A 57671-nucleotide genomic window follows, 5' to 3' on the forward strand; every position below is an offset into this window, starting at 1 on the left:
TTTTCGACATCTTCGTCCGTCACGGTTGTATCCATTTTTTCCACTTCAAGCCCTTTGTATTGGCCGAGCTTCACTTCCGGTTTTACCGTCACTTTCGCTTTAAAAATCAGGCTTTTCCCTTTTTCCATTTGCTCAATGTCAATCTCCGGCATTGACACCGGTTCGATGCCTGCTTCTTCGACCGCTTTCGCATACGCCTCTGGCAGCAAAATATCGAGCGCGTCTTGATAGAGCGCCTCAACGCCAAACCGTTTTTCAAACAGGACGCGCGGCACTTTCCCTTTGCGGAAGCCCGGCAGCGCAATATTTTTCACCACTTTTTTAAATGCGGCATCCAAGCCTTTGTTCACTTGCTCGGCGTCGACTTCAACCGTCAATACGCCCTCATTTCCTTCGAGCTTTTCCCATTTGACTGACATACTGTTCCCTCCAACTAAAATCATTGCGCGGATCCATCATGCCATCCGCTTGTCCATTATCCTCTTATTATGCTCTGATTATGTAGCAAGTATGCGAAAACAGATACATAGCACAGCCATTATATTATAACATATGAAAGCCATGTTTCAACATCGAACCCTCTATTTAAAAAAAGGAAAGTTTCTCTACCTCATGCAACTTTTTGCAAAGTTCCGCCATCTCCGCTTCTGTGACACCGTAGCGAGCCGCCACGTCATTCGTTTCGACGTCGATGCCTTGAAACCGGCTCGCCATCCAGTGAAGGGCGGCCATCCATGCGTCGGCGTTGGCCGGCTCCGGCGGAAACGGATATAAGATGTAGGCATAACGGAGCCAAATTTCCGCCGCTGTCTCGTATAGACTCGGGCTGTCTGCAGAAAGCCGCTGTTCCAACAGGCGAAGAAGCATGGAAGCAAACTCCGTCTCCGCTTGCTCGTTTAGCGCGGATGGCACCACGTCAATGCGGCGGCCGAATTTTTCGACCGTCACCGCTTCGTCGACCCGTTTGACGGTCAGCAGGCGAAGCAGCATCGTTTTGGCCATCGGGCTTTTGTCCGGCTCGCGCAAATATTGCTTAAGCAGCGGCAATACGGGGCTGATTTCTTCTTTTTCCAACTGCTTGATAAACTGCATTTGCTCGGCGATGTCCCCTGACTCAAGCAGCCGCTTAGCTTGTTTCCATTCAGCAGGCGGCAACGGGCGGGTGTTCATTTTTTCGCTGAAGCGGAGGAGCTGGCGAAGCTGTTCGCGCAGCGAAACGGAAAGCGAAGGACGCCGCAAAGCGGCGCGAATGGCTGCTTCCGCTTCGCTGTACCGGTTCGTCTGCAACAAAAGCGCAATATACATCTGCAACAGTTCGCTGTTGTCCGGTTGTTCCTCAAGCAAAGCCGCCAAGCGCCATTCGGCTTCGTCGTACTCCCCGAGCTCGTAGCAGCAAACAGCGAGCCCGAGCCGAACCGGAAAGCTGCTGTCGCCGAGCTGCTCAGCGGCGCGCAAAAAGCGGAACGCTTCCTTGTACCGCTTCGCCTCAAGCGCCATAAACGCTTCTTCGATCAGCCGTTCCTTTGTTTGTGGAAACATAATGATTTTTCCTTTTTTTTCGTTTCCCATCTTCGCCCGCTCCTATTTTCATCATCTTTGGCGAGGAGACCCCGACTTCTAAGCGAGAGCGAAAGTCGGGGAGGAATCGCCCTTCCTCTGTATATGATAGAATAAGAATGTGGAGAAAACCGTTGAATCAAGGCACTCCAATCCCCGTTACTCGATGTAGGGAGTTGGTTGCAGGAAACGTTGCAACCGTAAAACATCGAGCGTACATCCGTCTGTTGTGCGTGGAAGTCAAGTACTGCCTACAGACATGCCGAGCCACTCGGTAGCGATATAGGCATGACCTATGTCGTTGGGTAGTCGTCAACCTGCCCCTGATGCAACCCCAAGTCAAGGAAGGAGGACGAAGTCCGTTCGCACTTCTGGGGAGTTGCAAGCCCCCGCTTCAAGCGTTAGCTAAGTGGGGGTAGTTGACTTACTACAAGTGTAGCAAGTTTCCCCCAGCGACACAAGCTGTGGGGTGCGGCACACCGCAGCGACATGATGGCAGCACGCTCATACATTCACAGCGGGACAAAGAAGCAGGGCGGCTTTAAAAGAAGGACGTCTGCCTTCAGACGGGAGGCAAATATAGCCCGAAAGGCCGGGAAAAATGACGGATTCGCCGGATTGAGGAGAGATCGCGGGAAGATGTGGCGCCGCGATATTTCTGAATGGAAAAAACGTTGTAAGAGGGCACATTTCCCTTTTGACGATCGACTCGCTTACGGAAGCGCCAGCGCGTGAACGGACGATAAAAAGGGCGCCCCGTCGCTTTTGGGACACCCTTCGTCCATCCCGCCTTGCCGCGCCAAACGCACAACGGCTACGGCCGCGGGCAATGTTTTTGTTCGTACGCGGCAATGTAAGGTTCATATACAAACGTCAAATCGATTTCATCCCATCCTTTTAACAGCAGCTGCTTCCGATACGGGTCAATGTCAAACGGACGCGAAAATCCTTCATCGTCAAATACCCGCTGTTCTTCAAGCGAAACCGTCAGTTCATAGTCTGCGCGCTCGCTTTGGCGCAGCAAGTAGCGGACATCCTCTTTATCCAGCCGGATCGGCAACAGCCCGTTTTTTAAGCAGTTGTTGTAAAAAATATCGGCAAACGATGGGGCAATGATGACGCGGAATCCGTAATCTTGCAGCGCCCACGGCGCGTGCTCGCGCGACGAGCCGCATCCGAAGTTTTCATCGGCGATCAAAATCGTCGCTCCTTCGTTCTCCGGGCGATTCAGCTCAAACTCCGGATTTGGCGTGCCATCGCTCAAATACCGCCAATCGTAAAAGAGAAACTGGCCAAAGCCGGTGCGTTCAATCCGTTTCAAAAACTGCTTTGGAATGATTTGATCGGTATCAATATTCGCACGATCGATGCCGGCGGTTTTTCCGCGATGGATCGTAAACGGCTTCATCGTCCTTTCCCCCTTCCGTTATGGATGTCACTGATGGCAAAGGAGCTCGGCTTCCTAGGATGCCGCGCCGCCTCTTTTGCCATCACGATCGTCAATTTAACAGACCGGCTCAGCTTCAAGCTGGCGCACGTCGACAAAATGTCCGTAAATCGCAGCCGCCGCGGCCATCACCGGGCTGACGAGATGCGTGCGCGCTCCTTTTCCTTGCCGCCCTTCAAAGTTGCGGTTCGACGTTGACGCACAGTGCTCGCCTTCTGGGATGATGTCCGGGTTCATGCCCAAACAGGCGCTGCAGCCAGCCTCACGCCATTCAAAACCGGCATCGATGAAAATTTGCGCAAGCCCCTCTTCTTCCGCCTGTCTTTTCACTTGCTGCGACCCCGGCACAACGAGCGCGCGCACGCCCGGAGCGACTTTTTTTCCTTTGACAATGCCCGCTGCCGCCCGCAAATCGCTGATGCGCGAGTTCGTACATGAGCCGATAAAAACGTGCTGCACCGGAATATCGGTGATCGCCATTCCCGGTTTCAAGCCCATATACTCGAGCGCCCGGCGCACCGCGTTTTGCTCTGTTTTGCTTTCAAACTGCTCGGGATGCGGCACGACGCCATCGACCGATGTGCTCATCGCCGGGGTTGTACCCCATGTCACCATCGGGGCGATCGTCGACGCGTCGATTTCAATCGTCTTGTCGTATTCCGCCCCCTCATCGCTTGCAAGCGCCCGCCACCGTTCGACCGCTTGCTCAAACGCTTCGCCTTTTGGCGCATATTTGCGGCCGCGCAAATAGGCGAATGTCGTTTCATCCGGGCTGATGAGCCCGGCTCTCGCCCCCGCTTCAATCGACATGTTGCAAATCGTCATCCGTTCTTCCATCGACATGCGACGGATCGCCTCACCGGTAAACTCAATAATATAGCCGGTGCCGACGCCAACGCCATAGCGGCCGATAATGGCCAAGATGACATCTTTGGCGGTCACCCCTTTGCCGAGGCGGCCGTTGATGCAGATTTGCAGCGTTTTCGGCTTATGCTGCCAAAGCGTTTGCGTCGCCAGCACGTGCTCGACCTCGCTTGTGCCGATGCCAAACGCCAACGCGCCAAACGCCCCGTGCGTCGACGTATGGCTGTCGCCGCAAACGATCGTTTTCCCCGGTTGGGTCAAGCCGAGCTCCGGACCGATGACGTGCACGATTCCTTGCTCTTCGCTATGCAAATCTGCCAGTGGGATGCCGAACTCGCGGCAGTTGCGCTCAAGCGCAGCGATTTGGTTGCGCGCCACTTCGTCGGTAATCACAAATCGGTTAACGGTCGGCACGTTATGGTCCATCGTCGCAAACGTCAAATCCGGCCGCCGCACCTTCCGCCCTTTTTGCCGCAATCCTTCAAACGCTTGCGGCGAGGTCACTTCATGCACTAAGTGCAAATCGATGTACAATAAATCCGGTTTGCCCTCCTCACGGTAGACGACGTGGTTTTCCCAAATTTTATCGATGATCGTTTTCGGCTTCATTGGTTTTCACCTCGCACGTCTTAGGCATAAACGGTCCTAATTTGAGCAATGGTCGTATAATCCAGCACCTCCGCTTTGATTTCTTCGACCATTTCGTTCGTGGATACGATGCGGACGCCGCTTGGCGCCAAATCCGCAGTGCGCAAGCCTTGATCGAGCACCTGCCGCACCGCGTGCTCGACCGCCTCCGCTTCCGCAGTGAGCCCGAACGACAGGCGAAGCATCATCGCGGCCGACAAAATCGCGGCAATCGGATTGGCTTTGTTCATGCCGGCGATATCAGGCGCCGAGCCGTGAACCGGCTCATACAAACTCGGCCCGGAAGCGGATAAGCTGGCTGACGGCAGCATCCCGAGCGAACCGGACAGCATCGAGGCCTCGTCGCTCAAAATATCGCCAAACATGTTTTCTGTCACAATGACATCAAACTGCTTCGGCGCGCGGATGAGCTGCATCGCGGCATTGTCAACAAGCATATGCTCAAGCGTGACGTCCGGAAATTCCTTCGCCACCTCTTCAGCCACTTCTCGCCATAATCGGCTTGACGACAGGACGTTCGCCTTGTCGACCGACGTCACTTTTTTCTTCCTCCCGCGCGCAAGCATAAACGCCATGCGCACGATCCGTTCGATTTCTTCCTTTTTATACAAGAGAGTGTCAACCGCTCTTTCTTCCCCGTTTTCCACGACGCGGCCGCTCGGCTGGCCAAAGTAAATGCCGCCGGTCAGCTCGCGGACGATGACAAAATCGACGCCTTGCACGAGATCCGGTTTTAACGGCGAAGCGGAAACCAAACTGTCATAGCAAACAACCGGCCGCAAGTTGGCATATAAGTCGAGCTGCTTGCGAATGGCAAGCAATCCTTTTTCCGGGCGCAAATGCGGAGGGTTGTCGTCCCACTTCGGACCGCCGACCGCCCCGAGCAGCACCGCATCGCTCTGTTGGCAAAGGCGAAGCGTCTCTTCTGGGAGCGGCGTCCCGGCTTCATCGATCGCGGCTCCGCCAATCAATCCATACTCAAACGCAAACTCGTGGCCAAACCGGATGCCGACCGCTTTCAAAACCTCGACCGCTCCGGACGTCACTTCCTTGCCGATGCCATCGCCCGGCAAGACGGCAATCCGATAGTTTCCCATGTTTGAATCCCTCCGTTTTATGATGTTGCCACCTTTTCGTTTTCAGCACGCATCGCTTCGATCATAAACACGCGGTTCATGGCGTTGATGTACGCTTTCGCCGACGCCTCAAGCACGTCTTGCGCCGTTCCGCGCCCGCTCGTTTCAACATCGCGCACGCGCACTTTCACAAATACTTGCGCTAGCGCATCGCGGCCGCCGCCGACCGACTCAATCCGGTAGTCAAGCAGTGTCACTTCCGTTTGGAAGCAGCGCTCGAGCGTATTGTACAGCGCCTCGACGCTGCCGGCGCCGGTCGCCGCTTCTTGGATTTCATTCCCCTTCCCGTCTTTCAGTACCACGACCGCTGTCGGAATTTGATTCGTCCCGTATTGCACTTGAATGGAAGACAATTGATAAAAATCTTTGAAGTGGTCGAACTTCTCTTCGAAAATCAACGCGATTAAATCGTCGTCGGTAATATCCTTCTTTTTGTCCGCCAGTTCTTTAAAACGGACAAACAGCTGATTGATCTCTTCATCGGACAACGTGTAGCCGAGCTCCTCAACCCGGTTGCGAAGCGCATGGCGGCCGGAATGTTTGCCGAGCACCATCGAATTCGACGGCACGCCGACGAGCTCCGGTGAAATGATTTCGTACGTCGTTTTTTCTTTTAAGACGCCGTCTTGATGGATGCCGGATTCATGCGCAAACGCGTTTTTGCCGACGACCGCTTTGTTGGGTGGAACGACGACCCCGGTCAGCTTGCTGACAAGATTGCTTGTGCGCTTAATTTCTTGCAAATTGAGGCGCGTTTCCACTTGATAATAATCTTTGCGAATGTGAAGGGCGACGGCGATCTCCTCAAGCGCCGCGTTGCCGGCCCGCTCGCCGATGCCGTTGATCGTGCACTCGACCTGCGTCGCCCCATGCTCAATGGCCGACAACGAGTTCACCACCGCCATGCCCAAGTCATCATGACAATGAGCGGAGAGTGAAACATTTTCAATATTCGGAACATTGTTTTGCAAATAGAGGAAAATTTCCCCGTATTCTTTCGGCGTAATATAGCCGACCGTATCCGGGATGTTGATGACCGAGGCGCCGGCTTTGATCACTTCGGCGACGATTTTCGCCAAAAACGGCAGCTCGCTCCGGCACGCATCTTCCGCCGACCATTGGACGATCGGGAAAAAGCGCTTCGCGTATTTCACTGCCTCAACCGCCGCTTCAATCACTTGTTCCGGCGTCATTCGCAATTTATGCACCATATGGATCGGCGAGGTGGCGATGAATAGGTGGAGCCGCGGCTCCGCGCCGCCTTTTAACGCCTCCCACGCCGCATCAATATCGCTTCGGACCGAGCGCGACAGCCCGGTGACCGAGCATGTTCTCACCGTTTCGGCGATTTGTTTGACCGCCTCAAAATCGCCTTTTGACGAGGCGGGGAAGCCCGCCTCGATGATGTCAACCCGCAGCCGTTCAAGCTGACGGGCAATTTCCAACTTTTCTTGCAAGTTCAAATTGACGCCGGCCGACTGTTCCCCATCGCGCAATGTAGTATCAAAAAACTTAATGTTTCGCACCTGGCACCACCGCTTCTTTTTGTTTTGCTTTCACAAATGGCATCATGCTCCGCAGTTCGCGTCCGACGACTTCGATCAAATGTTCGTTCTCGCGCCGGTTGATGGCGTTGAACTCCGGACGGTTTGCTTGGTTTTCCAAAATCCAGCTTTTCGCGAATTTGCCGGTTTGGATGTCATCGAGCACCTTTTTCATTTCCGCTTTCACGGCGTCGTTAATGATGCGCGGACCGGTGATAAAGTCGCCCCATTGCGCCGTATCGGAAATCGAGTAGCGCATCCACGACAAGCCGCCTTCATAAAGAAGATCAACGATGAGCTTCATTTCATGCAAACACTCGAAATAGGCGACTTCCGGCTGATACCCGGCTTCAACGAGCGTTTCAAACCCGGCCTTGATGAGCGCCGTCAGCCCGCCGCACAGCACCGCTTGTTCACCGAACAAGTCGGTTTCCGTCTCTTCTTTGAACGTTGTCTCCAACACCCCAGCTCGAGTAGCACCAATCGCTTTCGCATAGGCGAGCGCCGTTTCTTTCGCGTGTCCGGTTACATCTTGATAAACGGCGATGAGCGCCGGCACCCCGGCTCCTTCCGCATATGTGCGACGCACGAGATGGCCTGGTCCTTTCGGCGCCACCAAGAAGACATCGACATGCTCCGGCGGGACGATTTGGCTGAAATGAATGTTAAACCCGTGCGCAAACACAAGCGCGTTGCCCGGTTCAAGCCCCGGTTCAATCTCTTCCTTGTAGACAGCCGGCTGTTTCTCATCCGGCAGCAACACCATCACAATATCCGCTTGTTTTGCCGCTTCGCGCACCGAGTATACTTCAAAGCCGTCCTGTTCCGCCTGCTCCCACGATTTCCCTTTGCGCAACCCGATAATGACGCGGACGCCGCTGTCGCGCAAGTTTTGTGCATGGGCGTGGCCTTGTGAGCCGTAGCCGATGATCGCGACCGTTTTCCCTTGCAAATATTGTTCGTTTGCATCCCCGTTATAGTAGACTTTTGCCATGATTACCCTCTCCTTTGTCGTGTAGTGTAAATGGGCCGCCATGCGCCCTCATTGCGCACAGGCGCGGTTATTCGTATCGACAATGTTTTGACAACGATCGTTGCAACGGAGACAGCGGCCGTTAAATGATAAACGCCGTTTTCTGGTTGGCCGCCGCTTTTTGCGCCCCGCGGGTGAACGCGGTCGTACCGGTGCGCGCCACTTCTTTGATGCCATAGGGGCGCAACAGCTCAATCAACGCCTCGACTTTTTCCGGCTCGCCGGTGACTTGAATGACGAGGCTGTCTTTGCTGACGTCGACGATCGAGGCGCGGAACGGCTCAATGAGCGTGTAGATTTCTTGGCGGATCGCCGGAGCAGCCGCCACTTTCACAAGCGCCAGCTCACGGGCGACGATCGCCTGATCCGTGATGTCATTGACTTTCAATACATCGATCTGCTTGTTTAGCTGTTTGATAATTTGTTCCGCGGTCCGTTCGTCGTCGACATTGACGACAAATGTCATCCGCGAGACTCCATCGATTTCCGTATGCCCGACGGTGATGCTTTCGATATTGTAATGCCGCTTCGTAAACAGCCCGGTGATGCGGTTTAACACGCCCGGGCGGTTGTTGACCGTCATCGTGATAATTCTTCGCACGCTTTCACCCCCACCATTTCATGAAGCCCTTTGCCGGGCGCCACCATCGGATACACGTTCTCGTCGGCGCGGACGTGGAAATCCAACAGCACCGGGCCGTCCATCGCAAACGCTTGTTTTAACACTTCAGCTGCTTCCGCCTCCGTCTTCGCCCGCAGCCCCGGTATGCCGTATGCTTCAGCGAGTTTTACAAAATCCGGCTGATTCGGGATGAGCGAATGGGAGTACCGTTTTTCGTAAAACAGCTCCTGCCATTGCCGCACCATGCCGAGCGCCTGGTTGTTGACGATGACGATTTTAATTGGCAATCCCAGCTCTTGAATGACCGACAGCTCTTGAAGCGTCATTTGGAAACCGCCGTCGCCGACGATGGAAACGACGGTCGCGCTCCGATCCGCCAGCTGGGCGCCAATCGCTGCCGGAAGCCCAAAGCCCATCGTGCCGAGCCCCCCGGACGTCACCCACCGGTGCGGTCGATTGAACTTGTAATATTGCGCCGCCCACATTTGGTGCTGGCCGACGTCCGTTGTGACGATCGCTTCGCCATTTGTCAATTCGTAAATCATTTCGACAAGCTTTTGCGGCTTGATCGTCCCGGCTTCCGGCTCGTAATGGAGCGGGAAGCGCCGCTTCCACTCATTGAGCTGTTCGAGCCACGCCGCGTTGTCAGCCGGTTTGCCTTGCTGGGCGATCAGTTCCTGCAGCGCCGCTTTGGCGTCGCTGACAATCGGAATTTTGGTCGGCACGTTTTTGCCGATTTCCGCCGGGTCGATGTCGATATGAGCGACAGTCGCCTTTGGCGCGAAGTATTTCAAGTTGCCGGTGACCCGGTCGTCAAAACGGGCGCCGATGTTGATAAGCAAATCGCACTCATAGAGCGCCATGTTCGCCGTGTACGTCCCGTGCATGCCCGCCATCCCCAAGAAAAGCGGATGGTCTGCCGGGAAGCCGCCAAGGCCAAGAAGCGTATGAACGACCGGAATGTTTTGCTGCTCGGCGTACTGCCGCAATTCGTTTGCCGCGTCGGCGTGCAAGACGCCGGCGCCGGCTAAAATGACCGGCCGCTTCGACTGGCTGACCGCCTCGACAAGACGGCGGATTTGCCAATGGTTCGGCTGCGTCGTCGGCTGATACCCAGGCAAGCAAACTTCTTCATCGTAATCGAATTCCCCTTCGGCCGTTGTGATGTCTTTCGGAATATCGATCAACACCGGCCCCGGCCGTCCAGTCGTTGCGATGTGGAACGCCTCTTTGATGATTTTCGGCAGCTCACTGATGTCGCGCACTTGGTAGTTGTGTTTCGTAATCGGCATCGTAATCCCGACGACATAGGCTTCCTGAAAGGCGTCCGAGCCGATGACGCTCGTCGCTACTTGCCCAGTGAACACGACGAGCGGCAACGAATCCATCATGGCGTCGGTCAGTCCGGTGACGATGTTGGTCGCTCCCGGCCCCGATGTCGCGATGACGACCCCCGGTTTTCCCGAAATGCGCGCGTACCCTTCCGCCGCATGAATGGCTCCCTGCTCGTGCCGCGTCAAGACGTGAAACACACCGGCTTTATACAACTCGTCATACAGCGGGAGCACCGCCCCCCCTGGATAGCCGAAAATGACTTCGACTTGCTCCGCCTTCAGCGCTTCGATCAACATCATCGACCCGCTCATCCTCGTCTTCGTCTTCGCCTGCTCCTCCACGTTCATCTTTGCCATCGTCGACCCTCCCCGTTGGTTGTGATCCATATAAAAAACCTTTTCACCCACCATGACTGGCATTTCCAGCCAAAGGGGCGAAAAGGTTTCCTTTCCGCGGTACCACCCTTCTTCACGGCCATGACGGCCGCCTCAGGAGCAGCCAGCCGAAACCGGCTGCTCGTTTTTTGTAACGGGTGAAGCGCACATCCCCACCCGTCCGGCCCTACTGGCGAATCTGCGTTCAAGCCGGCGCTCGGAGGTGAGTTCATCAAGCGGCAACATCACCGGTTCGCAGCTCCCCCGGCTCTCTGTGGATGTTGGCCCCGCTGACTACTTATCCTCGTCAACGCTTTCTCGCTATATGGTTGTCATTCTTGCTCAACTGACATTGGCGTTCGTCGGATACACCTTTACTCCTTCGACGACTACGCGGCGGCGGAATTCTTCAAGCAGCCGCTTCGTATGCGGACCCGGCGTCCCGTCGCCGATCGTCCGGCCATCGACTTTAATGACGGAAATGACTTCGGCTGCCGTCCCGGTTAAAAACACTTCATCTGCCACATACACGTCATGGCGGGTGAACGGCTCCTCTTTCACCGTATAGCCGAGATCAACGGCAATTTCCATAATCGCCTGACGCGTGATGCCTTCCAGCGCCCCGACATACCCTGGAGGCGTGTAAATGACGCCGTTTTTAATGATGAAGACGTTGTCGCCGGAACCTTCGGCCACATATCCTTGGTCGTTTAAGATCAGCGCCTCGCTCACGTTGGCCAAATGCGCTTCGATCTTCACGAGAACATTGTTCAAATAGTTGAGCGATTTGACCTTCGGACTCAGCACATCAGAGCGGTTGCGGCGCGTCGCTACTGTCACCACTTCGATGCCGGTTTCATATAAATGCTTCGGGAAGAGCGCGAGCGGCTCCACGATAATGACGATTTGCGGCGTTTTGCATTTGTACGGATCAAGGCCCAAATCGCCAACCCCGCGCGAAACGACTAAGCGAATGTATGCATCCTGATAGCCGTTGCGGCGGACGGTTTCAAGCACATGGCCGATCATTTCGTCCTTCGTATATGGAATGTCGAGCAAAATCGATTTCGCGGAATTGTATAGCCGATCTATATGTTCTTCGAGGCGGAATACGTTGCCGCTATAGACGCGAATGCCTTCAAATACGCCGTCCCCATACAAAAATCCATGGTCATACACGGAAATTTTGGCGTTTTCTTTTGTCACAAATTCTCCGTTTAAAAAGATCCATTGTTCGCCCACTTCGGTTCCCCTCTTCCTTGATCAGTCAACGGTTGCTTTAAACGGCTCGGTGATGTGTTTGAGTCGTTTCTCTTGTTTGAAAATTATAATAATCCGAAACGACCGCGCCGTCAATAACGTTTTTTGAAAATTTCGATTCGTCGAACTGCTTGTATGCGCTTACAATTTGATAGAATCAAGGATTTGCCGATTCAAAAATTTTTTCTTTCTTGGCGGCTCATAGAAAGCGGACGCGCTCTAACTGCCAAAGACGAAAAACAAAAAATAGCGGACGTTTTGTCCGCTTAGATCGAAAAGGTTCGTTCCATTCCGGAAACGGGCTGCCCATTCACTTCATAAAATTGGACATGCACGCGCCCTCCGCCGATGGTCAACACCGCGTACGTTCTTTCTTTTCTCCCGCGCGGCAAGGCGATGCTGCCGGGATTGATGAACAGCACCCCCTCGATTTGCTCGGCCCCAGCCAGGTGGGAATGGCCGAAACAAACGACATGGGCGCTCGTTTCTTTCGCCCGGTAGTAGAGGCGCAGCAGCGACGTTTTGACGCCGTACAAATGGCCGTGCGTGATGAGAAAGCGAAGGCCTTCCGCCTCCTCGGTCCGCTCATTCGGAAACGCCGCTTCAACATCGCAGTTGCCGCGCACGACGACAAATGGAGCAAGTTCGGCCGCTTGAGCCGACAGCTCGGAATCGCCGCAATGAATAAACAAATCGGCTTCATGGCGATGGCGCTCGACAATGGCGGAGAGTTCGCCGCTGAGCCCGTGGCTGTCGCTTACAACGACCGCTTTCATTCCGTCCGCCCCTCCCCTCCCATGATGTCATCCCATTGCTCGTCAAGCTTGGCCAGCGCCTTCGCCCGGTGGCTGATCTCATTTTTCTCTTCCGGGGTGAGTTCCGCCATCGTCTTCCCCTTTTCCGGAAGATAAAAGACGGGGTCATAGCCAAAACCGCCTTCTCCCCGCGGCGCTTCGGCGATGTACCCTTCGCACGCCGCCTCCACAACGGCCGTCGGCCGCCCGGGGATGGCGACCGCCAGTGCGCAATGAAACCGGGCGGTGCGCTGTTCCATCGGCACGCCTTCCAACTCGTGAAGCAGCTTCGCGATGTTGCGCGCATCGTTTTTGTCTTCACCGGCATAGCGGGCTGAATAGACGCCCGGCCGGCCGCCGAGCGCATCGACCGCCAGCCCCGAATCATCGGCGATCACCGGGCAGCCGAAACGGCGAGATATGGCTTCCGCTTTTATCCGGGCGTTTTCGGCAAACGTGCTTCCCGTCTCCTCGACGTCCGGAACGTCCGGAAAATCAAGCAGCGATTTGACGTCGATGCCCCGCTTCGCAAACAAAGCGGCAAATTCACGCACTTTTCCGGCATTTTTCGTCGCGATCACAATCTTGTTCACTCTGTCCCCTCCTCCTGCTTCGCTTCTTGCTTCGTCCCGATGCGAGCCGCCCAATCGCCCAAAACGCGGCGCTGCACGGCGATCAGCTGTTCAATGCCGATGTGCGCCGCCTCAAGCAATTCATCGAGCTCGGCGCGAGAAAAAGTCGCTTCTTCCCCCGTCCCTTGAATTTCAACAAACTGGCCGGATCCGGTCATGACGACGTTCATATCGACTTTTGCCCGCGCGTCTTCATCGTAATTCAAATCGAGCACAACGCCATGCTCCGGATCGATGCCAACGGATGTAGCGGCAAGAAAATCGCGGATTGGAAGCGCCTCGAGCTTCCCTTCGTCAACGAACTTGGAAAGCGCCAGCACGAGCGCCACGTAGCCGCCGGTGATCGAGGCGGTGCGCGTTCCGCCGTCCGCCTGAATGACGTCGCAATCGATCCAAACCGTTCGTTCGCCAAGCCGCTCCAACTCAACGACCGAGCGGAGCGCGCGGCCGATCAGGCGTTGAATTTCCATCGTCCTCCCCGACACTTTCCCTTTGCTTGCCTCCCTCGCATTCCGCTGCTCTGTCGCCCGCGGCAGCATCCCATATTCGGCGGTGATCCATCCTTTTCCGCCGCCGCGCATAAACGGCGGCACTTTTTCTTCCACCGTCGCCGTGCAAATCACTTTCGTGTCGCCGATTTCAATCAACACGGACCCTTCGGCATGTTTCACATAATGCGGCTGTATATGTACAGGGCGCAGCTCACGGTTATGTCGTCCGTCTGCTCTCATTCACTCTTCCTCCTTTTTCCTTCCCGTTTGCCAGCAGGAGCCGGTCGGTCCTGCCTCCTTCCTTGCATCACGACTCCGTGCCGCCGTTGCCAAAAAAAACAAAGAGGCGGAGCACGCTTCCACCTCTTTGTTATACCATAACAGCCTATTCGTTTCCAGCTTGGGTGAACACCCCACCACCTACGCTTCGCTTAGAGGCGGGGGCTTCAAGCGACTTGTGCGTGTTCGCCGAACGGTAAGCCACACACAAGAACCCTTTACACTTTCCTTCGTTCCGAAGGGGTCCGTTCTAACCTTATTTTATCCTATTCGTTGGCTAACGCCAACCGACATTCATCTCCCACTTTCACTTTGCTTAGAAGCGGGAGACTTCTTTCGGAAAGATGTTAAAACGCCCCGGTATTGACGTTTTGTGGGCGGGCGACCGGTTTTGTGAGCGGTTTGCCGTCTTCCGTAACAAGATCGGCTTTGCCGTTCACCGTAATCGCGACGCTCTCAACGCCGCTTTGCTCGGTGAGCGACAACACAAGCGAGTTCAAGACGACGTCAGAAATCACATTTTTCTTGTTGCTGCCAAAAATGCCTTCGTTAAAATTGAGCGTGACTTGGCCATCTTCGTATTTTGGCTTGTCAAGCAGCTTGGCGTCCGGCTGGAAGACGCCGACAAGCCCACTGCCATTTTCCGGCCCTTGAATAAGTTCATGGACCGCCGCCGCGATATCATCTTTCTCTTGGTTGGAAACACGTCTTGTCACAGGGACATAATACGTCGTTTCTCCCTGTTGGGCAACAAAATACACGGTGACGGGATGCGTATTCGTAATGTCCGGCACACCGCCCGCCTCCATGTTGATGCCGTCGGCGCGGCTCACCCCGTCTTGAATCGGCGTTTTATTGACCGGCATCACCTCTTGGTCATAACCGTTAATGCGGATTTTGACGCGCTTAATGTTGTCAAACTGCGTCAACGTCCACGCAATAGCTTGCAAAATCCGCTTTTCGTCTTCCGGTTTGTATTGCTTGAATTCCGGTGAAAAATCGGCGATCAACGTCCCGTCTTTTTCAAGTTTGGTGCCAAGCACGGTTGTCCCTGCCGGAATGACGGCGCGGAAACCGTTCGGCAACATATTCGACACCGGGCCGTCTTCAACCAAATACTCAAGCACTTGTTTCGCAACAGCCTGCGTTTTTGGCAACTCAACCGTTTGCGGAACGACATATCCGTTTTTGTCAATCAGGTAAAGCTCTCGCTTGACCGTCTCGGTCGCCTTCGCTTCCTCTTTGGCCCCCTCTTTCCTTTTCGTTGCCTCCTCGAGCGCCTGGCCGTCTTTTACATAGCTCGTGTCTTGCGGCGGATCAATTTCCTTCACTGCTTCATCTTGGCCAAACAAGCCGCAGCCGCCGAGCAGCAAAAGCGAAGCGAGCACCGGCGCCGTCCATCTATGAACCGTCCGTTTGCCCATTGACGTTCCCTCCTACTCGTGGTTTGTACTACTATGTATACGAGCCGCTGTCCAAAATAGAATAAAAAAATCCTTTAGCGTCTATGCGCTAAAGGATTTTTTTGCCTACAGGCGAATCGATTCCACCGTGCCGATCGGTCTGCCAAACCACTTTCTTGAAATCTTTTCAAAAAGCTCTTTCGGACCGGTCGTAAAAAACAAATGCTCCGGCTCGCGCTGGCCCGTATAAAGAAGGTGGCTGTGATGCAAAATGGCGCTCACTTCGCGAGCCGTTTCACCGCCCGAGCAAATCAGTTTCACTTTTTTGCCCATGTAGGCCCGGATCAGCGGGGCAAGCAGCGGATAATGCGTGCAGCCTAAAATAAGCACGTCAATCGGCAGCGGGCGCAGCGGAGCGAGCGACTCGGCGACGACCGCCTTCGCTTTCTCCCCTTCAAAATCGCCGCTTTCGACCAGAGGGACAAACTTCGGGCACGCCAAGCTTTCGACATGGACGTGCGGATTGATCGATTGGAGCGCCTTTTCGTACGCCTTGCTTCTCACCGTGCCGATCGTGCCGATCACGCCAATATGCCCATTTTTTGTCGCCTTCAAGGCGGCGCGGGCGCCGGGATGAACGACGCCGAGCACCGGAATGTCAAGCCGCTCCCGCACTTCATCGAGCGCGACCGCGGTTGCCGTGTTGCAGGCAATGACAAGCATTTTCAACGGATATTGCCGCAAGTAGTGAATCATCTGCCATGTAAATCGGCGAATTTCTTCAACCGGGCGCGGCCCGTACGGACAGCGGGCGGTGTCGCCAAGGTAAATGATCTGTTCCTTTGGCAGCTGCCGCATAATTTCTTTGGCGACGGTTAAGCCGCCGACTCCTGAATCAATGACACCAATTGCTCTTTCCAAGTGATCGCCTCATTCTTTCATCATTTCTTGATGCAGTTTGCGCAAACAGCGCTCAAAAACGACAATTTCTTCATCCGAAAAGTTTTCCAGCACTTGGGCCAAATCGCGCTGGCGTTTTTCAATCACTTCCTCAATGATGCGCTCGCCTTTTTCGAGCAGGTGAATGCGGACGACGCGCCGATCATGTTCATCACGCACTCGGGCGACGAGACCGTTTCGCTCCATGCGATCGACCAAGTCGGTCGTCGTGCTGCACGCCAAATACATTTTGTTCGATAACTCGCCAACCGTCAAGTCCCCTTCTTCAAGCAGCCATTGCAAGGCGACAAACTGCGGAGGCGTGATGGGGTAGTTCGTTAAAATTTCGCGGCCGCGCTGTTTTAAGTTGGCGGCGATATAGCGAAGCAATTTTTCCAACTCGGCAATCGTTTTTTCGTTCATCGCAGACGGCATACAATCTCCCCTTGATCATTTTCGCGGCCTGGCCCCAAAACAACGTGCCTCAGCCAACGGCCATTCTATTTTTCATTTTACAATACCGGGGGACATAATCAATACAAAATATAGAACGCCGCTGCAGACAAAAGGCCAGACAGGCGGCAAAGCCTCGTCCGGCCGCAAAGGAACATAACAGCCGGCCACCCGGAAAGGGAAAAGCCGGCATTGTGTGAACTACCCACCACCTACGCTTCGCTTAGAGGTGGGGGCTTCAAGCGACTTGTGTGTGTTCGCTGAAAGGTAAGCCACACACAAGAACCCTTTACGCTTCCCTTCGTTCCGAAGGTGTCCGTTCTAGCCATATTCTATCCTATTCGTTGGCTAACGCCAACCGAAATTCATCTCCCACTTTCACTGGTGCTGGCGCACCTTCACGTTTAGAAGTAGGAGACTTCTTTCGGAGGGAAGTTAAAGTTTCAGTTCGCCCATTCGAAGCAATTCAATCACAGCTTGCGAGCGCCCCTTGACCCCAAGCTTTTGCATCGCATTCGAAATATGGTTGCGAACGGTTTTTTCACTGATGAACAGTTCTTTGGCGATTTCCTTCGTCGTCTTATCTTGCACGAGCAATTCGAAGACTTCTTTTTCTCTTTTTGTCAAAAGCGGCTTCGATTGAAACGATTGATCCTTCAACGGTGGTAACCCTCCTTGCTCTCAATGGGCCCGAACTGCCGGATGGGTATTTCCTCACCATATCGTATGTGAGAGCAAGGGAGGCGGTGACGAAATTTTGCTTATTTAATAGAAAAATAGGTCTTTTTTTCGCCTCCCCACCTGATCAAAGACAAGGGGGCTGGGCAAGCGCAAAATCCCCTCCATGGCTGGCCACGGAGGGGATGAGAGGTCCAACTGTTACACTTCGTCGCTTCCAAAGAAATCGCGGAACATTTGAATCGTCGTTTCGCGGTTTAACGCCGCGATCGATGTCGTCAACGGAATGCCTTTCGGGCACGATTGCACGCAGTTTTGCGAGTTGCCACAGTTGGCCAGTCCGCCGTCGCCCATAATCGCCCGCAGCCGTTCGGCTTTATGCATCGCCCCGGTCGGGTGGGCGTTAAACAGCCGCACTTGCGACAGCGGCGCCGGGCCGATAAAGTTCGACTTGCTGTTGACGTTCGGGCACGCTTCAAGACAGACCCCGCACGTCATGCATTTTGACAGCTCGTACGCCCATTGCCGCTTCCGCTCTGGCATGCGCGGACCCGGACCCAAGTCGTACGTTCCGTCGATTGGAATCCATGCTTTGACGCGTTTTAGCGCATCAAACATCCGGCTCCGGTCGATGACCAAGTCGCGGATGACCGGGAACGTGCGCATCGGCTCCAGGCGGATCGGCTGCTCTAATTTATCAATGAGCGCCGCACATGCTTGCCGCGGCTTTCCGTTAATGACCATCGAGCAGGCCCCGCACACTTCTTCCAAACAGTTCATTTCCCAGGCGACCGGCGTCGTTTTTTCCCCTTTGGCGTTGACCGGATTGCGGCGAATTTCCATGAGCGCCGAAATGACGTTCATGTTCGGGCGGTACGGAATGACAAACTCCTCTTCATATGGAGCGGAATCCGGACGATCTTGGCGCGTGATGATGAACCGAACCGTTTTGTTTTCGCTCATCTTACTTCACTTCCTCTTTCTTTTTGCTGTAGTCGCGTTTGCGCGGCTTAATCAACGAGACATCGACATCTTCGTAATGGAACGCCGGACCGTCTGGCGTATAGCGGGCCATCGTCGTTTTCAGCCATTCTTCGTCATTGCGCTCCGGAAACTCCGGCTTGTAGTGCGCCCCGCGGCTTTCGTTGCGATAGTACGCGCCGAGCGTAATGACGCGGGCAAGTTGGAGCATGTTGTACAGCTGGCGGATAAACGCCGCCCCTTGGTTGCTCCATCTCGACGTATCGGTGACGCTGATGTTTTTATACCGCTCCATCAGCTCTTGAATTTTCTCATCGGTCTTCAGCAGCCGGTCGTTGTAGCGGACGATCGTCACGTTTGCCGTCATCCATTCACCGAGCTCTTTATGCAGCACGTAGGCGTTTTCCGTGCCGTCCATCGCCAAAATGTTTTCCCATTTTTCCTGCTCTTGTTTGACATAACGGTCGTACAGCGTCGACGGCATCGCATCGGCCGATTTCTCGAGGCCGCGGATGTAGCGGACTGCATTCGGGCCGGCGACCATTCCACCGTAAATCGCCGACAGAAGCGAGTTTGCCCCGAGACGGTTGGCGCCATGAATGGAATAATCGCACTCACCGGCGGCAAACAACCCTTTGATGTTCGTCATTTGGTCATAGTCGACCCATAAGCCGCCCATCGAATAGTGAACGGCCGGAAATACTTTCATCGGCACTTTGCGTGGGTCTTCGCCCATGAACTTCTCATAAATTTCGATAATGCCGCCGAGCTTGATATCGAGCTCTTTCGGATCTTTATGGGAAAGATCGAGGTACACCATGTTTTCGCCGTTGATGCCGAGCTTCAAGTCGACGCACACATGGAAAATTTCCCGGGCGGCGATATCGCGCGGCACCAAGTTTCCGTAAGCCGGATATTTTTCCTCAAGGAAATACCATGGTTTTCCATCTTTATACGTCCAGACGCGGCCGCCTTCCCCGCGCGCCGATTCGCTCATCAACCGAAGCTTGTCATCGCCTGGAATCGCGGTCGGATGGATTTGGATAAACTCGCCGTTCGCGTAGTAAACCCCTTGCTGATAGGCGATCGAAGCCGCTGAACCAGTGTTGATGACCGAGTTCGTCGATTTCCCAAAAATGATCCCCGGGCCGCCGGTCGCCAAAATAACGGCATCGGCTGGAAACGCTTTGATTTCCATCGAACGCAAGTCTTGCGCGACAATGCCGCGGCAAATTTGTTCGTCATCCAAAACGATCCCTAAAAATTCCCAATGCTCATATTTCGTCACAAGCCCCGCTACTTCATGGCGGCGCACTTGTTCGTCAAGCGCATACAAAATTTGCTGTCCGGTCGTCGCCCCGGCGTACGCCGTGCGGTGGTGCTGCGTCCCGCCGAAACGGCGGAAATCAAGAAGCCCTTCCGGCGTGCGGTTGAACATGACGCCCATCCGGTCGAGCATGTAAATGATCCCTGGCGCCGCCTCACACATCGCTTTGACCGGAGGCTGGTTCGCCAAGAAGTCGCCGCCGTAGACGGTATCGTCAAAGTGTTCCCACGGCGAATCGCCTTCCCCTTTCGTGTTGACCGCTCCGTTAATGCCGCCTTGGGCACAGACGGAGTGAGAACGCTTTACCGGAACGAGCGAAAACAACTCAACAGGCACTCCTGCTTCGGCGATTTTAATCGTGGCCATCAAGCCGGCCAACCCGCCGCCGACAACGATGATTTTTCCTTTTTTCATGGCTACTCACTCCCTAGAAAATTGCTGCTTTTGCTTCAATGTCCCTCGGTTTGCCTCTGTCGATCAAGCGTTCGTTCGACAAACGGCTGCAGCGCGATCCATCAAGAGCCAACGCAGCGGTTCATGTCATCCAACAGCTGAAATCAATTTTTTACGCAAAAGCCAAAATGGCGCGAATGCCGACAATCGAAAGCGCGACAAAGATGATCATCGTAATGTACGTGAACACTTGCTGTGAACGAGGGGATACCGTTAAACCCCAGCTGACGAAGAACGACCATAAACCGTTGGCGAAGTGAAAGACGGTCGACAAAATGCCGATAATATAAAACCAAAGCATAAATGGATTATCGACAATATTGGCCATCATATCATAATTCACTTCAGCGCCAAACGCGGCTTGCACCCTTGTTTCATACACGTGCCAGACGACAAAAATCAATGTGATAATGCCCGTAATCCGCTGAAGCATGAACATCCAGTTGCGGAAATAGCCGTACTGGCGCGTGTTGAATTTGGCTGTAAACGCGATGTAAATGCCGTATACCGCGTGGAACAGCAATGGAAGGAAAATAATGAAAATTTCCAAGAAAATACGGAACGGCAAGTTTTCCATAAACGCAGCCGCCCGGTTAAACGCTTCCGGCCCGCGCGTCGCAAAATGGTTGACGACCAAGTGCTGCACTAAAAACACCCCAACGGGGATAACCCCGAGCAGCGAATGGAGCCGGCGATAATAAAACTCGCGATTCCCTGCCATTATGTAAACCCCCTTTAACGTAAATAAAAATAAATCCCCCTCGTTACAGGATGGAAATAGAAACGCCTTCCATTTCCATCTTGCATTTGTCACATTCATTGTACTCCCACATTGTATAAGCGTCAAGAAAACATTGTCACAAAGTGTTCAAACATTCTCCGTTCACGTTTTTTGCAAAAAAGAGAGTGCATGCCGGCGGCTGTTTGGCTATAATGGGAAAACGGATAGAAAGAGGGGAACATGATGAGACAGCCATCATTGGAAAAACAGTACGAAACATTTCGATCAATTACCCAATCGGCGTTTGGCGCTGAGCTGCTCCGCCATTCGCTTCTTCCCGAGCTGCTCGGCAAAAACGCCCCGTCCCTTTTATACTGGGCGGGCAGACAGCTGGCGCGTCGCTATCCGCTTCGCGACTTGGAACAAATCGCCGCTTTTTTTGAGGAGGCCGGCTGGGGAACGCTGACGGCCGGCGAAGAACGGAACGACGAGCTGCCCATCGAGCTGTCCGGCTCTATCATCGCCGCTCGCTTTTCCTTGTACGGCAGCTGCTCGTTTCAGCTCGAAGCCGGATTTCTTGCCGAACAGATTGAGCAGCAAAAACGTCTTGTCACCGAAGCGGTTGAACTGCCGGCCAAGCGAGCCGGCCAGGCGCGCATTTTAGTCAAATGGGACCGGAAGCAGCCCATCGAGTAACGAAAGGGCGTCCCGGCTCGGCCGGACGCCCTTTCGTTTCCGTTTGCAGTTATTCATGCAGCTTCTCATAAATCTTCTCCGCCACCGCCCGCGGAATGTTCGCCTGTTGCAGCTCTTCCACCGTCGCCTCTTTCATCTTTTTCACCGAGCCGAAATAATTCAAGAGTGCTTTTTTCCGCTTTTTCCCAACACCTGGGATGTCATCAAGCACGGAATGGAACATCGTCTTCTGCCGCGCCTGGCGGTGGAACGTGACCGCAAACCGGTGCACTTCGTCTTGAATGCGCTGCAATAAATAAAACTCTTGGCTTTGCCGGTCAAGCGGCACGAGCGTTGGCGGGTCGCCGGCCAAAAGCTCGGATGTGCGGTGTTTTTCGTCTTTCGCCAGCCCGGCCAGCGGCACATCGAGGCCAAGCTCGTTTTCCAATACATCCCGCACCGCCGACAAGTGGCCTTTACCGCCGTCGATGATGATCAAATCGGGAAGCGGCAATCCTTCTTTCAACACGCGCGTATAGCGGCGGCGCACGACTTCGCGCATCGTTTCATAATCGTTCGGTCCCGCCACTGTTTTTACCTTATATTTCCGGTATTCTTTTTTCGCTGGCTTGCCGTCAAGGAACACGACGAGCGCCGAGACCGGATCGGCCCCGTAAATGTTCGAGTTGTCAAACGCCTCGATGCGGCGCGGCGCTGGAATGCCAAGGCGCTCTCCGAGACGCTCGATGGCTTTGATCGTCCGCTCTTCATCGCGCTCAATGAAATAAAACTGTTCCTTCAAGGCAATGGCGGCGTTTTGGCTCGCCAGCTCAACAAGCTCTTTTTTCTTCCCTTTTTTCGGCTGGACGACGGCAACGCCGAGCAATTCGCGGGCGAGCTCGCCGTCAATGTCGGACGGGAGGACGACTTCTTTTGGCTTCAAATGATGCGCTTTCGCATAAAACTGACCCAAAAACGTCAGCATTTCCTCATCCGGGTCTTGGTAAAGCGGAAAAATGGACACGTCGCGCTCGATCAGCTTTCCTTGGCGGAGGAAAAACACTTGCACGCACATCCAGCCCTTGTCGTAGGCATAGCCGAATACATCGCGGTCGATGAAATCATTGAACATCATTTTTTGCTTTTCCATCGTCATCTCAATCGCCGCGATTTGGTCGCGGTATTCTTTCGCCCGCTCAAATTCGAGCGCTTCCGCCGCCTCGTGCATTTTCTCGGCCAACTCCCGCTTTACGTCTTCATAGCCGCCGTTTAAAAAGCGGACGATTTGTTCAACCATCGCCTTATTTTGTTCGTCCGACACCGGGTTGACGCACGGGGCGAGGCATTGGCCCATATGGTAATACAAACAGGCGCGCGAAGGCAGCGTCGAACATTTGCGGAGCGGATACAAACGGTCGAGCAGCTTTTTCGTTTCGTTCGCCGCCTGCACGTTCGGATACGGGCCGAAATATTTGCCGCCGTCTTTTTTCACTTTGCGGGTGATGAGCAAGCGCGGATGTTGTTCCGCGGTGATTTTAATAAACGGGTAGCTTTTATCATCCTTGAGCATGACGTTGTATTTCGGATCATGCTTTTTGATCAAATTCATCTCCAAAATGAGCGCCTCGGCGTTTGACGAGGTGACGATGTATTCGAAATCGGCGATTTCCTCCACAAGCCGCTGCGTTTTGCCATCATGCGTCCCGGTAAAATACGAGCGGACGCGCGCCTTCAACGACTTCGCCTTGCCGACGTAAATGACCGTTCCGTGTTTGTCTTTCATTAAATAGCAGCCCGGCTGTTCCGGGAGCACGGACAGCTTTTCCTTCAGCCGGTCGTTCATGGCCATCCCCTCACTCTCCGTCCACCCATTCATACAGTGTAATCGTTCCATACACCGGGTCGGCAAGCGGACTGGAACGATACGTTTTCACTTTGCGCACATGGCGGGAAACATCGATCCCTTGAGCCTCGAACCCTTGGACAACGTGATTGGTCATATATATCATAGCATGGCGATAGTTTTCTTTGTCTTGCAAAAAGAAGGAAAAATGGAGCACGTCTTTATGTGGAAAGGGCACGTTCAAATAGTCTAGGACGCGCGTCTCTTCCCACGTATATACCACAAACGGCTGCGGCTTGTCACGCAAATCGTCGGCAAGCTGATACACTGCCGGGGGCGTCTTTGCCTGCTCGTGCAGCAGCCCGATGCCGATTGCAGACTGCAGCAGCACAACCGCCGCTGCCAGCGCTAATCTCCATGCCTTCGGCGCAGCCAAAAAGCGGCCCCACACATAAAACAGCGCAAAATGAACCAACGGAAGAAGGTGGCGCGGCTTGTCAATATTTTGTCCAAACAGCGCCCAGACAGCATACAGCAACGCGGAAACGACAAGCGCACGCGGCAGCTGAAACCGCCCCGTGCGCCAGGCGATGGCACCGATTGCCGCATAGGCGGACAGCAATGAAACGTGCTGGCTGGCGATGCCGGTCCAAACAAAGTTGTGGACGACAAAGCGGTACAATCGCTCAGAAAACGGCAGCGGGCTCGTTGCCGCCGTTCCGCCCCATTCGCTGAAATGACCGGCAACAAACGCCCAACCAAGCTTGAAAAACGGCCAAAGGCCGCCTTCCGTCGCCGCGACCGCCGCCACCCAAACAAATTGAAAGGCGGCCGCCGCCAACAGCGATGCCGCCACGCGGCCGAGGCGGCGGTGCGTTTTCCAGTCTTCATGCCAAAGGATCAACAACGCGGCAGCAAACGGGGCATAAGACAAACGGATGCCCATGAGGATGCTAAACAACGCGGACGGCCAAAGCTGCGCCATCCATGTTGTTCGCCGCCGCGCCCATTCCACCGCCCATATGTACCACCAAAGCACGCCAAGCGCCGCGCCGTCCGACATCGGTCTGGCGGCGGCAAGGAGCACGTAGCTTGAAGAAAGCACCGAAAGCGCCGCCCATAGCGCCGCTGAGCGCGGCATATGGCGAGCGAGCAGCCAAACGATGGGAAAGACAGCGGAATACAACACAAGCACGTTCAAAATCGAAAGCGCTTTGGCTGGATTAGCGATTGCGGCATGAACAGCCATCCCGCCCAAAACGAAATATGGATAGCCTGGAAAATGCGGCTGCATCGCCAACAAATCATAGCGCTCCAGCGCCCGCGCAAAGTCAACTTCGTCCCACGAGGCCGCGTACGGGCTGGCGTAACGCAGGCCGGCCCCCAACAAAACGGCAGCCAAGCCGATGCTGAAGCCAAGCCAAACGCGGTCAAGAAACGGTCGTTTCATCGCATCCCCCCCTAAAGGGCTGGTGATTTAATACAAAATACTGCTATTCCCATCTGTTTCTCAATTAGATAAACCTTGCGAAATCAACCTTCTTTTTTGGGGCGAAATGCCACTGATTTACTGGTGGCCGCGGTTTTTCACCAGCCTTCTAAAGAAAAAGTACAAGGCATCCGCGCCTTGTACCTTACATCACCCGTTTTGTCTGTTCCTCCAATGCCGCCGATGGTTGCTCCTGTTTGCCGCTTTGTTGCCCATGGCGGCTCGTCACGAGCAAGTAAATGACGACAAAGTAGCCGATATAGGCGATCATTTCCTCAAGCGACGGCATCGACGAATAGCCGAACAGCGCTTTTAAAAAGACGCCGACTTCACCGGAGAAGATGGGGGCCACACCGTGGTCGCGCAAATAATGCTCATAATCGATCGGGTGTTCCGGAAGCAGCCACGTCAAATCGTACACATGCGGCATGACGCTGCCGATCAGACCGATGTCTTGCATCATGGAAATGGCTTGCACGAGCAACCCGGCAGCAATGAGGACGATAAACGCGCCGGTCACCTTAAAGAATGTCTTGAGCGGGATGCGCATCGTTCCTTTAAAGAAGAAGTAGCTGACCAAGGCGGCGATGGCCATGCCTGTCGCGGCTCCCCAGCCTTGCAGCGCCGCGCCGATGTTGCCGTGTGTGATGGCGGCGAAGAAAAAGACGGTTTCCACCCCTTCGCGCAACACGACTAAAAACGAATGGATGACCATCCCGACGACATTGCCGGCTGTGATGAACTGATCCATTTTCCCTTCCAAGCTTTTTTTCATGTCCCGGCTGTGTTCGGCCATCCAGAACACCATTTGCGTCAACAGCAGCGTCGAGACGAGCATAATGCCGATTTTCAAGTAGATTTCACTTGCCATCGCAGCGAAGCCGGTCAACACGACTTGAAACAAAATAGCGACACCGACGCTGGCGGCCACCGCCAAGGCGGCGCCAAGCCATACGTATTTCGTATACTCGCGATGGTTCACCCGTTTCAAATACGACGTAATAATCCCGATAATAAGCAATGCCTCGAGCGCTTCGCGAAACGTAATGAGCAGCGCTTGAACTTCCATGCCCCCGCCTCCCCCTTCACAAGTAGACTAAGTCCGTTTCCGACGCCGTACATAAATCAAGACAGCGCCAATGATGATCGCAACGATCACAATGAGAGGAATCCAGTTTTTCAATTCTGACAAGTCGGTCCATTCCTTTTTTCTCACTTCATCCGGTTTTTCCGTGGCGCTTTCCGAAAAATGGCCAACTTCTAAGCTTTTCAAACCGAATTGCTTCTGCAGCGCCGTTAAAATCGTCTCTTTGCTTTGTTTAAACGCATTGATGTCCGATTTTTTCTCCCCGACGCCAAATAACCCCGGGTTGCCAAGCGACTGAAGCGCCTTGTCAAACTCGGTGCGCAGCTGTTTATCAAGTGCAGGGTCTTTCCCTTGGATGACCGGCGACAGCGCTTCATACGTCGCAAACGCCTTCGCCAACAGCCGCTTGCTCGTATCATACTGGTCAAAGTTTTTCTCAATATTGTCTAAGCGGCGAGCGATATTGAGCACTAAAATGTTTTCCATGTCTTTGATCACCGCCTGGCGGTCCTTCGCTTCGATGGCTGCAAGCACGGCCTTGGACGGCTCAGGTCCCATATGCATGTCGATTTCTTCTTTTATGGTTCCGAAAATTTCCTTCGCTGCGGCAAAGTTCGGCGGCTGCTCGTTCAACTTTTCTTTCATCTCTTTATACGCCTCAGCAACCGCTTCTTTGTTCGGATCTCCATACGAATAGGCGAACACTTTCAGCGGAATGAGATTGAGAATAATGATCACTGCTATGTAAAAAAAGAAACGGGATGTTTTCACGTTTCTGCCCCTCCTATCAAGAACAATGATAATCATTATCATCATCGTTGTCAATATAGAAAAAAAAAACGGCCGGCGGCCAGATGCGGCCGCCCCTCACGAACAATGGCGCTCCCGCTCCAAAGAAAGCACATGCGCTTTGGGGTCAATGACCGCTTTTTTGACCGGGCGACGCATTTCCTTCCAGATGGCCGGGATGACCGCGGTCATATAGGCGGTGAATTTGATGAACGAACGGCCGGTCGTCCGCACTTGATAGCGGATCGGCACTTCTTTCAAACGAAACCCTTTGCGCACCAAGTTGAGCGTCAGCACTTGGGCGTAGTTGTAATCGTGGATGATTTCCGCCTCCTCCATCGCGTGGCGCGAAAAGGCGCGCATCCCCGACTGCCCGTCATACAGCCGCTGTCCGAGCAGCAACGACTGCAGCCAAGTGAACAAATAATTCCCAAGGCGGCGATGCCATTTCATGCCGCGAATCGTGCCAAGGAAGCGCGAGCCGATCGTATAGTCCGCTTCACCGGTGAAAATCGGCGCCAAAAGGTCAGGAATTTGTTCCGGCGGATATTCGTTATCGGCATCGATCATCACGCCGATATCCGCGCCAAGACGGACACACTCTTCAAGCCCTCGCCGCACCGCCGCACCGAGGCCGCGGTTTTCCGGCAGGCAGCAAATGATATCGGCCCCCGCTTCTTTCGCTACTTCGGCCGTTCGGTCCGTCGATCCATCATCAATGACCAAGACGCTGACCTCTACATCGGGATGAAAATGACGCGGAATGCGGCGAATCACTTCCCCAATCGCTTCTTCTTCATTGTGCGCCGGCAAAAAGACGATGACGCGCTGCTTCTTCATCGCTCTCCTCCTTTCTTTCGCATCGCTTCGATCAAAACCGGACCGCGGCTATGGCTCGGATACGGAGCGCCAAGCAAATAGGCGATCGTCGGCGCCAGCGAAACGAGGCTTTTTTTCTCATCGACTCGTTTTCCTGCTTCAATCGCCGGGCCGTATAAAAAAAACGGCACATACCGCTCCCCTTCATCGAGGTGGCCGTGGCCGCCGATGCCATCCGCTTGGCCATGGTCGGCGCAGACAATCAATGTCGCGCGCTCGAGCTCGCCCTGTTCCTCAAGCCAGCCGACAAACTCCGCGATCAACGCATCGGCTTCTTCAATTTTTTCGATATACTCGTCATACAGCACACCGCGGCTATGGCCGGTCTGATCGGTGGCGATCAACTGTACGACAAGCAAATCCGGGTTTTGTTCCTCGACGATGCGTTTCGCCCGCTCGATGATATAACGGTCGGCGAGGTCGTTCGGCATGACGGCCGTCACCGTTTCGACATCATCTCCGAACGAATCGACCAAATGAGCGATGCCAAGCAAGCGGCCGGTTTTTCCGATTTTCCGGAGCGAATCGAAAATCGTCTCCACTTTCGCCCCAAGCTTCCATACCATATTGGACCGGATGCCGTGCTCAAACGGATACGTCCCCGTCAGCATCGAGGTGAAGCAAACGACCGTGCGCGCCGGATAGACGGTTTCCATTTGCGCAAATTCCGTCCCTTGCGCGCGCAGCCGTTTCAAAAACGGGGCGTTGGCCGCTTCAAACCGGTCTTTGCGCATCCCATCAATCACGATGACATACACTTTGTCACTGACCGGCGCGGTGGGACTCGGCACATTGTTCGTATAAGTCGGAATGATCTCCGGCTGCCAGTCGAACAAATTCCGATGCAAAATCCATGAAAACAGCCACACCCCAGCGGCAAACAGCCAAAGCGCCCCGCACAGCGGCGCCAAAGCCGCTCCTTGATCGATCTGCTGCGAAGCGTATTCCCATACGGACAAAAGAAGAAAACATTTTGGCAGCTGCTCTTGGGCGTTGCCGCTCGTCGAATCGCTGTTTTTCAGCACCAGCTTCCAAAAGCGGGTGAAATTCCACCACGACGTGCCGATGCGCAAATGGTAATACAGCGTCCCCCAAAAAAAGACGGTAAAGAAAAAGTAAAGCCCCGACGCCAACAACAACAACGACGCATCAGCGAACGACCAAACGATGAGAAACACGACATAAGGGATCCATAAATAATTGCGCAAAAACAGTGGATAATCGTAGACATAGTAGATGACAAACAGCGGCAACGCCGCCGCCAGACCAAGCAGCCACCCCCATGAGCCGCCCATCCAATCAGCGGCATGGTAGATCATCATCGTTCCGGCGACAAAAATCGGCGTGAACGGTTTCCCTTCGTTCAACAAATTCCAGCAGCGCGCCGCGATTTTTTCAAATCGTGATGCTTGTTTCATCGCTTCTCCCTTTCCTTTTTCCATACACCCCGCACCATCTGCCAGTCGGACCGCCAAAACCACAATACCGCGGCACCAGCGGCGTAAGAAAACAAAAACTTAAACGCATGGGTCAACACTGCCGCCGCATATGCTTTCTCCCACGGTGCGCCGAGCCGGGTCAACGCAAACGCCATCACCGCCTCGTATGTTCCGATCCCGCCGGGGGCGACTTGGGCGATCTGGCCGGAAACGGTCGCGCTGTTTGCCCACACCGCCTGTCCAAAGGAAAGCGGGATGCCGACTGCTTTCGCGATCACGCCAATGACGGCCGCCTCACACAGCCAGCTCGCCGCCACCGCCCCGACCATCGCCGCGCCGCTCCAGCCGTGAAATACGCTCCGCCATCGCCGCCATAACCGATCGAGGCGGAGCGGACGGCGAAACACGATCACGGTCAGCACGAACCCGGCCGCAACGGCCGCTGCCAAGAGAGAAATGCGGGGAATGTAATGCATATACGCATACATCCCAATGACAGTCAATCCACCAAGCACCGCCATATCAAGGAGCCGCATCACCGCCACCGATTCAATGGCCTCGCTGGCTGAAACACCGGGCTGGCGGGCAAGCAAAGCCATACGCACAGCATCACCGATTTTCACTGGGGCTAGATGGTTAACAAACAAACTAAGCAGCACGGCACGCCAATAAACAGAGAAGGCGATTGGCTTTCCGACATATCGCTTCCACGCCCACGCCCGCAGCCAAAAGGACGTGCCATACACAAAGACCGCAACAGCCATGGCAGCCGGATGGCGGGCCAGCCCGGAGAGATGCCGAAGCAACGCACGGCCGTCGAAATAGCGATACGTCAGCCAACCAAACAGAACAACCATGGCCGCTCCGGCAACCTGGAGCCCCGCCTTGGCCGCCCTACCGCTCATATTCACGCGCCCACGCCACCGTACGGGCGAGCCCTTCGGCAAACGCCACCTTCGGCTTGTAACCAAACGCCCGCTCCGCCTTCGTGATGTCCGCCCATGTCGCTTTCACATCGCCTTTCCGCTCCGGCGCGTGCACGATTTTCATATCGGGAAAGTGCTTCCGCAACTCAGCGAGCAGCTGCTCCATGGTGACGGGCGCCCCGGCGCCCAAGTTGAACACTTCGCTTCGCCCGCCGCTGCGGTGAAGTGCTGCGATCATGCCCTCCACAATATCATCGATGTACGTATAATCGCGCGCCGTCCCCTTGCCATACACGACAATCTCCTCGCCCGCCAGCAATCGGCGCAAAAACGTGCCGATCGCCATATCCGGACGACCCCACGGCCCGTAAACGGTGAAATAGCGAAAAATCGTCATTTGGTAGCTATACAAATGGGCATAGGCATGACAAAACGATTCCGCTCCGTATTTTGCCGCCGCATACGGCGACACGACGCGGCCGTCAGCCATCTCTTCCCGGAGCGGCACATTGCCTCGGTCGCCGTACACCGATGACGATGAGGCAAACAGCACGTGCGCCGCACCCGCTTCCCCCGCCGCCGCCAACACATTGACCGTCGCTTTGATGTCATAATCGATATACGCGAGCGGCTCCTCGAGGGAATACGGCACGCCCGGCAGCGCCGCCAAATGGTAGACGACATCGGGGCGAAACTCGACCAGCCACCTTTTCGTTCGCTCCCCATCAAGCAAATCCAAGCGGACAAGCGGCACCCGGCCGCCGGTGAGCGTCTGAAACTGCCGCTCTTTCCGTTCAGCAGAATAATATGGATGAAAACAATCCACTGCAGCCACGTCATATCCGAGTCCGCTTAACCGGGCGGCTAGATGGCTGCCAATAAATCCGGCTCCCCCGGTCACCACCACTTTCATCGCCTTCACCTCATCATCGAATTCCATTGTCCATTAGCATCTTACCATAAACCGTCGGGGAACGTCGTGGCCAATCGGCAAAAACCAAATGTTTTCATTTCCCGCCTTGGCTCGGTGAGGCAAGCGGCAGCCCAGCCATCGCTGCCTTCGCCCCGGATGGACGCCTGCAAAAAAAGGGCGCCGCGCCGGACACCCTTGCTGATCATTTAGTTCGCTTTCTGGATCACTTGCTGAAGCGCAGCCTCGATTTGCGGCAGCCATTTGTCACCCTCAGCTTTGTTTTTTGCCTTTGCCGCCTCTAGGTAGCGTGTCGCCTGTTCGTTCAAGTCGGTGTATGCTTTGTCGCCGAGCAGCGTTTTGATATCCTGTTCGATCATGTTAATAAAGAGCGCGCCTTCTAAGGCGGTGATCACCGACTTGTCTTGCCCCCAATTTTCTTTGCTTTCTTCATATTCGTGAAGCGCCACTTTCGCCCATCCGCGCACGAACGCATGGTTCACCGCTTTCGGATCGAGCGTTTTGACATCGGTTTGCAGGTCAAACTGTTTCAAAATGTAGTCCGCCTCCTCCGCGGCATGCCGTTTCATATACGGATAGACGGACTGATAAAACGCCCAGCCTTCAGCCTGCTTCACTTTGGCTTCTTCGGCGTTTTCCTTGGCCGCAGCCGCCGCCTTCGCCGCATAGCCGTGCGGCAGCGCTCCGCTCGCTAAATAGAATGTTTTCATCAATGTTTTGTCCACGACTTGCTTGCCGAGGGCAAATGAGAGCGCATCATCGTTTTGGACCGCTTGCTCCATTTGGGCAAACGCCCCGTTGATCGCGTCAACCAACTTCGTTCCGTAAGCCGCATCGCGCTTTTCCACGGTCGACTGCAAAATCGCGTAAAATGCCTTCGCTTCCTCAAGCTCTTCCTTTACTTCTTCCTTATTGGCCCAATGCTCTTCTGCTTCGGTAAACTCATGCTTGATCGTCGTGTAAAACACTTTTTGCATCAGCTTGTCAAAAATTTGCTTGACAACCAACGGCTCAAGCGACCCGTCTTTGCCGGCGGCCAGTGCGTTGGTAATATGTTGGTCAAGCGTATCTTCAAATTCCGCGTCACGTTTTTGTACAAGCGGCTGCAGCTTTTCTTTGTAGATGCTCTCCACTTTGCCGAAGTCGACCGCCCCGCCTTGCTTCGCCTTCTCAAGCTCCGCGAGCGCTTCGCTGAACGCTCCCGCATAATCGACTTCCGCTTCTTCCTTCTCGTTCTCCGTCTTCTCTTCCTCTTTCGGCTTTTCTTGTTTTTCCACAGCCGTTTGGTTGCTGCTTTCTTTTTCTGTTCCCGCCGTCTGTTTGCTCTGGCCGCACGCGCCAAGCGCCAACGCCGCGGCGGCGAACACGGCGAGCCACTTCCATTTCAATGACATTATGTATCCCCCCGTTCACACATCCAAAAAATGATAATCAATATCAATACAATAAGATTATAATAGAAAATGAATTTCAATGTCAACACATGATGAAAAAGAGAGGACTCCCCTCTTGCTGAAAATCCTCTCTTCCTGGCTGATCACACCGTGAACTACCCACCACCTACGCTTCGCTTAGAGGTGGGGGCTTCAAGCGACTTGTGTGTGTTCGCTGAACGGTAAGCCACACACAAGAACCCTTTACGCTTCCCTTCGTTCCGAAGGTGTCCGTTCTAGCCATATTCTATCCTATTCGTTGGCTAACGCCAACCGAAATTCATCTCCCACTTTCACTGGTGCTGGCGCACCTTCACGTTTAGAAGTAGGAGACTTCTTTCGGAGGGAAGTTAAATAAAAAAATCCAGAGGCTTCTTCCCCTCTGGATTTCCTTCTTTCTCCGTTATGACACATGTTTGCCAACCAGCTGCACAAGCGCCTCTTTCGGCTGATAGCCGATCGCTTTGTCGACAAGTTGGCCATCTTTGAACAGAAGTAGCGTCGGGATGCTCATGACGCCGAACTTCGACGCTGTTTCTTGGTTTTCATCGACATTCACTTTGACGATTTTCACTTTGTCGCCCATTTCGCGGTCAAGCTCTTCCAGCACCGGGGCGATCATGCGGCACGGTCCGCACCATGGCGCCCAAAAGTCAACGAGCGTGAGGCCGTCTTTCGTTTCTGCGGCGAACGTTTGGTCAGTGGCGTTGACAATCGCCATATGGATTCCCTCCCATCTTCTTGAATGCTGCAAGCAAAGTATACCATGGAATGCATGTCGGCGCGAATGTTTTGCTTCGTTTCTACTATTCGCTTTTGCCGCGGAATTTATCCGTCAAAAAACGGACGGCTGCAGCCGCCCGTGTTGTTCATTACGAATGCACTTTCAGTTTTTTGAACTCTTCGGTGAGGAGCGGAACGACTTCGAACAAATCGCCGACAATGCCGTAGTCCGCGACTTTAAAGATGTTGGCTTCCGGGTCTTTGTTAATGGCGACGATGACTTTCGAGTTGGACATCCCCGCTAAATGCTGGATGGCGCCTGAAATGCCGCAGGCGATGTAAAGGTCCGGCGTGACGACTTTTCCCGTTTGCCCGATTTGCAGCGAGTAGTCGCAATAGCCGGCATCGCACGCCCCGCGCGAAGCGCCGACCGCACCGCCCAACACTTCGGCGAGCTCTTGGAGCGGCTTAAAGCCTTCGGCGCTTTTGACGCCGCGGCCGCCGGCGACGATCACTTTCGCCTCCGTCAAGTCGACGCCTTCCGCCGTTTTGCGGACGACCTCTTTGACAATCGCGCGCAAGTCTTTGATCTCGACGGCGAGCGCTTCCACGCTGCCTGAGCGCGACTCGTCGCGCTCAAGCGGCGCGATGTTGTTCGGACGCACCGTCGCGAAGATGATGCCATCGGTGACGATTTTCTTTTCAAACGCTTTGCCGGAGTAGATCGGACGGGTAAAGACGATGTTGCCGCCCTCCTCTTCGACGGCGATGACGTCGGACACAAGGCCGGCGTCGAGCTTGATGGCCAGTTTCGGCGACAAGTCTTTGCCAAGCGCCGTATGGCCGAAGACGATGCCTTCCGGCTGTTCGTTGTCAATCACGGCTTTTAGCGCTTGCGAATAGCCATCTGATGTATAAAATTTCAAATTCGGATGTTCGATGACGACGACGCGGTCGGCACCGCGGTAAATGAGTTCGTTCGCATGCGCCTGCACTTGGTCGCCGACGAGCACCGAGACGATTTCCCCGCCTTCGGCGATCGTTTTGGCGGCCGCAATAGCCTCAAACGAAACGTTCCGCAGCGATCCGTCGCGAACTTCTGCCAATGTCAATACTTTGCGTGCCATGTTTTCAGTCCCCCTATCCTTTGATTCCCCGTTGTGCTTCATCCGAACGCCGACAGCGGTTTCCGCTTATACCACTTTCGCTTCGGAGCGGAGCAGCTGGACGAGCTCTTTCACTTGATCGGCGATGTCGCCTTGCAAAATTTTCCCTGCTTCCCGCTTCGGCGGCAATAACACTTCAATCGTTTTCGTCTTCGCTTCAACATCGTCTTCGTCGAGGTCCAAATCGTCAAGCTCTAGCTCTTCAAGCGGTTTCTTTTTCGCTTTCATGATCCCCGGCAGCGACGGATAGCGCGGTTCGTTCAAGCCTTGTTGAGCGGTGACAAGGAGCGGCAACGACGTTTCGATGATTTCCTCATCCCCTTCGACATCGCGCACGACCGTCACGTTGCCGCCGTCGGCAATGTCGAGCTTTGTGATCGTCGTTACATATGGAATGCCGAGCAATTCCGCCACACGCGGGCCGACTTGGCCGGAGCCGCCGTCAATGGCGACGTTGCCGGCTAAAATCAAGTCCGGGTTTTTGTCTTTTAAGTATTCAGCGAGCACTTTCGCCGTCGTATATTGGTCTTGTTCTTCGACATCATCGTCAATGTTGATGAGCACCGCTTTGTCGCAACCCATGGCGAGCGCTGTGCGGAGTTCTTTTTCCGCCTCTTCGCTGCCGACGGTGACGACCGTCACTTCGCCGCCGTGTTTGTCGCGCACTTGAATCGCTTCTTCAATGGCGTATTCGTCGTACGGATTGATGATGAATTCTGCCCCTTCCTCGTTAATCTTGCCGTTGACGATGGAGATTTTTTCTTCCGTGTCAAACGTGCGTTTCATCAACACAAAAATGTTCATGTCGTTCCCTCCTCGGTTTGATTGAACATTGTTTCATGTTCCAACATTCAGATATTGACAAAGATTATTTCCCTTTAAAGACGGGCGGCCGTTTTTCCAAAAACGCCTGCACGCCTTCTTTTGCATCCTCGGATCCAAACACGCGGCCAAACCATTCCGCTTCCTCGCGCACGGCCTCAACGAACGTTTTTTCCTTGGCGGCGTTAAGCAACTCAATAACCGCCCGAACGGAAAGCGGACTTTTGGCGGCGATCTTTTTCGCCAGCGCTTTGGCCTCGTCAAGAAGCCGCTCTTCCGGCACCGCCTTGTTGGCAAGCCCCCATTGCACAGCCTCTGCGCCGGTAATCGGCTCGCTCGTCCACATCATTTCGGCTGCCTTACCAAAGCCGACGTAGCGCACAAGCCGCTGCGTGCCGGCAAATCCGGGGATGATGCCGAGCTGCAGCTCCGGCAGGCCGAGTTTAGCGTTTTCCGCCACGATGCGGATATGGCAGCTCATGGCCAACTCCAATCCACCGCCAAGCGCCGCGCCGTGAATGGCAGCGATGACCGGTTTGGAAAAGCGTTCGATCCGCTCCATCACGAGCTGGCCGTTGCGCGACAAGCCGGACGCCTCCTCGTCGGAAGCGATGGACGTGAATTCTTTGATGTCAGCGCCGGCTGAGAAAAATCTTCCTTCGCCATGGAGCAGCACGACGCGCACGTCCGGGTCGGTCTCAAGCTCGTCCAACAAGGTTGAAAGCTCTTTCAAAACAGCGGATGCAAGAGCGTTCGCCGGCGGCCGCGAAAACGTCACGACGGCGACGAACTCCTCTTTCGCTACGCGAAAAAAATTCATGAAGCCTCTCCCCTTTCTGCCTTTCCTAACGCCCGGCGGCGCACCCTTTGATGAGCAGTTCGTACACCGGATCGGCGAGCGCGGCTAGGTCGTACTTTTGCTCGTTCATCACCCACGTCGTCACCGTTTCATCAAGGGTGCCAAAGATCATTTGCCGGGTGAGCCGGACGTCTAAATCTTGGCGAAATTCCCCTTTTTCCATCCCCTCCATGATGATGCGGTCGATGAGCCGCAAATATCCTTTCAGCACGTCATTAATGCGATGGCGCAGCTCTTTGTTCGACTGACGCAACTCAAGTTGCGTCACGACCGCCATATGCGGATCGGCAGCGAGGGCGGAAAAATGAGTTTTCACCAACACATACAATTTCTCTAAGGGGCTTGAAATTCCTTCTGTCTCTTGTTCAATTTTCTCGATGAACGCCCCCATCTTTTCCTGAAAAAGCGAAATTAAAATATCCTCTTTGTTTTTAAAATAAAGATAGATCGTGCCGTCGGCGACGCCGGCCTGCTTGGCGATTTTCGACACTTGCGCTTGATGGTAGCCATGCTCGGCGATGACGACGACGGCCGCGTCAATGATTTGCTTAAATTTCGGCTTTTCCCTCCGCAATATGGATTCTCCTTTTCTCACGTTCCATCCGCCAAATGAATGAACCATCATTCATATTTTCATTTTACGGTCAATTCTGCCGATTTGTCAAGCTTCTTTTTCTCCTCTTCCACCAACACGCGGCGCAAAATTTTGCCGACCGCCGTCTTCGGCAATTCGCTGCGGAACTCGTAGATGCGCGGCACTTTGTAAGCAGCCAGGCGCTGGCGCATAAACGCGTCAAGCTCCTGTTCGCTGCACATCTCCCCCGGCTTTAACACGACGAACGCTTTCACCGTCTCGCCGCGGTACGGATCCGGAACGCCGATCACGGCCGCTTCCTGCACTTTCGGGTGCTCGTACAGCGCTTCTTCGACTTCGCGCGGGTAAATGTTGTAACCGCCGGCGATAATGACATCTTTCTTGCGGTCGACGATATAAAAATACCCCCGCTCATCCATATAGCCGATGTCACCTGTATACAGCCAACCGTCGCGCAGCACTTGCTCGGTCTCCTCCGGACGGTTCCAATAGCCTTTCATCACTTGCGGCCCGCGCACGACGAGTTCTCCACGCTCGCCGGGCTTTGCTTCCTCACCCGTTTCCAAGGAAACGATTTTCGCGTCCGTATCCGGCCACGGAACGCCGATGCTTCCTTTCACCCGCTCCCCGTCCCAAAGGAAGTTGCTATGGGTGACAGGGGATGCCTCGGTCAACCCGTATCCTTCAATCAATTTTCCGCCCGTCACCTGTTCAAACTGCTCCTGCACCTCAACCGGTAGCGGAGCGGATCCGCTGATGCAGACGTTGATCGAAGATAAATCATATTTCGGCAAATCCGGATGGTTCAACAAAGCGATGTACATCGTCGGCGCGCCTGGGAACATCGTCGGGCGGGTGCGTTCGATCGTCTTCAACGTTTGCTTCACGTCAAAGCGAGGAAGCAACACCATTTTGCTCGCCATCATCACAGACAAATTCATCACCGTCGTCATGCCGTACACGTGGAAAAACGGAAGCACGCCGAGCACCGTTTCTTTTCCTTTTTCGCATTTATACACCCAATGGGCGCACATGAGCGTATTGGCGATCAAATTGCGATGCGTCAACATGGCCGCTTTCGGACGCCCCGTCGTGCCGCCTGTATATTGCAACAGCGCGACATCTTCCACGGGGTCGATGTCCACCCCGATCGGAGCGGTTTCCTTGCGGCACATGATCGTGCGGAACAGATGAACAGTTTCGCTTTCCGCGATGCGGACAATCGGCATGTTTTGCTTCCGTTGCACAAGCGGATACAGCCATTTCTTCACCGTAGGCAAATACTCTTGCATTCTCGTGACAATCCAATGCTTGACCGGCGTCCTCCCTTTCACCTTTTCCGTCTTTGGATACAAAAGATCCATCGTCACGAGCACCGAGGCGCCGCTGTCGTTCAGCTGGTATTCAAGCTCATACTCGGTGTAAAGCGGATTCGTCTGCACGACGATGCCGCCCGCTAGGAGCGTCCCGTAGTAGCTGATCACCGCCTGCGGGCAGTTTGGCAGCATCACCGCCACCCGGTCTCCTTTTTGAACACCAAGGCGGCGCAAAAAGTGGGCGAATGTGAGCGCCTGTTCGTACACTTGGCGGAACGTCATCGTCTTTCCGAAAAAATCGATGGCGTCTTTGTCGCCATATTGTTCCGCCGTCTCCCGCAAATAGTCAGAAAGCGTTTTCTTTGGATAGTCGAGCGTAGCAGGAATGGACGGCGGATAATGAGCGAGCCACGGTTTTTCCATATGCATCCCTCCTTGTTTCTATTTTATTTCACTTTTTGTAATTTTTCATCAAAAAAAAAACGCCTCGCCTGAGCGAGACGTCACCAAAACCAGTACACCAAACCAATGAAGAAAAAGCACGCGCAAATGACAAACAAGATTTTCGCCAGCACATCGACCGACCGGTTGCGCACCGCCATATACGCGATGCCGGCGATCAAAAGCAGCCCGACGGCGATCAACAACCATTTGACTACTGCGTTCATTCGTTGTTCCCCTTTACTGAATCCCTTCGCCGATGACAAACGACAAACCGACGGAAATGACCATCGAGATAAAGCCGACCGCCCGGTTGTCGTTGGCGATTTCATCATCGATGTTAAACTTCGGCGTCAAAAATTCATAAATAAAATACGCTGCGAGCAGAAGCAAAAACCCGTACACGCCCCAGCCGACCATCGACAACAGCGACTCATGGTGGGCGAGCGCGTAACGAAAAATATTGGCAATGCCAAAAATCTTTCCGCCGGTTGCCATCGCCACCGCCATATTGCCTTTTTGAATTTCTTCCCAGTTTTTATACTTCGTGACGAGTTCAAACACGGCCAAAAACACCACGATGCACAGCACGGCGACGCTGAAATTGGCAGCGGTTCTCACCATTTCGTGCTCCCAAAACGGCGCCATCATTCTCGCCCCCATCATTTCAGTTCCACGACCGTCACCCCGGTCCCGCCTTCATTCGCCTCACCAAATCGGAAGCTTTTGACCGCCCGGTGCTGCTTTAAAAACTGCTGCACCCCTTGGCGGAGCGCGCCTGTCCCTTTGCCGTGGATGATGGAGACGCGCGCATATCCGGCGAGCACGGCGTCATCCAAGTATTTCTCAAGCCGAAGGAGCGCGTCTTCGTACCGTTCGCCGCGCAAATCAAGCTCAAGGCTCACATGGGCGTCCTTGCCTTTCACGGTCGCAATCGGCGTCACGTCGTTCACCGGCGCGCTGCCGATGTATTCTAAGTCACGCTCGTGAATTTTCATTTTCAAAATGCCGAGCTGCACTTGCCATTCATCGTCCGACACTTTTTCGATCAAGTAGCCTTTTTGGTTGAGGCTCGTCACCTTCACTTCATCACCCGGCTGGAATACATGGCGCGGCGCCTGTTTTTTTGCTCTTTTCCGTTTCTCGACTTTCGGCACGGCGGCGGCGAGCCGCTGTTTTGCCTCGGCGAGCTCGTGTTCTTTCACTTCCGCCTGCTTTTCTTTTTGCAGGCGGCGCAGTTCATGAATCACCCGCTCGGCTTCGCGCTCGGCGGCGCGGATGATGTCCGTTGCCTGCTTCGCCGCTTCAGCCAGCCGCTCTTCTTTTTCCTCTTCGAGCGCTTCGAGCTTTTGCTCCCACTCGGCGCGCAGCCGCTCCGCTTCCTCCAGCGCCGCGCGCGCCCGCGCTTCGTCTTCCTCGGCTTGCTTTTTGCTTCGTTCGAGCGACGCGATCATGTTTTCCACGTTATGGCTTTCCGCGCTCACTTGCGCTTTCGCCCGCTCGATAATCCGCTCATCCAACCCCAAGCGGCGTGAGATGTCAAAGGCGTTGCTGCGGCCGGGAATGCCGATCAATAGTTTATACGTCGGACGGAGCGTTTCGGTGTCAAATTCAACGCTCGCGTTCACCACCCCGGGTCGGTTGTAGCCGTACGCTTTCAATTCAGGATAATGCGTCGTCGCCACCGTCCGCGCCCCGCGCCCGTGCACTTCATCCAAGATGGCGATGGCAAGCGCCGCCCCTTCCTGCGGGTCGGTGCCCGCTCCGAGCTCATCAAACAGCACAAGGCTTTGGCCATCGACATGGCGCAAAATGTCGACAATATTGACCATATGGGACGAGAACGTGCTCAAGCTTTGTTCGATCGACTGCTCGTCGCCGATATCCGCGTACACTGCGCGGAACACCGCCGCTTCCGATCCGTCGGCCGCCGGGATAAACAGCCCCGCTTGCGCCATTAATGTCAACAAGCCGACCGTTTTCAACGTCACCGTTTTCCCGCCGGTGTTTGGGCCTGTTATGACGATCGTCGTATAATCGCCGCCGAGTTCAATGTCATTCGGCACCGCCTTTTCTTGATCAAGCAGCGGATGGCGGGCCTGCACAAAGCGAAGATAGCCTCGGTTATTGACCGCTGGCTTCGCGGCTTGCAGCCGGCGGGCGTATTTCGCCTTGGCAAACGCAAAATCGAGCGCCGCAAGCGACTCAACCGCCCGCGCAAGCGGTTCAGCCTGATCAGCGACTTTTGCCGACAGTTCGCGCAAAATGCGTTCGATTTCTTGCTTTTCTTTCGCCCGCGCTTCGCGGAGTGCGTTGTTCAACTCGACGACCGCCTGCGGCTCGATAAACAGCGTCGCCCCGGACGCCGACTGGTCGTGGACGATGCCGCCATAGGCACTGCGATACTCTTGTTTCACCGGAATGACATAGCGGTCGTTGCGGATCGTAATGATGGCGTCCGACAGCCGCTTTTGCGCCGACGGCGAGCGAATGATGCTCTCAAGCTTCTCGCGGATGCGCGCTTCCACTGACCGAATTTGCCCGCGGAGCGAACGGAGGCGGTCGCTTGCGGCATCCAATACCTCGCCATGGTCGTCGATCGAACGGCGAATGTCATGCTCAAGCGCCGGCACCTCCACGAGCTCATCGGCATAAATGGACAGACGATCCAATCCCCCCTGCTCTTCATGCAGATCCATAATCAGCCGTTTCATCTGCCGGCTTGCGGTCAAGGTGGATGCCGTTTCCACGAGTTCTTGCGGACTGAGCACGCCGCCGATCGCCGCCCGTTTCAAATGAGGGCGAATGTTGACAACTCCGTCAAGCGGCGCATAGCCAGCAAGTCGCAAAACAGCGGCCGCTTCATCCGTTTCCTCAAGCCAAGCGGCCACCTCCTCCAAATCGGATGACGGCATGAGCGCCTCGATTTTTTCCAAACCGAGCGGCGAGGACGCATGCTCAGCCAACTGCTCTTTCACTTTATCGAACTCCAAGGTGTGAAGCACTTTTCGTTGCACGTATCTGACCCCCAGCTCATTCATTTCGTTCGTTTGTCGCGCAAAAACTGCCGCAGCTTGTCAAGCGGCCATGTGTTGATGACCGTTTCGTTCTTGATCCAGCCTTTCCTTGCCGTCGCCACGCCAATAGCCATATCATCAAGCATGTCCAAATGGTGGGCGTCCGTGTTAATGGCAATATACGCCCCCGCTTCCTCGGCTTTTTTCACGTAAGCTGCCGACAAATCGAGACGGCTCGGGTTGGCGTTTAACTCAAGCACCGTGTTCGTCTCGGCCGCGAGTTTCATGAGCCGCTCGAGATCGACGTCATAACCGCCGCGCTGGCCGATGAGCCTTCCGGTCGGATGGGCGATGACATCGACGTACGGATTGCGAAGCGCCGCCTCGAGCCGCTTCATGATCGCCTCGCGCGGCTGTTTGAACGCAGAGTGAATGGCGGCGATGACAAAATCCAGCTCCTTGAGCACGTCATCATCGTAATCGAGCGTCCCGTCCGGCAAAATATCCATCTCAATGCCGGCGAGGATGGTAAAATCCGAATAGCGCGCGTTCAGCCGTTCGATTTCCTCGCGCTGGCGCCGCAATCGATCCGGCGTCAAACCGTTGGCGACTTTCAAAAATTGCGAATGGTCGGTGATGGCCATATACCGATAGCCGCGGCGGCGGCACGCCTCAACGAGCTCCTCAAGCGAACACGCCCCGTCGCTCCATGCCGAATGCATATGCAAATCGCCTTGAATGTCTTCAAGGCGGACAAGCGGATATCGGTCCGAATAGCGCTCGATTTCCGTGCCGTCTTCACGCAGCTCCGGGGGAATGTGCGGCAGCCCGAAATGGGCGTAAAACGCCGCTTCATCCGGGAACGTTTTCACCTTGCCGGTCGCTTCGTCTTCCACGCCGTATTCGCTGATTTTCTCCCCGCGCTCTTTGGCGAGCTGGCGCATGCGCACGTTATGCTCCTTCGATCCGGTGAAATGATGGAGCGCGGTCGCAAACTGCGCCCCGCTGACCAGCCGGAAGTCGACGGCCACATCGTCGTCATAGCGAAGCAGAAGCGACACTTTTGTCTCCCCAGCAGCGATGACCTCACGGACACGCTCAAAACGAAGAAGCCCGTCGCGCACCGCAGCCGGACGGTCGGTGGCGATGACATAATCCAAATCTTTCACCGTTTCGTTTACGCGCCGCAAACTGCCGGCCCGCGAGAAGCGAATCACGCCGTCAAGACAAGCAAGCTGGCGTTCCACATCCGCCGCGGCGGCGAGCACCCGAGCGAGCGGCAGCCGCTCAGGGCGTTTGCCCGCCTCCTCAATCGCCGCCAACAACTTTTCCTCCGTTTTCGCGCCGAAACCGGGAAGCTCCCGCACTTTTCCCGCCAGACACGCTTCTTTCAATCCATCCATATCGACAATACCGAGCTCTTGATGCAGCTTGGCGATTTTTTTGCCGCCAAGCCCCGGGATCTTAAGCAAGGAAAGAAGCGTTTCCGGAATATCGCGCTTTAATTCCTCGAGCACCGATGATGAACCGGTTTCGACAAACTCGGTGATGATCGCCGCCGTGCTTTTGCCGATGCCGGGAATGGCGGTGAAGTCGCCGATTTCCGCGAGGCTCCGCTCATCCGTTTCCAAGGCGTTCGCCGCTTTGCGGAAGGCGTTGACCTTAAATGGATTTTCTCCTTTGATCTCTATATACAGTGCGATCGTTTCAAGCAGGCGGATGACCTCTTTTTTATGGACGCTCATCCCCATTTCCTCCCTTTCCCGCAAAACCGCGGCCGCGCCCGGTCAGACGCGGCCATGAATCCACCAATGATTAAGCATGTCCGACAACACCGGCGTATGTTTCACAATCACGGTCGCCATAAGCGAACGCTGCAGCTGCTCCTGCACGCTGTCAATCGGCACGAGCGCCCCGATATACAACAGCAAAAAGACGAGCAAATACACTTCCGCAAACCCGAGCGCCGCCCCCGCCAGACGGTTGACGCTTCGCAAGAGCGGCAGTTGGGCAACGAAATCAAGCATCGAGCCGATGATTTGCAGGACGATTTTCACAGCAAAAAACAAAAGCGCAAAGGAAATCGCCCGATAATAGGCATCGTCCAAATGCGTGCTCTGAAACAGCAGCTTCATCGTCTCCGGATCGCCGAACGTCGGATACGGAATCCAAAGGCGCAATGTCGGCACAAACCGTTCATAATAGCGATAGGCGACGAAAAAGGCGATCAGAAACCCGGCCATATGAATGAATTGAAGGATAAAGCCGCGCTTCAGCCCGATCATCGCCCCCATCAACAGGACAAACAGCAGCACGACATCAATCATCCTGTTTCCCGTCCTTTTCCTGTTTCAGCTGTTCCGCCAGCCGTTGATATTGTTCTTTCAGTTTGAGATACTCACTGGCGATGTTGACGGCTGTCAACACGGCCAGCTTCGGCACATCAAGGAGCGGATTTTTCTCGCTGAATTCATGCATTTTATCATCAACGAACGCCGCCACGAGCCGGATGTGGGCCGGGCTTTCCGCGCCGACGATCGTGTAGTCTTGTCCATAGATGCGGACGCTCACTCGCGTTTTTGGCTGTTCTGTCAAGCTTTCTCCCCCATTTCGCCAAATCCTACTGTTTATCATATCATGAACGCTGGTATAATGGAAAGAAGCGACACACAGCAACGATAGAGAAGATAAAGGAGCGATCGAACGTTGTCAAACTATGTGATTCAAGCCGACCAACAGCTGCTTGACGCCTTGCGCGCCCACTATGAAGGCGCCTTGTCCGACCGGCTTCCGGCTGGAGCGTTGTTTGCCGTCAAACGCCCGGATGTCGTGATCACCGCCTACCGCTCAGGCAAAGTGCTGTTTCAAGGGAAAGCGGCGGAGCAAGAAGCAGCGAAATGGATATCAGGGGCGAGCGCCTCAAACGAAACAGCTGACCACCAGCCGTCCGCTTTGGCAGCTCATCAACTCGGGTCTCTTTCCGCCATCGGTTCCGATGAAGTCGGCACCGGCGATTATTTCGGCCCGATCGTCGTCGCCGCCGCCTACGTGGATCGGCCGCATATCGCCAAAATCGCGGCGCTTGGCGTGAAAGATTCGAAACAATTGAACGATGAGGCAATCAAACGGATCGCCCCCGCCATCATGGAAACCGTGCCGCATGCGGTCACCGTGTTGGACAATGCCGAATACAACCGCTGGCAGCGAAGCGGCATGCCGCAGACGAAAATGAAAGCGCTCCTTCACAACCGGACGCTCGTGAAACTCGTTGACGCCATCGCGCCCGCCGAACCAGAAGCAATCATCATCGACGAATTTTTAAAACGGGATTCGTATTTCCGTTACCTTTCCGATGAAGATCGCATTATCCGCGAGCGGGTGCACTGCCTTCCCAAGGCGGAAAGTGTCCACGTATCAGTCGCCGCCGCCTCGATCATCGCCCGCTATGTGTTTTTAGAGGAGATGGAGCAATTATCCCGCGCCGTCGGCCTCCTGCTTCCAAAAGGTGCCGGCGCCATCGTTGACGAAGCCGCGGCCCGGATCATCCGCGAGCGAGGGGAAGAGATGCTCGAGACGTGCGCCAAGCTTCATTTTGCCAATACGAAAAAGGCGCTTGACATCGCCAAGCACCGGTAATTGTTTCAATCACATCCATGGGAAACGGCAGCGTTGGCTCCGTTGCACAGGTCGACCCGTAGTAACTGAACGACACCGTTTCCCATCCTTTCCACATGTTTCGTTTTACGTTATGAAGAAACGTCCATGAGCCATCAAAATATTGTTCCATGCCTTTTGGTTCGAATGGCACTTTGATTCGTCCTTCTAGCGTATTGACAGAAAATACGCCTTGAACAAGCGAATAATCTCGATTCCAAACGAGGTCATATTCAGGCTTTTTAAAGCGAACCAATGTCCATTCATGACCATTGCTTTTTAGGGAACGGTATCTAGCGATCACCGTTTTAATCACAGATTGCGCCATTTGCGAACGCAAAGCGTAGTTTGATCGAAGTAGACAATAGGTCATGTCGTGTAACTTGGCTTGTACAAGCACTTTTGTGTCAAAAATCACAACAGATACAGCGTTGCACGCTTGTCGATAAGCGGAAAGGGTGGCTTTCAATACTTCTGCTTGATAAATTTTTGCACAAAAAGGAGGTTTTATGATGTTTAGAAAAATATTGGCTTTCAGTTTTTTAGCTGTTGTTTTATTCTCCTCGGTATTGACAGCTTTTGCAGCAAGCGGTACGTACGAATCGACGTACAGTTTGACCGGAGGGCTTAACAGCCGCACGTTTGATGCAAGTGCGACGCCAAAGTTTGTTGTGACAACATATCCATCAAAAGGATTAAAAGGAACAACCATGACTTTATATCTAAAGAAACAAGGATTCTTTGGAGATTCTGATATTGATAGCGGTACGGTTTCATCAACAGAAGTGGATAGCGTCACCCTTTATAAATCCGGTTCAGGTTCCGGTAAATATTATATAAGATTCAGAAACTTCACCGGAATCTTATTTGAGGGAAAAGTAAAAATTGATTACAGTTGGTAAATTCATGAACCAGGATTGGTGACATGCATGAAAACGATTGGATTCTCATTTGACTTACATCCACCGCTATTTATGATCGTTTTTGTCATATTATGTGGTATCACTTGCTTCATTTTGAAAAAAAGGAAAGCGAATATGACCGTTAAACAACTCTTCTTTGTCGCAACTACGATATTTTATTCTTTGTCTGTTGTCAAACTGACCTTACTCCCGATAACGATCAGCTTTGATAAAACAAGCTATCCGGACATGCCTTGGAAATACTATTATCAGTTGATCCCGTTTCAAACCATTATCTCTGCGTGGAAGCAAGGCAACCTTTTGCAAGTCGTGGGGAATATTGTTCTCCTTCTCCCGTTGCCGATTTTAATAGGACTATTGAAAAAACGCAGCACAGGCTTTTTTCGAACTTTGACGGTCGTCATTTCCGTAAGTTTGGGCATTGAATTGACCCAATTACTCATTAATTGTTTAACTGGAATTCCAAACAAAGTAGCGGACGTAGACGATTTTATATTAAATTCCATTGGTGGTTTGGTTGGATGGGCAACCATAAAACTATATTTTGTCAGGCGTGTTGATTAACCAATAATATCCATAAAAAACATAGAAAAAAGAGCACCTTTCCTGTAGAATGTAAGTAACAACACAAACAAACCTAGGAGGTGCTCTCTATGCACAAGCATACCACACTCCCAAATTTGATGCAAAAAATTGTTTCTGATGAAGATCTCCAGTCGATTACCGAAGCCGTTGGCTACCATGACACTTCGCGGACGTTTACGGTGCGCACGTTGGTTGATTTTTTTCTGCTGGCGGCACTTCACGAATGGAAAAGTTTCCGTCATGGTGCCGATGTGGCGAAAATGTACGGATTGCCGACGTTTCATTACTCGACGGTTTCTAAGAAAGCGAAAGAAGTTCCGTACGAGGTGATGAAGCGCTTATTTGCTTTGGTTGTTTCTAAGTGCAATCGCCAAACCCGCCGTTCGCTTCGCTTTCCAAAAGCATTGCGTATAGTAGACTCCACGACCGTCACCGTGGGGAAAAACCGCCTGACATGGGCACCCTATCATGGGGAACGATCCGGAGTGAAAATGCACGTCGCGTATTCCCCTGAGCAACAAATGCCGAGCGACATCGTAGAAACCGTAGGGTTGCGCCACGATGGACCGGTGGGAGAGCGGCTCACAGACGTACAAACGGTTCTTGTCGAAGATCGAGCGTACTTTAAAATTGAACGCCTCGATCGGTTTGTCGAACAGAAGCAACCGTTTGTGATTCGGATGAAAGACAATGTCGAGATCCATCAAAAAAAGAGCCTAAAGCGCCTTTCTTCCTCCTCTTCTTCTATTGTGGCGGATTTTACTTGCCAGTTAGGAACGAAACAATGTCGTTCCAAAAAGCGCCATCGCGTCGTGATCTTTCAGGATGCGAACGGGCATGAAATCCGTGTGGTCACGAACGTCTTAGAGGCATCGGCGGAAAAGATTGCCGAGATGTATCAAGAACGTTGGACAGTGGAAGTGTTTTTCCGATGGATCAAGCAATATCTAAACGTTCCGACCTTATTTGGCAACAACGAGCATGCGGTATACAACCAACTTTTTGCGGCATTTATCGCTTATGTGTTACTGAGATGGCTATATCATCGAACGGAAAAACGGACAACCTCGTCCCTTACCTTTCTTTCGTTTGTCCGTCGTTTTTTCTCTGGGCAACTTCCTCTCGAATGGAAATCCGAGATGGCAGCTGTCTTATTTGAGTATGCCCGAATATATGGGAGGAGTATGCCTAATTTTGGATAATCAACAGCCGTGATATTTTGTTTTGATAAGGGAGAAGAAGGATCAATCTTTTCACCTTCCCAATTCAGCGGACAACTCGACTAACTAATATGAGTCGTTCGTCGTGACAACAAAATAGGTTGCGCCCCTTCCTGACAAAGGTTAAATTCAGATCAAGGCAAAGGGGTCTTTTCGATTGCCTTCTTTTTTTCCACCCTCCCCCCATAAGATACGTGCCTGTCACGCCCCGAGGATTGTCGAGAGTTGTAGAAACAGAGAGTTGAAGAGATGTTTCGCGAATTGGAGGGAATCGCGATGACCGAGCAAGAGATTTTAGAAGCGTTAGAAGAATGGCAAAGTTTAAGCGTCGACCCTGAAAACCGCTACGCCTACGAAATGCGGCTCAAATGGCTCCTTGACCAACTCTCCAACATTCGCAGCAGTCGGGAGGAAGGACGGCAAGAGGGGTTAAAAGAGGGGTTAAAAGAGGGGTTAAAAGAGGGATTGAAAGAAGGGCTGAAAAAAGGAAGAGAAGAAGGAATCAAAGAAACGATCCGAAAAATGAGCGAAAAAGGAATGAGCATAGCACACATTGCGAATATTCTCGTTACTATTCAACGTTACCATTGTACGAGTTCTTGTTTCAAAAATCACGTAGGAGTAGATGACTCGACGGTCCGTCTAGTCATTAGATGGGGTCGCGTTCCGCGATGCCATCGATTAAATTAAAGGTCATTGCCGTTGTCAGTCCCCTTAAGAAAGGTCTAGGTTTAACCTAGGGGTGAGGCTGATGACGATGACCTCATGGACCGTTAGGTCATCTATGTGATGGAGTGTGACACAAGGTGTCACTCCCTTCCCAAAATGCGTCACCGTCATTCCTTTTTTATGCGTCCGAAAAGTCCAGAATGGAAGGATTTTGGTGAGAACATAATCATTTTTAGTATCCTCAATCAAAAGTGACCTCTAAAATTGGCGTATAACGCATTTTAAACAGCGGGGTAATGGTTTTATATCCCCTTGCCTTTAAAAACGCTCTACGGGCTTAATAAGCGGCTTAAAATCGATTATCGGTTTTATAAGCCCATAGATAGTCAGGAATAAATTAGTTTTCCATCGTTCTTTTTTATTCAACATAACATAAATTTATATTGTGTTGTAAAGTGAGGTTAATTTTTTATTTTTTATAAAAATTTATAAAATTTAGAAGGATTTTTTGTATTTCGGTAGTATTTACATATTAGAGAAAATAAAAACAAAAATGTGAGGAGGTTAATACATTTGAAAAGCAATGATCCTATAATTCAGAAGACTGAAATTGAAGGTCTACATTTTGAAACGAATTTATATACAACCTCTACAGATAATGGAATTTATAATGTCATTGCTAGTTCAGGACCAGGAATAACAGACCTCGTAACTCATAGCCCAAATTTCTACTACCTTCATTATGGTATACATGTTGGACAAGTAGATCGCCTAACTTTCTTTGGGGATTTAAACCAAAAAATCACTGGTTACTTTGTTGATTGCAGAAAAGGATCTCCTACTCTCCATAAACAAGTAGTATTAGAATTTTATCCTGATCCTTCAAAAAAATTATATATTGACAGAGGTATTGCTCACACCTTTGATGGTCTAGAAAATGTTTTAACTCGAGATGAACCAATATGGTATATGTCTGCTGGTAATAAAGATTACAACATAGCTAATGACGTAATTAATGTTAAACGTGATACACCATTAGATGATTTTCCTGTTGTGACAATAAATGAATTTCCTATACCAACTGTAGATGAGCAAATTTACTAACATAAATTTACAACCAAACAAAAAAGAAGACATGAACCCGATTCCTTGGTTAGAATAGATGTGCCACAACTATCCACAAGGAGGTTCATGTCTCATGAATAGATTAGCACATCATCAAGGAATTCACAAGTTTTTCACGATGTTGGGGTTGGCCCTTTATTTCTCGAAACCTGTGATGAAGCATCTCGTTCATATCGTGGATGCGATGATTACAAAGGGCTTTTCGGGAACGCTGACCGATCTACATCATGGGAGTTTTCATCCGAACCATCGCACGACACTGAGCCATTTTTTCACGAAAAGCCCATGGGAGGAAGAGACGCTGCTTCGCAAACTCCAGCAGTGGGTGCTTCATCGTGTCGAACGCAGCTCGAAACGAGAGAATCAACCCATTTTTGTTTCGATCGATGATACGATTTGCCAAAAAACGAAGCCCTCGTCACGGGCAACACACGCCATTCAAGGGTGTGATTGGCACTATTCTCACGTAGAGAAAAAGTCGATCTGGGGACATTCTCTCGTTTGGCTCATGGTTCATACGATGACTCAAGCGTTTCCTTTTGCCTTTCGCCTCTACGACAAGACGGTGGGGAAAAGCAAAGGGGAACTCGCGATCGAGATGCTTTCTTCGTTGGATGTGAGTCGCCCCGTTTATGTGCTCATGGACTCTTGGTATCCATCGAAAACCCTCGTGGGAGCCTGCTTGAAAAAAGGGTTCCACGTCATCGCGATGCTGAAGACGAATCGGATTCTCTATCCAAAAGGGACGGCCATTCAAGCAAAGGAATTTGCCAAATCTATGGAGCCACGGGATACCCGCCTCGTCACGGTGGGAAAAGAGCGTTATCGGGTGTATCGCTACGAAGGTGCGCTGAACGATCTCAAGGATGCCGTGGTGCTCCTCACTTGGAAAGCCGATCAGCCGATGACGCCGAAACATCTTCATTGCGTCTTGAGCACCGATCGCGAGCTAAGCGATGAAGAGATCTTGCGCTACTATGCTGCACGTTGGTCGATCGAATGTTTTTTCCGTCAAGCGAAAGACCAGCTGAAACTCGATGGATACCGCGTTCGCGGGCGTCGGGCGGTGAAACGGTATTGGATCTTGGTGCAACTTGCGTATGTGTACAGCATGTTCGAGTCTAACAGTGATTTTTCGGATGGGCTCGATCTCCTGCGCAAGAGAAAAGGACATAGCCTCGTGGAGTTCATTTATCGTGCAGCAAAACAAAATATTCCCATTGATACCGTGAAAAAACAGCTCCACGTGGCATAAGGGGTACCCTGTTTGTCTCTTTTTAAATGGTAATTATTGTAACGAAAATTGCTCAACTACAGTACCAAGAAAAGCATATGAGTTTGTTCTAGAGCTCCAGCATCTGACAATGGTCGAATTACAACATTATCCAACAAGAATACCAATTACCATTAATGGAGAGAAACGGTATGTAAATTTAAAGCCGAAAGTTCAGGAACAGAGGTGAAAATATATGGAACTTAGAATATTGGAAAAAAGTGATATAAACGGACTTCATTGGGGTAAGAACTATTATGTTCAAACTGGTCAAGAAAGTTTTACACTTGTTGCTAACCCTGGTCCATTAATCAGTGATATGATTTATTTTTCTATTGATTCTACAGATCATTTCACAATACAAGTGGGACAAATCGATCGCTTTACTTTTTTCGGAGACCCAGAACAGGAAATTACCGGTTTATTTGTAGATTGTCGTAAAGGATCTCCTACTTTACATAAAAAAGTAGAATTAAAATTCAAACCTGATCCTAGAAAACATCTTTATATTGAGAGAGGCATCGCTAAAATGTTTACCAACATGAAAAACATCACCGTTCGATCAGAACCTATTTGGTTTTCAACTAATGTCAACACAGAATATAACATAGGAAACGACAGGTTAATTGTACCAAGGGATACTGAATTAGAAAATTTCCCAATTGTACAAATAAATGAACTTCCTTTGCCTAATAGAGCTCTACAAGTGATTCTTGAGAGAGAACAACAAATTTTAAGGGAGAACAAGGAGTACCAACAATCCTTTGATCTTTATATGGGAGGTTCCAGAAGCAGGGTTACAATTAAAAAGCGAAATTAACTTTTATTGAAAGGAGGTGAGCAATAATGGCTTTAATAGAAAAAGTACATTCTTCTTTAGAAGAATTACAAGAGTTAGTGAATCAGACTACAGATCCATTAGAGCGTGAAGGTTTAATTGCCTTCATTAATTGTATCACTCCTCACTTAGAAACAGCCTCTGCTACTTTCTTAGGGAAAATCGCTCAAGTAATTGGTTCTGATATTTCAACAGCTGGATCTGTAGAGGAAGCTTTAGAGGCTTTAAAAGAGAACTTCGAGATTGAAATTGAGTAGGAGAGAAAAGCATTACAAATTTTCTCCCCTACCATACCATGTACTTAAAATCGGGAAATCCTCTATAATAGAGGATTTCTCGATTTTACCATATCATTTTAATTAAAGGAAGATGTTACATATGAAGGAAATATATAAAAATAAAGCATTTCTGTTCATAACCTCGAGTCATTTTATACATAAAATAGCAGAAACTCTTTATGATCTAGCCATCCCTTTACTGGTTTTACATGCAACAGGCTCTTCTTTACTCATGGGAGCAATGTATGCATTGGGCTTTTTTGCTGAATTTTTAGTTAGCTTCTTTGGTGGAGCGATCGTAGATAGCGTAAATAGAAAGAAATTATTAATGTTTATATCCACCCTACAAGCTTTATTCATTAGCATACTTCCTATATCTGCTTCATTTGAATTCTTTAATATAATAATTATTTTTTTAGTTGCGTTTGTTCTTGATATTTGCATCGCTATATATAGAATTGCGGATATATCTATTATTCCTCAATTAGTTGAAAAAAAACATTTACCTGAAGCTAACGGTATTATGCAAATGGCAATTTCTACAGCAGAGGCTATAGGTCCAGCTATATCTGGATTATTAATCTCTACAATGGGATTATTTAACTCGTTATGGATAAATTTCGCAACTTTTATCATGTTGTTAACTACATTATCTTTAATTAGATATCAAAAAACGGAACCAAACAATAATATTTCTTCTCCTAAACAACTATGGTCTTCGAGCATTCAAGGACTCCACTATACATTAAGAAATCCCTTGTTCAGGTTAATATTAATTTGGAACTTGTTTGTTAACTTTGGACTGAGTGGGGCTGTCCTAATGATTTTGTTTCATTTGAAAGAAATAATAGGCCTAACAAGTTCTGAAATTGGTCTTGTTATGACAATGTCAGCATTAGGAGGAATTACTAGTGGAGCGCTATTCTCAAGGATTCAAGCTATTTTTAGCTCAGGTAAAATGTTATTAATGTCATCATTGACAACTTCTCTAGCATTATTCCTTTTTCCTTTCCAAGATAATTGGTTTTTTTCTGGTATTATGGTCTTTATACTAATGTTCAGTGTAGGACTAAATTCAAGATTAATTCATTTACTATTTCAATCTAGTGTTCCAGCTAATAAATTAGGGAGAGTAATAAGCGCCTCTAGATTAATATCTACCCTCTTAGCTCCTGTCAGTGTGCTCATTGCGGGATTAATTGCAAAAATAAATTCTGATTACGTATTTATTGGTGGCTCCATAATAATCGCTATATCAACCATCATTGCTTTAAATACAAACCTTAAGGAGGCAAACTGGTCTGTAAATGCGAAATCTATTGCGAATACAGAATCACAATAAACATTTACATATTTAACCCGTGGTGCTAGTTGAGCGTCAGCGCTCAACCAGCCCTAGTGTGACCAAGGAATAAGCCAACAAGATGCCATCGAGTGCCACTTCAAACCCGGCAATGGAATTCGCTCGAATGTCGGTGATCCGGTATTGGTCTACGAGAATCGAAAACACCGTCTCGATGACTTTGCGTTTTTTCCTGATCCATTCTTCCCATGCCTTGGATGGGCCGTGCTTTTGATTGTGTCGAGACGGTGTCCAGAACGCGGCTTGGTGTTCTTCGTACAGCTTTTCTCGAAGAGCGTGGCTGATGTACCCTTTGTCCCCAAAGTTGTAGGGATGAGGGATTTGAGTCATCACCGTTTCAGCGGCTTTGACGTCGTGGCAGGACGCTTCCGTCACGACATAGCCCATGGCCAGCCCTTGATTGGTCACTTGAAGATGCAGCTTGAAACCGTAGTACCATTGCTTTTTGGAAGCACAATACCCCATATCCGCGATCCCTCGAAATCGCTTGACGCGCTGCATTCTTGCGGGATGGCACAACGGAAGAGGCAAGCTGTCGACGACCGCATAAGCATGGTGTTGGCCACGTTTCGCCAGCTCATGACGGATCCATTTGATGGCGAAACCAAGCGCCCGGCAGCGGCGGTTGTATCGGGAGCGTTCAAGAAACGAGCCGTTTGTGAACAAATTTCCCGTGACAAAACGATGCCAGGCTCGTTCGGAAGAAAAGCCCAGCAGCTTCCCCAAAAGGTGAACCGCCATGACCACTTCGTCTTCTTGCTTGACCAAGTGACGGTTGCGGCGATGAAGATACATTTGAATCAACGACAGTTGGGCAGAAACAAAACAGAAAATAGCGGCATATTGTTTTTGAAGTTTGGCTGGATCTGTAGTAAAATGAAAGTGCTCTTGCATGGGGGATCTCTCCTTTCGAATGTTGGGTGACACTTTCATTCTACTGGAGATCCGCCAGCAAGGGCTATTTTTATGCTTGTCTGAGTTTTATCTAGCACCACGGGTTTTGAAAAACAAATGGATCTGATAAAAAAAAACTTGATCACCAAGGAGACAGAAGATGCTGTTCTTCTGTACATCGATGAAACCCATATCCGCTCTTACCATGTCTTGCGGTCCACATGGTCGGAAGTCGGCCGCCAAAAACAAGTGCCGACGTTTGGCCATCATGCCCACGTATCGCTGTTTGGCGCGGTCAACGTCCATGATGGTGAAACGGTGCTTCATCAAACGACCGCTGCCAATGCCGCGACGTTCTTGGATTTCTTGAGAATGCTCAAAGAGCGCTATTTAGACCGTCTCATGGTTTTGGTGTTGGATAACGCCCGCATTCACCATGCCAAAATGGTCAAGGAGTTTTTGCGGGAAGAAGGGCAGTGTTTTCACTTTATTTACCTTCCTCCCTATTCGCCACAGCTGAACCCGATCGAACGCTTATGGAAATGGCTGAAAGATACGGTGATTGCCAATGTATTTCACAAGGATCGCAACGATATCATTCAAGCCATTACTCGGTTTGTCAACTACATCCACGAACGTCCGGAGGAAGTGCTGCAGCGTTTAGGGTGTGCAGGATGACTGAGAAGTTAACTCTTCATGTTGCATGTATATAGTACCATCCAAGACAAGGGAGGTGAACAGGATGGCAAACGTTGTTTTTGATTTCCAACAAGCGGTCTTCACACTCGAAAGCATGGTGGCAAAAATCGAGCGCCAAGCGCAAACAATCGAAAAACTCATCAAAGAAAACGAGCAGCTAAGACAAGAAAACCAGCAATTCGGGGCGTGACAGGCACCACGCCCAGGATGACGATCATAATCGTCGGTGGAAGTGCGGCATACCGTTGTCCTTGCAAAAGAGAGGACGAAAACAGCCGCGCCCAATAGTACAACAGGCGTTCTGACATACTATACTGAAGGAAGAAGAGAAATGCAAATGTAGAAATATGGGTTTGTAAGGAAAAGTAAGGAGAGAACGATCGGTGAGCATAGGAGAGTATAATGTTTCTTTGAAAAACTCACCATCGCAAAAAGCTTGCGTGATAAAGACATTGAATTAGAAGACAGCATCATGCACATGTTTCGAAAAAGGTCTAAATGAATTGCAACGGTCTTATAACAGCTTATTAAGAAATTTTTGCAAGTCTTCTGGATCTTGAATAGGATTCACATAATTCAATCCCCATTTTTGCAAACGTACAAAATCTTTATCATTATTGCTAAACAATGTCATTCCTTTTGCAATCGCTGTAGCAGCAATAAGCGCATCCCCTGCTTTTAATGTTTTTCCGGTTTCCATCTTACATTTTCTTCGTAATTCCGCTGCTTTTTCTGCTATTTCGAAGTCCACGTTGTATAGCGTTGATGCCCGAATATAGCTGTATCGCTTATGACGAATGGCTTCGTTCGTTTCTACCTTTTCATATGAAAGAAACTCCATCGCAACAACGCTAGACATTGCGATTTCAAAACCATCGTTTAACAGTTGGGTGAAGAGGTGTTTCACTGGCTCATAGCCCAAATAATGATAAACATAAACCCGTGGTGCTAGATAAACTTGAGCAAGCATAAAAATAGCCCTTGCTGGCGGATCTCCTGTAGAATGAAAGTGCGACCTGCCATTCGAAAGGAGAATCCCCATGCAAGAGCACTTTCATTTTACTACAGATCGAGCCAAGATTCAAAAGCAATATGCCGCCATTTTCGTTTTTGTTTCTGCTCAACTTTCATGCATTCAGGTGCATCTTCATCGTCGAAATCGCCATTTGGTCAAGCAAGAGGACGCTGTCATCATCGCCATTCATCTTTTAGGAAAGCTGCTCGGTTTTACATCCGAACGGGCATGGCATCGTTTTGTCACGGGAAATTTGTTCACAAACGGCTCGTTTCTTGAACGCTCCCGATACAACCGCCGTTGCCGGGCGCTTGGTTTCGCCATCAAATGGATCCGTCATGAGCTGGCAAAACGCGGTCAACATCATGCCTATGCCGTCGTGGACAGCTTGCCGCTCCCGTTGTGCCATACGGCAAGAATGCATCGCGTCAAACGGTTTCAAGAGATCGCCGACATCGGGTATTGCGCTTCCAAAAAGCAATGGTACTACGGGTTGAAGCTGCACCTTCAAGTGACCGATCAAGGGCTGCCAATGGGGTATGTGGTGACGGAAGCATCTTGCCACGATCGAATCGCAGCCGAAAGCGTGATGACCCAAATTCCCCACCCGTATAACTTTGGGGACAAAGGATTCATTAGCCGTGACTTGCAAAAAAGGCTGTACGAAGAATACCAAATGGCGCTTTGGACTCCGTCTCGAAAAAACCAGAAACATCGTGCGTCTGAGACATGGGAGCAGTGGATCCAACAAAAACGCAAAGTGATCGAGACGGTGTTCTCGGTTCTGGTTGACCACTATCGCATCACGGGGATCCGAGCCAATTCGATTATCGGATTTGAAGTGGCACTAGACGGTATATTGTTAGCTTATTCCCTGGTTACACTTGGGCTAGTTGAGCGCTAAAGCTCAACTAGCACCACGGGTAAACATAAATGTTATTATCAATAAGTGCGATATTACTCAAGCTCATTATTCCTCCATTCTTCTTCCCGATTAGCCATCTTAAGCAACTCTTTTACATTTTCACCAGCGAGAACGGCACTACCTGCTAAGCTTTCAAAAGCTTTCACTTTATCCTCGGTACTCAACGGTTTCGGCTTCACGATCAATTTATCTGTTTGTTCTTCAATAACAGTCAACTGCAATAAATTCGCTTCCTGTAACGCCCGCTTAACTAATTGAAAAATATGCACGTAGTCGTGGCGCTCATCTTCATTATGATTTTTTAAAATGTCTACATTTCCCATTGCTATCCCTCGCTTTCTGTATATTTTTATTATACCATTCAACACCAACCAAGTATATCAAAAATATGGTTCATCACCACAACATGTACTTGACAAGCGATACGTTCTCCTGGTAACTATTCAGCCACATCATAAAGTGAGCTGAATATTTTCTTCTTTCCTTGTCTATGATGTGAATATTGATAGACAAGGAGGTGAATCACATGTTGACGGTACAACAAGCTGTATTTACAGTTGAGGGCTTAATCGGCAAAGTCCAACAACAAAAACAGCTCATTCATCAACTCGTTCAAGAAAATGAACATTTGCGTCACGAAAACAAACAACTACGCAAAGAAAATGAACAACTGAAGTACCGTGTTCAAGAGCTGGAAGCACGCACGAAAAAAAACAGCTCCAATAGCCATTTGCCCCCATCTTCTGACCGTTTTGCCAACACACGTTCTTCCCGTCAACCATCTGGCAACAAGCCAGGCGGACAAGAAG

Annotated in this window: 60 protein-coding genes, 1 pseudogene and 1 other annotated feature (2 of these 62 only partly in view); of the genes and pseudogenes, 15 read left to right on the plus strand and 46 right to left on the minus strand. The window is 51.9% G+C overall.

Translation table 11 applies throughout. The features are described 5' to 3' along the window. From tig to ACR1UW_RS14310, 20 genes are all read right to left on the minus strand, one after another. On the minus strand, positions 1-419 hold the 5' end (the start) of the coding sequence (tig, locus tag ACR1UW_RS14215) for a trigger factor (RefSeq protein ID WP_047758127.1). It extends 868 nt beyond the left edge of the window; the window shows 419 of its 1287 coding nt (coding positions 1-419); its start codon is at positions 417-419; its stop codon lies beyond the left edge, outside the window. 166 nt (positions 420-585) lie between these two features. Beyond that, positions 586-1569, minus strand: coding sequence for a tetratricopeptide repeat protein (locus ACR1UW_RS14220; protein WP_498933820.1), 984 nt, complete (start codon positions 1567-1569; stop codon positions 586-588). 802 nt (positions 1570-2371) lie between these two features. Beyond that, positions 2372-2965, minus strand: coding sequence for a 3-isopropylmalate dehydratase small subunit (gene leuD, locus ACR1UW_RS14225; RefSeq protein WP_498933823.1), 594 nt, complete (start codon positions 2963-2965; stop codon positions 2372-2374). 96 nt (positions 2966-3061) lie between these two features. After that, a complete protein-coding gene (gene leuC / locus ACR1UW_RS14230) occupies positions 3062-4477 on the minus strand; it encodes a 3-isopropylmalate dehydratase large subunit (RefSeq protein ID WP_237420658.1) in 1416 nt (471 codons plus the stop codon). Positions 4478-4497: 20 nt separating this feature from the next. Next, positions 4498-5613, minus strand: coding sequence for a 3-isopropylmalate dehydrogenase (gene leuB / locus ACR1UW_RS14235; protein ID WP_498933825.1), 1116 nt, complete (start codon positions 5611-5613; stop codon positions 4498-4500). A 17-nt stretch (positions 5614-5630) separates the two neighbouring features. Continuing rightward, positions 5631-7178, minus strand: coding sequence for a 2-isopropylmalate synthase (locus tag ACR1UW_RS14240; RefSeq protein ID WP_033010636.1), 1548 nt, complete (start codon positions 7176-7178; stop codon positions 5631-5633). Then, positions 7165-8190, minus strand: a complete 1026-nt coding sequence (ilvC, locus tag ACR1UW_RS14245) for a ketol-acid reductoisomerase (RefSeq protein WP_237420660.1) — start codon at positions 8188-8190, stop codon at positions 7165-7167. The genes ACR1UW_RS14240 and ilvC overlap by 14 nt, the downstream gene beginning before the upstream one ends. 121 nt (positions 8191-8311) lie before the next feature. Continuing rightward, the gene (gene ilvN / locus ACR1UW_RS14250) at positions 8312-8830 is read right to left on the minus strand and encodes an acetolactate synthase small subunit (protein ID WP_033010639.1); all 519 of its coding nucleotides are present in this window, start codon (positions 8828-8830) and stop codon (positions 8312-8314) included. Beyond that, positions 8809-10542 (minus strand): acetolactate synthase large subunit, encoded by a 1734-nt coding sequence (gene ilvB / locus ACR1UW_RS14255; RefSeq protein ID WP_498933828.1) that lies wholly within the window; start codon positions 10540-10542, stop codon positions 8809-8811. Before ilvB ends, ilvN begins: the two co-directional genes overlap by 22 nt. A gap of 70 nt (positions 10543-10612) precedes the next feature. After that, positions 10613-10880 (minus strand) — a binding site (T-box leader). A 22-nt stretch (positions 10881-10902) separates the two neighbouring features. Next, a complete protein-coding gene (gene ilvE, locus ACR1UW_RS14260) occupies positions 10903-11802 on the minus strand; it encodes a branched-chain-amino-acid transaminase (protein WP_033010640.1) in 900 nt (299 codons plus the stop codon). A 284-nt stretch (positions 11803-12086) separates the two neighbouring features. Next, a complete protein-coding gene (locus ACR1UW_RS14265) occupies positions 12087-12596 on the minus strand; it encodes a metallophosphoesterase family protein (protein WP_094239053.1) in 510 nt (169 codons plus the stop codon). Further along, positions 12593-13207, minus strand: a complete 615-nt coding sequence (locus ACR1UW_RS14270; protein WP_498933831.1) for an XTP/dITP diphosphatase — start codon at positions 13205-13207, stop codon at positions 12593-12595. Before ACR1UW_RS14270 ends, ACR1UW_RS14265 begins: the two co-directional genes overlap by 4 nt. Beyond that, the gene (gene rph / locus ACR1UW_RS14275; protein WP_033010643.1) at positions 13204-13977 is read right to left on the minus strand and encodes a ribonuclease PH; all 774 of its coding nucleotides are present in this window, start codon (positions 13975-13977) and stop codon (positions 13204-13206) included. The genes ACR1UW_RS14270 and rph overlap by 4 nt, the downstream gene beginning before the upstream one ends. 386 nt (positions 13978-14363) lie before the next feature. Then, positions 14364-15440 (minus strand): GerMN domain-containing protein, encoded by a 1077-nt coding sequence (locus ACR1UW_RS14280; RefSeq protein ID WP_498933834.1) that lies wholly within the window; start codon positions 15438-15440, stop codon positions 14364-14366. Between the two features lie 105 nt (positions 15441-15545). Next, on the minus strand, positions 15546-16340 hold the full coding sequence (racE, locus tag ACR1UW_RS14285; RefSeq protein ID WP_033010646.1) for a glutamate racemase: 795 nt from the start codon (positions 16338-16340) through the stop codon (positions 15546-15548). A gap of 9 nt (positions 16341-16349) precedes the next feature. Beyond that, positions 16350-16793 (minus strand): MarR family winged helix-turn-helix transcriptional regulator, encoded by a 444-nt coding sequence (locus ACR1UW_RS14290; RefSeq protein WP_095859748.1) that lies wholly within the window; start codon positions 16791-16793, stop codon positions 16350-16352. A 453-nt stretch (positions 16794-17246) separates the two neighbouring features. Beyond that, positions 17247-17471 carry a helix-turn-helix domain-containing protein gene (locus tag ACR1UW_RS14295; RefSeq protein WP_033010648.1) on the minus strand — a complete coding sequence of 75 codons (225 nt, stop codon included), beginning with the start codon at positions 17469-17471 and terminating at the stop codon, positions 17247-17249. Positions 17472-17690: 219 nt separating this feature from the next. After that, positions 17691-18452: a succinate dehydrogenase iron-sulfur subunit gene (gene sdhB, locus ACR1UW_RS14300; RefSeq protein WP_015375538.1), complete on the minus strand. Its 762-nt coding sequence runs from the start codon at positions 18450-18452 to the stop codon at positions 17691-17693. A 1-nt stretch (position 18453) separates the two neighbouring features. Beyond that, a complete protein-coding gene (gene sdhA, locus ACR1UW_RS14305; RefSeq protein WP_237420663.1) occupies positions 18454-20211 on the minus strand; it encodes a succinate dehydrogenase flavoprotein subunit in 1758 nt (585 codons plus the stop codon). A 151-nt stretch (positions 20212-20362) separates the two neighbouring features. Then, positions 20363-20971: a succinate dehydrogenase cytochrome b558 subunit gene (locus ACR1UW_RS14310; protein WP_033010651.1), complete on the minus strand. Its 609-nt coding sequence runs from the start codon at positions 20969-20971 to the stop codon at positions 20363-20365. A gap of 243 nt (positions 20972-21214) precedes the next feature. Between ACR1UW_RS14310 and ACR1UW_RS14315 the strand changes: the two genes are divergently transcribed. Then, positions 21215-21667 (plus strand): YslB family protein, encoded by a 453-nt coding sequence (locus ACR1UW_RS14315; protein ID WP_033010653.1) that lies wholly within the window; start codon positions 21215-21217, stop codon positions 21665-21667. A gap of 49 nt (positions 21668-21716) precedes the next feature. Here ACR1UW_RS14315 and uvrC read toward each other — a convergent pair whose 3' ends face one another. From uvrC to zapA, 21 genes are all read right to left on the minus strand, one after another. Further along, positions 21717-23489 (minus strand): excinuclease ABC subunit UvrC, encoded by a 1773-nt coding sequence (gene uvrC / locus ACR1UW_RS14320; protein ID WP_237420665.1) that lies wholly within the window; start codon positions 23487-23489, stop codon positions 21717-21719. Positions 23490-23499: 10 nt separating this feature from the next. After that, positions 23500-24939 (minus strand): nucleoporin-interacting protein, encoded by a 1440-nt coding sequence (locus ACR1UW_RS14325; protein ID WP_095859751.1) that lies wholly within the window; start codon positions 24937-24939, stop codon positions 23500-23502. Positions 24940-25123: 184 nt separating this feature from the next. Continuing rightward, positions 25124-26047: an FTR1 family iron permease gene (locus ACR1UW_RS14330; protein ID WP_237420667.1), complete on the minus strand. Its 924-nt coding sequence runs from the start codon at positions 26045-26047 to the stop codon at positions 25124-25126. Between the two features lie 27 nt (positions 26048-26074). Then, positions 26075-26836 carry a hypothetical protein gene (locus tag ACR1UW_RS14335; protein ID WP_498933839.1) on the minus strand — a complete coding sequence of 254 codons (762 nt, stop codon included), beginning with the start codon at positions 26834-26836 and terminating at the stop codon, positions 26075-26077. A 96-nt stretch (positions 26837-26932) separates the two neighbouring features. Then, positions 26933-27694, minus strand: coding sequence for a glycosyltransferase family 2 protein (locus tag ACR1UW_RS14340; RefSeq protein WP_498933842.1), 762 nt, complete (start codon positions 27692-27694; stop codon positions 26933-26935). Then, positions 27691-29151, minus strand: a complete 1461-nt coding sequence (locus tag ACR1UW_RS14345; RefSeq protein WP_498933844.1) for an alkaline phosphatase family protein — start codon at positions 29149-29151, stop codon at positions 27691-27693. The genes ACR1UW_RS14340 and ACR1UW_RS14345 overlap by 4 nt, the downstream gene beginning before the upstream one ends. Beyond that, positions 29148-30077 (minus strand): lysylphosphatidylglycerol synthase transmembrane domain-containing protein, encoded by a 930-nt coding sequence (locus ACR1UW_RS14350; RefSeq protein ID WP_160270011.1) that lies wholly within the window; start codon positions 30075-30077, stop codon positions 29148-29150. The genes ACR1UW_RS14345 and ACR1UW_RS14350 overlap by 4 nt, the downstream gene beginning before the upstream one ends. Beyond that, positions 30067-31011: an NAD-dependent epimerase/dehydratase family protein gene (locus tag ACR1UW_RS14355; protein ID WP_498935322.1), complete on the minus strand. Its 945-nt coding sequence runs from the start codon at positions 31009-31011 to the stop codon at positions 30067-30069. The genes ACR1UW_RS14350 and ACR1UW_RS14355 overlap by 11 nt, the downstream gene beginning before the upstream one ends. Positions 31012-31217: 206 nt before the next feature. Next, positions 31218-32423, minus strand: coding sequence for a hypothetical protein (locus tag ACR1UW_RS14360; protein WP_498933845.1), 1206 nt, complete (start codon positions 32421-32423; stop codon positions 31218-31220). 442 nt (positions 32424-32865) lie between these two features. Beyond that, positions 32866-33183, minus strand: coding sequence for a thioredoxin (gene trxA, locus ACR1UW_RS14365; protein ID WP_033014362.1), 318 nt, complete (start codon positions 33181-33183; stop codon positions 32866-32868). Positions 33184-33334: 151 nt separating this feature from the next. After that, complete coding sequence (locus ACR1UW_RS14370; protein WP_063211099.1) at positions 33335-34312, minus strand: electron transfer flavoprotein subunit alpha/FixB family protein; 978 nt, start codon at positions 34310-34312, stop codon at positions 33335-33337. Between the two features lie 66 nt (positions 34313-34378). Then, on the minus strand, positions 34379-35155 hold the full coding sequence (locus tag ACR1UW_RS14375; RefSeq protein ID WP_498933848.1) for an electron transfer flavoprotein subunit beta/FixA family protein: 777 nt from the start codon (positions 35153-35155) through the stop codon (positions 34379-34381). Positions 35156-35219: 64 nt separating this feature from the next. Continuing rightward, positions 35220-35993, minus strand: a complete 774-nt coding sequence (locus ACR1UW_RS14380) for an enoyl-CoA hydratase (RefSeq protein WP_094239062.1) — start codon at positions 35991-35993, stop codon at positions 35220-35222. Positions 35994-36018: 25 nt separating this feature from the next. Further along, positions 36019-36606, minus strand: a complete 588-nt coding sequence (gene fadR / locus ACR1UW_RS14385) for a fatty acid metabolism transcriptional regulator FadR (RefSeq protein WP_033010670.1) — start codon at positions 36604-36606, stop codon at positions 36019-36021. A gap of 59 nt (positions 36607-36665) precedes the next feature. Beyond that, positions 36666-38366, minus strand: coding sequence for a long-chain-fatty-acid--CoA ligase (locus ACR1UW_RS14390; protein WP_498933850.1), 1701 nt, complete (start codon positions 38364-38366; stop codon positions 36666-36668). An 80-nt stretch (positions 38367-38446) separates the two neighbouring features. Continuing rightward, positions 38447-38611 (minus strand): hypothetical protein, encoded by a 165-nt coding sequence (locus ACR1UW_RS14395; protein ID WP_171698049.1) that lies wholly within the window; start codon positions 38609-38611, stop codon positions 38447-38449. 13 nt (positions 38612-38624) lie between these two features. Beyond that, positions 38625-39032, minus strand: a complete 408-nt coding sequence (locus ACR1UW_RS14400) for a DUF350 domain-containing protein (RefSeq protein ID WP_033010786.1) — start codon at positions 39030-39032, stop codon at positions 38625-38627. Positions 39033-39046: 14 nt separating this feature from the next. Next, a complete protein-coding gene (locus tag ACR1UW_RS14405) occupies positions 39047-41401 on the minus strand; it encodes an endonuclease MutS2 (protein ID WP_498933853.1) in 2355 nt (784 codons plus the stop codon). 20 nt (positions 41402-41421) lie between these two features. Continuing rightward, positions 41422-43146: a DNA polymerase/3'-5' exonuclease PolX gene (gene polX, locus ACR1UW_RS14410; protein ID WP_498933855.1), complete on the minus strand. Its 1725-nt coding sequence runs from the start codon at positions 43144-43146 to the stop codon at positions 41422-41424. Between the two features lie 42 nt (positions 43147-43188). Beyond that, a complete protein-coding gene (locus tag ACR1UW_RS14415) occupies positions 43189-43728 on the minus strand; it encodes a CvpA family protein (protein WP_014196490.1) in 540 nt (179 codons plus the stop codon). Further along, on the minus strand, positions 43721-43996 hold the full coding sequence (zapA, locus tag ACR1UW_RS14420; RefSeq protein WP_014196491.1) for a cell division protein ZapA: 276 nt from the start codon (positions 43994-43996) through the stop codon (positions 43721-43723). Before zapA ends, ACR1UW_RS14415 begins: the two co-directional genes overlap by 8 nt. Positions 43997-44107: 111 nt before the next feature. Here zapA and rnhC point away from each other — a divergent pair, with 111 nt between their 5' ends. Then, a complete protein-coding gene (rnhC, locus tag ACR1UW_RS14425) occupies positions 44108-45037 on the plus strand; it encodes a ribonuclease HIII (protein WP_498933857.1) in 930 nt (309 codons plus the stop codon). Positions 45038-45155: 118 nt separating this feature from the next. Here rnhC and ACR1UW_RS14430 read toward each other — a convergent pair. Beyond that, positions 45156-45569 (minus strand): annotated as a pseudogene (locus ACR1UW_RS14430) (RNA-guided endonuclease InsQ/TnpB family protein); the annotation flags it as partial. On the opposite strand from ACR1UW_RS14430, the gene ACR1UW_RS14435 reads away from it, so the two are divergent. The 9 genes from ACR1UW_RS14435 to ACR1UW_RS14475 all read left to right on the plus strand — a co-directional run bounded on the left by ACR1UW_RS14435 (position 45568) and on the right by ACR1UW_RS14475 (position 53308). Then, positions 45568-45957 carry a hypothetical protein gene (locus ACR1UW_RS14435; protein ID WP_047818836.1) on the plus strand — a complete coding sequence of 130 codons (390 nt, stop codon included), beginning with the start codon at positions 45568-45570 and terminating at the stop codon, positions 45955-45957. The pseudogene ACR1UW_RS14430 and the gene ACR1UW_RS14435 sit on opposite strands and share 2 nt — an antisense overlap. Before the next feature lie 27 nt (positions 45958-45984). Continuing rightward, positions 45985-46542: a VanZ family protein gene (locus tag ACR1UW_RS14440; RefSeq protein WP_498933859.1), complete on the plus strand. Its 558-nt coding sequence runs from the start codon at positions 45985-45987 to the stop codon at positions 46540-46542. 89 nt (positions 46543-46631) lie between these two features. Next, positions 46632-47765: an IS4 family transposase gene (locus ACR1UW_RS14445; RefSeq protein ID WP_064214037.1), complete on the plus strand. Its 1134-nt coding sequence runs from the start codon at positions 46632-46634 to the stop codon at positions 47763-47765. Positions 47766-48059: 294 nt separating this feature from the next. Then, positions 48060-48473, plus strand: a complete 414-nt coding sequence (locus ACR1UW_RS14450) for a FliH/SctL family protein (RefSeq protein WP_498933861.1) — start codon at positions 48060-48062, stop codon at positions 48471-48473. 552 nt (positions 48474-49025) lie between these two features. Further along, positions 49026-49556, plus strand: coding sequence for a dTDP-4-dehydrorhamnose 3,5-epimerase family protein (locus ACR1UW_RS14455; RefSeq protein ID WP_498933862.1), 531 nt, complete (start codon positions 49026-49028; stop codon positions 49554-49556). 94 nt (positions 49557-49650) lie between these two features. Next, positions 49651-50832 carry an IS701 family transposase gene (locus ACR1UW_RS14460; RefSeq protein ID WP_498933466.1) on the plus strand — a complete coding sequence of 394 codons (1182 nt, stop codon included), beginning with the start codon at positions 49651-49653 and terminating at the stop codon, positions 50830-50832. A gap of 214 nt (positions 50833-51046) precedes the next feature. Continuing rightward, positions 51047-51670, plus strand: coding sequence for a dTDP-4-dehydrorhamnose 3,5-epimerase family protein (locus ACR1UW_RS14465; protein ID WP_237419652.1), 624 nt, complete (start codon positions 51047-51049; stop codon positions 51668-51670). 26 nt (positions 51671-51696) lie between these two features. Next, a complete protein-coding gene (locus ACR1UW_RS14470) occupies positions 51697-51945 on the plus strand; it encodes a histidine kinase (RefSeq protein WP_434407121.1) in 249 nt (82 codons plus the stop codon). Between the two features lie 121 nt (positions 51946-52066). Beyond that, positions 52067-53308 carry an MFS transporter gene (locus ACR1UW_RS14475; RefSeq protein WP_434407123.1) on the plus strand — a complete coding sequence of 414 codons (1242 nt, stop codon included), beginning with the start codon at positions 52067-52069 and terminating at the stop codon, positions 53306-53308. A 36-nt stretch (positions 53309-53344) separates the two neighbouring features. Here the strand turns inward: ACR1UW_RS14475 and ACR1UW_RS14480 are convergent, their stop codons facing one another. Then, positions 53345-54223 carry an IS982-like element ISGsp1 family transposase gene (locus ACR1UW_RS14480; RefSeq protein WP_011231214.1) on the minus strand — a complete coding sequence of 293 codons (879 nt, stop codon included), beginning with the start codon at positions 54221-54223 and terminating at the stop codon, positions 53345-53347. Positions 54224-54340: 117 nt separating this feature from the next. On the opposite strand from ACR1UW_RS14480, the gene ACR1UW_RS14485 reads away from it, so the two are divergent. Together ACR1UW_RS14485 and ACR1UW_RS14490 are read left to right on the plus strand one after the other, a co-directional pair. Continuing rightward, on the plus strand, positions 54341-54901 hold the full coding sequence (locus ACR1UW_RS14485) for an IS630 family transposase (protein ID WP_498933865.1): 561 nt from the start codon (positions 54341-54343) through the stop codon (positions 54899-54901). 64 nt (positions 54902-54965) lie between these two features. Beyond that, positions 54966-55112 carry a hypothetical protein gene (locus tag ACR1UW_RS14490; protein WP_167438902.1) on the plus strand — a complete coding sequence of 49 codons (147 nt, stop codon included), beginning with the start codon at positions 54966-54968 and terminating at the stop codon, positions 55110-55112. Here the strand turns inward: ACR1UW_RS14490 and ACR1UW_RS14495 are convergent. Together ACR1UW_RS14495 and ACR1UW_RS14500 are read right to left on the minus strand one after the other, a co-directional pair. Then, positions 55063-55230, minus strand: a complete 168-nt coding sequence (locus ACR1UW_RS14495; RefSeq protein WP_434408547.1) for a PD-(D/E)XK nuclease family transposase — start codon at positions 55228-55230, stop codon at positions 55063-55065. The two genes, ACR1UW_RS14490 and ACR1UW_RS14495, sit on opposite strands and share 50 nt — an antisense overlap. A gap of 206 nt (positions 55231-55436) precedes the next feature. Further along, positions 55437-55892, minus strand: a complete 456-nt coding sequence (locus ACR1UW_RS14500; protein ID WP_498933868.1) for a PIN domain-containing protein — start codon at positions 55890-55892, stop codon at positions 55437-55439. Positions 55893-55962: 70 nt separating this feature from the next. Between ACR1UW_RS14500 and ACR1UW_RS14505 the strand changes: the two genes are divergently transcribed. Further along, the gene (locus tag ACR1UW_RS14505; protein WP_011230510.1) at positions 55963-56841 is read left to right on the plus strand and encodes an IS982 family transposase; all 879 of its coding nucleotides are present in this window, start codon (positions 55963-55965) and stop codon (positions 56839-56841) included. A 53-nt stretch (positions 56842-56894) separates the two neighbouring features. On the opposite strand, the gene ACR1UW_RS14510 is transcribed toward ACR1UW_RS14505, so the two are convergent. Then, entirely contained in the window at positions 56895-57185 is a 291-nt protein-coding gene (locus tag ACR1UW_RS14510) for a hypothetical protein (RefSeq protein WP_033010796.1), read from the minus strand. Between the two features lie 203 nt (positions 57186-57388). On the opposite strand from ACR1UW_RS14510, the gene tnpC reads away from it, so the two are divergent. Next, positions 57389-57671 carry the beginning of an IS66 family transposase gene (gene tnpC / locus ACR1UW_RS14515; protein ID WP_498933870.1) on the plus strand. Its footprint extends 1166 nt past the window's final position, so the window shows 283 of its 1449 coding nt (coding positions 1-283); the start codon lies at positions 57389-57391; its stop codon lies beyond the right edge, outside the window.

The sequence above is a fragment of the Geobacillus lituanicus genome (assembly GCF_050994965.1).
In the GTDB taxonomy this organism is placed as follows: domain Bacteria; phylum Bacillota; class Bacilli; order Bacillales; family Anoxybacillaceae; genus Geobacillus; species Geobacillus stearothermophilus.

Bases quoted from the DNA above. Each gene is read 5' to 3' on its own strand.
- ACR1UW_RS14220 (WP_498933820.1), bottom strand. From the start codon at position 1,569: ATGGGAAACGAAAAAAAAGGAAAAATCATTATGTTTCCACAAACAAAG.
- leuD (WP_498933823.1), bottom strand. From the start codon at position 2,965: ATGAAGCCGTTTACGATCCATCGCGGAAAAACCGCCGGCATCGATCGT.
- leuC (WP_237420658.1), bottom strand. From the start codon at position 4,477: ATGAAGCCGAAAACGATCATCGATAAAATTTGGGAAAACCACGTCGTC.
- leuB (WP_498933825.1), bottom strand. From the start codon at position 5,613: ATGGGAAACTATCGGATTGCCGTCTTGCCGGGCGATGGCATCGGCAAG.
- ilvC (WP_237420660.1), bottom strand. From the start codon at position 8,190: ATGGCAAAAGTCTACTATAACGGGGATGCAAACGAACAATATTTGCAA.
- ilvB (WP_498933828.1), bottom strand. From the start codon at position 10,542: ATGGCAAAGATGAACGTGGAGGAGCAGGCGAAGACGAAGACGAGGATG.
- ACR1UW_RS14265 (WP_094239053.1), bottom strand. From the start codon at position 12,596: ATGAAAGCGGTCGTTGTAAGCGACAGCCACGGGCTCAGCGGCGAACTC.
- rph (WP_033010643.1), bottom strand. From the start codon at position 13,977: ATGAGAGCAGACGGACGACATAACCGTGAGCTGCGCCCTGTACATATA.
- ACR1UW_RS14280 (WP_498933834.1), bottom strand. From the start codon at position 15,440: ATGGGCAAACGGACGGTTCATAGATGGACGGCGCCGGTGCTCGCTTCG.
- ACR1UW_RS14290 (WP_095859748.1), bottom strand. From the start codon at position 16,793: ATGCCGTCTGCGATGAACGAAAAAACGATTGCCGAGTTGGAAAAATTG.
- sdhB (WP_015375538.1), bottom strand. From the start codon at position 18,452: ATGAGCGAAAACAAAACGGTTCGGTTCATCATCACGCGCCAAGATCGT.
- sdhA (WP_237420663.1), bottom strand. From the start codon at position 20,211: ATGAAAAAAGGAAAAATCATCGTTGTCGGCGGCGGGTTGGCCGGCTTG.
- ACR1UW_RS14310 (WP_033010651.1), bottom strand. From the start codon at position 20,971: ATGGCAGGGAATCGCGAGTTTTATTATCGCCGGCTCCATTCGCTGCTC.
- ACR1UW_RS14315 (WP_033010653.1), top strand. From the start codon at position 21,215: ATGAGACAGCCATCATTGGAAAAACAGTACGAAACATTTCGATCAATT.
- uvrC (WP_237420665.1), bottom strand. From the start codon at position 23,489: ATGAACGACCGGCTGAAGGAAAAGCTGTCCGTGCTCCCGGAACAGCCG.
- ACR1UW_RS14325 (WP_095859751.1), bottom strand. From the start codon at position 24,939: ATGAAACGACCGTTTCTTGACCGCGTTTGGCTTGGCTTCAGCATCGGC.
- ACR1UW_RS14330 (WP_237420667.1), bottom strand. From the start codon at position 26,047: ATGGAAGTTCAAGCGCTGCTCATTACGTTTCGCGAAGCGCTCGAGGCA.
- ACR1UW_RS14340 (WP_498933842.1), bottom strand. From the start codon at position 27,694: ATGAAGAAGCAGCGCGTCATCGTCTTTTTGCCGGCGCACAATGAAGAA.
- ACR1UW_RS14345 (WP_498933844.1), bottom strand. From the start codon at position 29,151: ATGAAACAAGCATCACGATTTGAAAAAATCGCGGCGCGCTGCTGGAAT.
- ACR1UW_RS14350 (WP_160270011.1), bottom strand. From the start codon at position 30,077: ATGAGCGGTAGGGCGGCCAAGGCGGGGCTCCAGGTTGCCGGAGCGGCC.
- ACR1UW_RS14355 (WP_498935322.1), bottom strand. From the start codon at position 31,011: ATGAAAGTGGTGGTGACCGGGGGAGCCGGATTTATTGGCAGCCATCTA.
- ACR1UW_RS14360 (WP_498933845.1), bottom strand. From the start codon at position 32,423: ATGTCATTGAAATGGAAGTGGCTCGCCGTGTTCGCCGCCGCGGCGTTG.
- trxA (WP_033014362.1), bottom strand. From the start codon at position 33,183: ATGGCGATTGTCAACGCCACTGACCAAACGTTCGCCGCAGAAACGAAA.
- ACR1UW_RS14370 (WP_063211099.1), bottom strand. From the start codon at position 34,312: ATGGCACGCAAAGTATTGACATTGGCAGAAGTTCGCGACGGATCGCTG.
- ACR1UW_RS14375 (WP_498933848.1), bottom strand. From the start codon at position 35,155: ATGAACATTTTTGTGTTGATGAAACGCACGTTTGACACGGAAGAAAAA.
- ACR1UW_RS14380 (WP_094239062.1), bottom strand. From the start codon at position 35,993: ATGAATTTTTTTCGCGTAGCGAAAGAGGAGTTCGTCGCCGTCGTGACG.
- ACR1UW_RS14390 (WP_498933850.1), bottom strand. From the start codon at position 38,366: ATGGAAAAACCGTGGCTCGCTCATTATCCGCCGTCCATTCCTGCTACG.
- ACR1UW_RS14395 (WP_171698049.1), bottom strand. From the start codon at position 38,611: ATGAACGCAGTAGTCAAATGGTTGTTGATCGCCGTCGGGCTGCTTTTG.
- ACR1UW_RS14400 (WP_033010786.1), bottom strand. From the start codon at position 39,032: ATGGCGCCGTTTTGGGAGCACGAAATGGTGAGAACCGCTGCCAATTTC.
- polX (WP_498933855.1), bottom strand. From the start codon at position 43,146: ATGAGCGTCCATAAAAAAGAGGTCATCCGCCTGCTTGAAACGATCGCA.
- ACR1UW_RS14415 (WP_014196490.1), bottom strand. From the start codon at position 43,728: ATGATTGATGTCGTGCTGCTGTTTGTCCTGTTGATGGGGGCGATGATC.
- ACR1UW_RS14435 (WP_047818836.1), top strand. From the start codon at position 45,568: ATGTTTAGAAAAATATTGGCTTTCAGTTTTTTAGCTGTTGTTTTATTC.
- ACR1UW_RS14440 (WP_498933859.1), top strand. From the start codon at position 45,985: ATGAAAACGATTGGATTCTCATTTGACTTACATCCACCGCTATTTATG.
- ACR1UW_RS14445 (WP_064214037.1), top strand. From the start codon at position 46,632: ATGCACAAGCATACCACACTCCCAAATTTGATGCAAAAAATTGTTTCT.
- ACR1UW_RS14450 (WP_498933861.1), top strand. From the start codon at position 48,060: ATGACCGAGCAAGAGATTTTAGAAGCGTTAGAAGAATGGCAAAGTTTA.
- ACR1UW_RS14460 (WP_498933466.1), top strand. From the start codon at position 49,651: ATGAATAGATTAGCACATCATCAAGGAATTCACAAGTTTTTCACGATG.
- ACR1UW_RS14465 (WP_237419652.1), top strand. From the start codon at position 51,047: ATGGAACTTAGAATATTGGAAAAAAGTGATATAAACGGACTTCATTGG.
- ACR1UW_RS14470 (WP_434407121.1), top strand. From the start codon at position 51,697: ATGGCTTTAATAGAAAAAGTACATTCTTCTTTAGAAGAATTACAAGAG.
- ACR1UW_RS14475 (WP_434407123.1), top strand. From the start codon at position 52,067: ATGAAGGAAATATATAAAAATAAAGCATTTCTGTTCATAACCTCGAGT.
- ACR1UW_RS14480 (WP_011231214.1), bottom strand. From the start codon at position 54,223: ATGCAAGAGCACTTTCATTTTACTACAGATCCAGCCAAACTTCAAAAA.
- ACR1UW_RS14485 (WP_498933865.1), top strand. From the start codon at position 54,341: ATGGATCTGATAAAAAAAAACTTGATCACCAAGGAGACAGAAGATGCT.
- ACR1UW_RS14490 (WP_167438902.1), top strand. From the start codon at position 54,966: ATGGCAAACGTTGTTTTTGATTTCCAACAAGCGGTCTTCACACTCGAA.
- ACR1UW_RS14495 (WP_434408547.1), bottom strand. From the start codon at position 55,230: ATGTCAGAACGCCTGTTGTACTATTGGGCGCGGCTGTTTTCGTCCTCT.
- ACR1UW_RS14500 (WP_498933868.1), bottom strand. From the start codon at position 55,892: ATGCTTGCTCAAGTTTATCTAGCACCACGGGTTTATGTTTATCATTAT.
- ACR1UW_RS14505 (WP_011230510.1), top strand. From the start codon at position 55,963: ATGCAAGAGCACTTTCATTTTACTACAGATCGAGCCAAGATTCAAAAG.
- ACR1UW_RS14510 (WP_033010796.1), bottom strand. From the start codon at position 57,185: ATGGGAAATGTAGACATTTTAAAAAATCATAATGAAGATGAGCGCCAC.